The organism is Streptomyces sp. NPDC037083, assembly GCF_055606485.1.
In genome coordinates this window covers 55,520-111,727 of the sequence record NZ_JBVJSQ010000019.1, presented here as the reverse complement: position 1 = coordinate 111,727, position 56,208 = coordinate 55,520, and the positions used below count along the sequence as shown (strand labels likewise).

Annotated in this window: 52 protein-coding genes (2 of these 52 only partly in view); 22 read left to right on the top strand and 30 right to left on the bottom strand. The window is 71.8% G+C overall.

All coding sequences use genetic code 11. From position 1 onward, the window contains the following. From ACZ7DE_RS37425 to ACZ7DE_RS37415, 3 genes are all read right to left on the bottom strand, one after another. Positions 1–11, bottom strand: the start of a protein-coding gene (locus tag ACZ7DE_RS37425) for a TetR/AcrR family transcriptional regulator (protein WP_470768854.1). The gene continues 595 nt to the left of window position 1, outside the view; the window shows 11 of its 606 coding nt (coding positions 1–11); its start codon is at positions 9–11; its stop codon lies off the left edge, out of view. Further along, positions 8–889, bottom strand: coding sequence for a sugar phosphate isomerase/epimerase family protein (locus tag ACZ7DE_RS37420; RefSeq protein WP_470768853.1), 882 nt, complete (start codon positions 887–889; stop codon positions 8–10). The genes ACZ7DE_RS37425 and ACZ7DE_RS37420 overlap by 4 nt, the downstream gene beginning before the upstream one ends. Positions 890–1,018: 129 nt before the next feature. Then, entirely contained in the window at positions 1,019–1,951 is a 933-nt protein-coding gene (locus ACZ7DE_RS37415) for a Ppx/GppA family phosphatase (RefSeq protein ID WP_470768852.1), read from the bottom strand. 72 nt (positions 1,952–2,023) lie between these two features. Between ACZ7DE_RS37415 and ACZ7DE_RS37410 the strand changes: the two genes are divergently transcribed. Beyond that, positions 2,024–2,887 (top strand): DUF3109 family protein, encoded by an 864-nt coding sequence (locus ACZ7DE_RS37410; RefSeq protein WP_470768851.1) that lies wholly within the window; start codon positions 2,024–2,026, stop codon positions 2,885–2,887. A 60-nt stretch (positions 2,888–2,947) separates the two neighbouring features. On the opposite strand, the gene ACZ7DE_RS37405 is transcribed toward ACZ7DE_RS37410, so the two are convergent. Further along, complete coding sequence (locus ACZ7DE_RS37405) at positions 2,948–4,792, bottom strand: BACON domain-containing protein (RefSeq protein WP_470768850.1); 1,845 nt, start codon at positions 4,790–4,792, stop codon at positions 2,948–2,950. 298 nt (positions 4,793–5,090) lie between these two features. Between ACZ7DE_RS37405 and radA the strand changes: the two genes are divergently transcribed. Both radA and disA read left to right on the top strand, forming a co-directional pair. Next, a complete protein-coding gene (gene radA, locus ACZ7DE_RS37400) occupies positions 5,091–6,500 on the top strand; it encodes a DNA repair protein RadA (protein ID WP_470768849.1) in 1,410 nt (469 codons plus the stop codon). Positions 6,501–6,580: 80 nt separating this feature from the next. Beyond that, positions 6,581–7,705 (top strand): DNA integrity scanning diadenylate cyclase DisA, encoded by a 1,125-nt coding sequence (gene disA / locus ACZ7DE_RS37395; protein ID WP_470768848.1) that lies wholly within the window; start codon positions 6,581–6,583, stop codon positions 7,703–7,705. Between the two features lie 337 nt (positions 7,706–8,042). Here disA and ACZ7DE_RS37390 read toward each other — a convergent pair whose 3' ends face one another. Then, entirely contained in the window at positions 8,043–8,879 is an 837-nt protein-coding gene (locus ACZ7DE_RS37390; RefSeq protein WP_470768847.1) for a hypothetical protein, read from the bottom strand. A 259-nt stretch (positions 8,880–9,138) separates the two neighbouring features. On the opposite strand from ACZ7DE_RS37390, the gene ACZ7DE_RS37385 reads away from it, so the two are divergent. The 5 genes from ACZ7DE_RS37385 (at position 9,139) to cseC (ending at position 13,858) form a co-directional block, all read left to right on the top strand. After that, entirely contained in the window at positions 9,139–10,065 is a 927-nt protein-coding gene (locus ACZ7DE_RS37385; protein WP_470768846.1) for an HhH-GPD family protein, read from the top strand. Between the two features lie 335 nt (positions 10,066–10,400). Then, complete coding sequence (locus ACZ7DE_RS37380; RefSeq protein ID WP_384652154.1) at positions 10,401–10,943, top strand: SigE family RNA polymerase sigma factor; 543 nt, start codon at positions 10,401–10,403, stop codon at positions 10,941–10,943. Beyond that, positions 10,928–11,587 (top strand): hypothetical protein, encoded by a 660-nt coding sequence (locus ACZ7DE_RS37375; RefSeq protein WP_470768845.1) that lies wholly within the window; start codon positions 10,928–10,930, stop codon positions 11,585–11,587. Before ACZ7DE_RS37380 ends, ACZ7DE_RS37375 begins: the two co-directional genes overlap by 16 nt. A gap of 206 nt (positions 11,588–11,793) precedes the next feature. Continuing rightward, the gene (gene cseB, locus ACZ7DE_RS37370) at positions 11,794–12,495 is read left to right on the top strand and encodes a two-component system response regulator CseB (RefSeq protein WP_466223533.1); all 702 of its coding nucleotides are present in this window, start codon (positions 11,794–11,796) and stop codon (positions 12,493–12,495) included. Between the two features lie 28 nt (positions 12,496–12,523). Further along, positions 12,524–13,858 carry a two-component system sensor histidine kinase CseC gene (cseC, locus tag ACZ7DE_RS37365; protein WP_470768844.1) on the top strand — a complete coding sequence of 445 codons (1,335 nt, stop codon included), beginning with the start codon at positions 12,524–12,526 and terminating at the stop codon, positions 13,856–13,858. A gap of 310 nt (positions 13,859–14,168) precedes the next feature. Here the strand turns inward: cseC and ACZ7DE_RS37360 are convergent, their stop codons facing one another. Continuing rightward, positions 14,169–15,749 (bottom strand): MDR family MFS transporter, encoded by a 1,581-nt coding sequence (locus ACZ7DE_RS37360; RefSeq protein ID WP_470768843.1) that lies wholly within the window; start codon positions 15,747–15,749, stop codon positions 14,169–14,171. A gap of 166 nt (positions 15,750–15,915) precedes the next feature. On the opposite strand from ACZ7DE_RS37360, the gene ACZ7DE_RS37355 reads away from it, so the two are divergent. Next, positions 15,916–16,503, top strand: coding sequence for a TetR/AcrR family transcriptional regulator (locus tag ACZ7DE_RS37355; RefSeq protein ID WP_470768842.1), 588 nt, complete (start codon positions 15,916–15,918; stop codon positions 16,501–16,503). An 11-nt stretch (positions 16,504–16,514) separates the two neighbouring features. Here ACZ7DE_RS37355 and ACZ7DE_RS37350 read toward each other — a convergent pair whose 3' ends face one another. After that, positions 16,515–17,099, bottom strand: coding sequence for a M23 family metallopeptidase (locus ACZ7DE_RS37350; protein ID WP_470768841.1), 585 nt, complete (start codon positions 17,097–17,099; stop codon positions 16,515–16,517). 518 nt (positions 17,100–17,617) lie between these two features. Here ACZ7DE_RS37350 and ACZ7DE_RS37345 point away from each other — a divergent pair. Further along, positions 17,618–18,259, top strand: a complete 642-nt coding sequence (locus tag ACZ7DE_RS37345; protein ID WP_470768840.1) for an HAD family acid phosphatase — start codon at positions 17,618–17,620, stop codon at positions 18,257–18,259. Positions 18,260–18,356: 97 nt separating this feature from the next. On the opposite strand, the gene ACZ7DE_RS37340 is transcribed toward ACZ7DE_RS37345, so the two are convergent. Beyond that, positions 18,357–20,882, bottom strand: coding sequence for an ATP-dependent Clp protease ATP-binding subunit (locus ACZ7DE_RS37340; RefSeq protein WP_352349456.1), 2,526 nt, complete (start codon positions 20,880–20,882; stop codon positions 18,357–18,359). A gap of 430 nt (positions 20,883–21,312) precedes the next feature. Here ACZ7DE_RS37340 and ACZ7DE_RS37335 point away from each other — a divergent pair, with 430 nt between their 5' ends. Continuing rightward, positions 21,313–22,062: an SCO3374 family protein gene (locus ACZ7DE_RS37335; RefSeq protein WP_470768839.1), complete on the top strand. Its 750-nt coding sequence runs from the start codon at positions 21,313–21,315 to the stop codon at positions 22,060–22,062. Here the strand turns inward: ACZ7DE_RS37335 and ACZ7DE_RS37330 are convergent. The 10 genes from ACZ7DE_RS37330 to ACZ7DE_RS37285 all read right to left on the bottom strand — a co-directional run bounded on the left by ACZ7DE_RS37330 (position 22,041) and on the right by ACZ7DE_RS37285 (position 30,538). Then, a complete protein-coding gene (locus tag ACZ7DE_RS37330) occupies positions 22,041–22,376 on the bottom strand; it encodes a histone-like nucleoid-structuring protein Lsr2 (protein ID WP_069773146.1) in 336 nt (111 codons plus the stop codon). The genes ACZ7DE_RS37335 and ACZ7DE_RS37330 overlap by 22 nt on opposite strands. Before the next feature lie 226 nt (positions 22,377–22,602). Then, positions 22,603–23,151: an amino-acid N-acetyltransferase gene (locus tag ACZ7DE_RS37325; RefSeq protein WP_470768838.1), complete on the bottom strand. Its 549-nt coding sequence runs from the start codon at positions 23,149–23,151 to the stop codon at positions 22,603–22,605. 9 nt (positions 23,152–23,160) lie between these two features. After that, the gene (locus ACZ7DE_RS37320; RefSeq protein ID WP_470768873.1) at positions 23,161–23,586 is read right to left on the bottom strand and encodes a BlaI/MecI/CopY family transcriptional regulator; all 426 of its coding nucleotides are present in this window, start codon (positions 23,584–23,586) and stop codon (positions 23,161–23,163) included. A 170-nt stretch (positions 23,587–23,756) separates the two neighbouring features. Further along, a complete protein-coding gene (locus ACZ7DE_RS37315; RefSeq protein WP_470768837.1) occupies positions 23,757–23,936 on the bottom strand; it encodes a hypothetical protein in 180 nt (59 codons plus the stop codon). Positions 23,937–23,999: 63 nt separating this feature from the next. After that, positions 24,000–24,695 (bottom strand): hypothetical protein, encoded by a 696-nt coding sequence (locus ACZ7DE_RS37310; protein WP_470768872.1) that lies wholly within the window; start codon positions 24,693–24,695, stop codon positions 24,000–24,002. A gap of 361 nt (positions 24,696–25,056) precedes the next feature. Further along, positions 25,057–25,854 carry a type III pantothenate kinase gene (locus ACZ7DE_RS37305; RefSeq protein ID WP_327316982.1) on the bottom strand — a complete coding sequence of 266 codons (798 nt, stop codon included), beginning with the start codon at positions 25,852–25,854 and terminating at the stop codon, positions 25,057–25,059. Positions 25,855–25,870: 16 nt separating this feature from the next. Beyond that, positions 25,871–26,866: a carboxylating nicotinate-nucleotide diphosphorylase gene (nadC, locus tag ACZ7DE_RS37300; protein ID WP_470768836.1), complete on the bottom strand. Its 996-nt coding sequence runs from the start codon at positions 26,864–26,866 to the stop codon at positions 25,871–25,873. Positions 26,867–26,871: 5 nt separating this feature from the next. Beyond that, on the bottom strand, positions 26,872–28,587 hold the full coding sequence (locus tag ACZ7DE_RS37295) for an L-aspartate oxidase (RefSeq protein ID WP_470768835.1): 1,716 nt from the start codon (positions 28,585–28,587) through the stop codon (positions 26,872–26,874). Then, a complete protein-coding gene (gene panC, locus ACZ7DE_RS37290; protein WP_470768834.1) occupies positions 28,584–29,576 on the bottom strand; it encodes a pantoate--beta-alanine ligase in 993 nt (330 codons plus the stop codon). Before panC ends, ACZ7DE_RS37295 begins: the two co-directional genes overlap by 4 nt. Beyond that, positions 29,573–30,538 (bottom strand): Rossmann-like and DUF2520 domain-containing protein, encoded by a 966-nt coding sequence (locus tag ACZ7DE_RS37285; protein ID WP_470768833.1) that lies wholly within the window; start codon positions 30,536–30,538, stop codon positions 29,573–29,575. Before ACZ7DE_RS37285 ends, panC begins: the two co-directional genes overlap by 4 nt. A 269-nt stretch (positions 30,539–30,807) precedes the next feature. Here ACZ7DE_RS37285 and ACZ7DE_RS37280 point away from each other — a divergent pair, with 269 nt between their 5' ends. Beyond that, positions 30,808–31,986 carry a threonine aldolase family protein gene (locus ACZ7DE_RS37280; RefSeq protein WP_470768832.1) on the top strand — a complete coding sequence of 393 codons (1,179 nt, stop codon included), beginning with the start codon at positions 30,808–30,810 and terminating at the stop codon, positions 31,984–31,986. 264 nt (positions 31,987–32,250) lie between these two features. Continuing rightward, positions 32,251–33,357: a DUF5937 family protein gene (locus tag ACZ7DE_RS37275; protein ID WP_470768831.1), complete on the top strand. Its 1,107-nt coding sequence runs from the start codon at positions 32,251–32,253 to the stop codon at positions 33,355–33,357. A 114-nt stretch (positions 33,358–33,471) separates the two neighbouring features. Here the strand turns inward: ACZ7DE_RS37275 and ACZ7DE_RS37270 are convergent, their stop codons facing one another. The 3 genes from ACZ7DE_RS37270 to ACZ7DE_RS37260 form a co-directional block, all read right to left on the bottom strand. Then, on the bottom strand, positions 33,472–34,104 hold the full coding sequence (locus ACZ7DE_RS37270) for an AAA family ATPase (protein ID WP_470768830.1): 633 nt from the start codon (positions 34,102–34,104) through the stop codon (positions 33,472–33,474). A 50-nt stretch (positions 34,105–34,154) separates the two neighbouring features. Beyond that, complete coding sequence (locus tag ACZ7DE_RS37265; RefSeq protein ID WP_470768829.1) at positions 34,155–34,823, bottom strand: response regulator; 669 nt, start codon at positions 34,821–34,823, stop codon at positions 34,155–34,157. A 101-nt stretch (positions 34,824–34,924) separates the two neighbouring features. Then, positions 34,925–36,130, bottom strand: coding sequence for a sensor histidine kinase (locus ACZ7DE_RS37260; RefSeq protein ID WP_470768828.1), 1,206 nt, complete (start codon positions 36,128–36,130; stop codon positions 34,925–34,927). 132 nt (positions 36,131–36,262) lie between these two features. Between ACZ7DE_RS37260 and ACZ7DE_RS37255 the strand changes: the two genes are divergently transcribed. Continuing rightward, entirely contained in the window at positions 36,263–37,387 is a 1,125-nt protein-coding gene (locus ACZ7DE_RS37255) for an SAM-dependent methyltransferase (RefSeq protein WP_470768827.1), read from the top strand. Between the two features lie 65 nt (positions 37,388–37,452). Here ACZ7DE_RS37255 and ACZ7DE_RS37250 read toward each other — a convergent pair whose 3' ends face one another. Continuing rightward, the gene (locus ACZ7DE_RS37250; RefSeq protein ID WP_470768826.1) at positions 37,453–38,604 is read right to left on the bottom strand and encodes an NADH-quinone oxidoreductase subunit D; all 1,152 of its coding nucleotides are present in this window, start codon (positions 38,602–38,604) and stop codon (positions 37,453–37,455) included. A 31-nt stretch (positions 38,605–38,635) separates the two neighbouring features. Between ACZ7DE_RS37250 and ACZ7DE_RS37245 the strand changes: the two genes are divergently transcribed. Continuing rightward, positions 38,636–39,148, top strand: coding sequence for a PH domain-containing protein (locus ACZ7DE_RS37245; RefSeq protein WP_470768825.1), 513 nt, complete (start codon positions 38,636–38,638; stop codon positions 39,146–39,148). 176 nt (positions 39,149–39,324) lie between these two features. Next, a complete protein-coding gene (locus ACZ7DE_RS37240) occupies positions 39,325–40,677 on the top strand; it encodes a PH domain-containing protein (protein ID WP_470768824.1) in 1,353 nt (450 codons plus the stop codon). A 30-nt stretch (positions 40,678–40,707) separates the two neighbouring features. Here the strand turns inward: ACZ7DE_RS37240 and ACZ7DE_RS37235 are convergent, their stop codons facing one another. Together ACZ7DE_RS37235 and ACZ7DE_RS37230 are read right to left on the bottom strand one after the other, a co-directional pair. Next, positions 40,708–42,525: a hypothetical protein gene (locus tag ACZ7DE_RS37235; protein ID WP_470768823.1), complete on the bottom strand. Its 1,818-nt coding sequence runs from the start codon at positions 42,523–42,525 to the stop codon at positions 40,708–40,710. A 282-nt stretch (positions 42,526–42,807) separates the two neighbouring features. Beyond that, a complete protein-coding gene (locus ACZ7DE_RS37230) occupies positions 42,808–43,935 on the bottom strand; it encodes an alpha/beta hydrolase (RefSeq protein ID WP_470768822.1) in 1,128 nt (375 codons plus the stop codon). Positions 43,936–44,170: 235 nt separating this feature from the next. Between ACZ7DE_RS37230 and ACZ7DE_RS37225 the strand changes: the two genes are divergently transcribed. The 6 genes from ACZ7DE_RS37225 (at position 44,171) to ACZ7DE_RS37200 (ending at position 49,427) form a co-directional block, all read left to right on the top strand. After that, positions 44,171–45,982 (top strand): phosphatidylglycerol lysyltransferase domain-containing protein, encoded by a 1,812-nt coding sequence (locus ACZ7DE_RS37225; RefSeq protein ID WP_470768821.1) that lies wholly within the window; start codon positions 44,171–44,173, stop codon positions 45,980–45,982. A 135-nt stretch (positions 45,983–46,117) separates the two neighbouring features. Then, the gene (gene folP, locus ACZ7DE_RS37220; RefSeq protein WP_470768820.1) at positions 46,118–47,104 is read left to right on the top strand and encodes a dihydropteroate synthase; all 987 of its coding nucleotides are present in this window, start codon (positions 46,118–46,120) and stop codon (positions 47,102–47,104) included. Further along, positions 47,101–47,613, top strand: coding sequence for a nuclear transport factor 2 family protein (locus ACZ7DE_RS37215; RefSeq protein WP_470768819.1), 513 nt, complete (start codon positions 47,101–47,103; stop codon positions 47,611–47,613). Before folP ends, ACZ7DE_RS37215 begins: the two co-directional genes overlap by 4 nt. A 278-nt stretch (positions 47,614–47,891) precedes the next feature. Then, positions 47,892–48,251, top strand: a complete 360-nt coding sequence (gene folB, locus ACZ7DE_RS37210; protein WP_470768818.1) for a dihydroneopterin aldolase — start codon at positions 47,892–47,894, stop codon at positions 48,249–48,251. Next, on the top strand, positions 48,248–48,859 hold the full coding sequence (gene folK, locus ACZ7DE_RS37205) for a 2-amino-4-hydroxy-6-hydroxymethyldihydropteridine diphosphokinase (protein WP_470768817.1): 612 nt from the start codon (positions 48,248–48,250) through the stop codon (positions 48,857–48,859). Before folB ends, folK begins: the two co-directional genes overlap by 4 nt. Positions 48,860–48,941: 82 nt before the next feature. Beyond that, a complete protein-coding gene (locus tag ACZ7DE_RS37200; protein ID WP_470768816.1) occupies positions 48,942–49,427 on the top strand; it encodes a DUF3180 domain-containing protein in 486 nt (161 codons plus the stop codon). Positions 49,428–49,476: 49 nt separating this feature from the next. Here ACZ7DE_RS37200 and folE read toward each other — a convergent pair whose 3' ends face one another. The 6 genes from folE to dacB all read right to left on the bottom strand — a co-directional run. Then, a complete protein-coding gene (folE, locus tag ACZ7DE_RS37195; protein WP_470768815.1) occupies positions 49,477–50,082 on the bottom strand; it encodes a GTP cyclohydrolase I FolE in 606 nt (201 codons plus the stop codon). A 155-nt stretch (positions 50,083–50,237) separates the two neighbouring features. Further along, positions 50,238–52,277: an ATP-dependent zinc metalloprotease FtsH gene (gene ftsH / locus ACZ7DE_RS37190; RefSeq protein ID WP_470768814.1), complete on the bottom strand. Its 2,040-nt coding sequence runs from the start codon at positions 52,275–52,277 to the stop codon at positions 50,238–50,240. Between the two features lie 186 nt (positions 52,278–52,463). Beyond that, positions 52,464–53,024, bottom strand: a complete 561-nt coding sequence (gene hpt, locus ACZ7DE_RS37185; RefSeq protein WP_069768459.1) for a hypoxanthine phosphoribosyltransferase — start codon at positions 53,022–53,024, stop codon at positions 52,464–52,466. 72 nt (positions 53,025–53,096) lie between these two features. Further along, positions 53,097–54,119: a tRNA lysidine(34) synthetase TilS gene (gene tilS, locus ACZ7DE_RS37180; protein ID WP_470768813.1), complete on the bottom strand. Its 1,023-nt coding sequence runs from the start codon at positions 54,117–54,119 to the stop codon at positions 53,097–53,099. 193 nt (positions 54,120–54,312) lie between these two features. Further along, a complete protein-coding gene (locus ACZ7DE_RS37175) occupies positions 54,313–55,446 on the bottom strand; it encodes a zinc-dependent metalloprotease (protein WP_470768812.1) in 1,134 nt (377 codons plus the stop codon). A 154-nt stretch (positions 55,447–55,600) separates the two neighbouring features. Next, a protein-coding gene (gene dacB, locus ACZ7DE_RS37170) for a D-alanyl-D-alanine carboxypeptidase/D-alanyl-D-alanine endopeptidase (protein ID WP_470768871.1) crosses the window boundary here: on the bottom strand, positions 55,601–56,208 show its end. It continues 1,018 nt past the right edge of the window; 608 of the gene's 1,626 nt are visible here — the last part of the coding sequence; its start codon lies off the right edge, out of view; its stop codon occupies positions 55,601–55,603.

Genomic DNA, 56,208 nt, shown 5'->3' with positions numbered 1-56,208 from the left:
ACGCCGGTCATCGGCGGGGCGCCTTCGCCGAGGAGGGGGGCGACGACGGGGACGACGAGGGCGAGGAGACCGCGGACGACGACGAGGCCGAGGCGAGGTGGAGACGGGTGAAGGCCAGGGCCTCCGCCAGGTCGGCTTCGCGTTCGGCGCCGGACATCGCGCGCCGGGTGTTGACCTCGATGACGACATGCCCGTCGAAGCCGGTCAGCGCGAGCCGTTCCAGCAGCTCGGCGCAGGGCTGGGAGCCACGGCCGGGGACCAGGTGCTCGTCCTTCGCCGAACCGTTTCCGTCGGCGAGATGGACGTGGCCCAGACGGTCGCCCATGCGGTCGATCATCTGCATCGCGTCGGTGCGGGCCGTCGAGGCGTGGCTCAGGTCGATGGTGAAGTGCCGGTAGTCGTCCTTCGTGACGTCCCAGTCCGGCGCGTACGCGAGCATCTCGCGGTCGCGGTAGCGCCACGGGTACATGTTCTCGACGGCGAAGCGGACGTCCGTCTCGCCCGCCATCCGCCAGATGCCGGTGACGAAGTCCCGCGCGTACTGGCGCTGCCAGCGAAACGGCGGGTGGACGACGACGGTGCTCGCGCCGAGCTTCTCCGCGGCCGCGCGGGCCCGCTGGAGCTTGGTCCACGGGTCGGTCGACCAGACCCGCTGCGTGATGAGCAGGCACGGGGCGTGCACGGCGAGGATCGGGATCCGGTGGTAGTCGCTGAGCCTGCGCAGCGCGTCGATGTCCTGGCTGACGGGGTCGTTCCAGACCATGACCTCGACGCCGTCGTACCCGAGGCGTGCGGCGATCTCGAAGGCCGTCGCCGTCGACTCCGGATAGACCGAGGCAGTCGACAGGGCGACCTTCGCATCCGGGATCCGCACGACTGGCTCTGCCATGGGGGACAGGTTACGGGGTGGGATCGAGTGGGTGCGGGGCACCCGCGCCCCGGGCGCCCGCGCGCAGTTGTGCCGTCACGCCGTCGCGCGGGCCTTTCCGCAGTGCCGCCCCCCGCACTGTCACGTCCGTCACGTAGACACCATGTGATCGAGCTTGCGCAGGATGACACCCTCTCTGAGCGCCCATGGACAGATCTCGACCGATTCGATGCCGAAGAGGTCCATCGCCCCTTCGGCCACGAGGGCGCCGGCGAGGAGCTGGTTGGCGCGACCCTCGGACACGCCCGGAAGCTCCGCCCGCTGCGCCGTCGTCATGCCCGCCAGCCGCGGCACCCAGGCCTCCAGGGACTCGCGCTTGAGCTCGCGCTGGATGTACTGGCCCTCGGTGGAGCGGGCCGCACCGGCTATGCGGGCGAGCTGCTTGAAGGTCTTCGACGTGGCGACGACGTGGTCCGGGGCGCCGAAGCGGGCGAACTCGCCGACCGTGCGGGCGATCTGCGCGCGGACGTGGCGGCGCAGGGCCCGCACGTCCTCCGGGTCGGGGGGATCGCCGGGCAGCCAGCCCGACGTGAGCCGGCCGGCGCCCAGCGGCAGGGACACCGCCGCGTCGGGCTGCTCGTCCATGCCGTACGCGATCTCCAGGGAGCCGCCGCCGATGTCCAGGACCAGCAGCTTTCCCGCCGACCAGCCGAACCAGCGGCGGGCGGCGAGGAAGGTGAGCCGGGCCTCCTCGGCGCCGGAGAGGACCTGGAGCTCGACTCCGGTCTCGGCCTGCACGCGCGCGAGCACGTCGTCGGCGTTGCTGGCCTCGCGCACGGCGGAGGTCGCGAACGGCAGCACGTCCTCGACGCCCTTGTCCTCGGCGGCCTGGAGTGCCTCCTGGACCACGGCGATCAGTTTGTCGACGCCCTCGGGACCTATGGCCCCGTCCCCGTCGAGGAGCTGGGCAAGGCGCAGTTCCGCCTTGTGCGAGTGTGCGGGCAGCGGGCACGCGCCCGGATGTGCGTCCACCACCAGCAGATGCACCGTGTTCGATCCCACGTCGAGGACACCGAGTCTCATGAGGGGAACGCTACTGCCCGCAGTGCCCGGGGCCCGTCCCCGAAGCGGGTCCTGGCGACTTACCCTGGACAAGTGCCAAAGACGAACAAGGCGAAGACCGACAAATCCACCAGCGGTTCTTCGCGGGCGAAGCCGGTGAAGCCGTCGAAGAAGTCGAAGAAGGACCTGGCGGCAGAGGCTGCGGCCGCCGACGAGAAGGGTCTCGACTTCGCACGCGCGTGGGTGGAGTTCCCTGATCCGGCGGACGACGAGCAGATCTTCCGCTGCGATCTGACGTGGCTGACCTCCCGCTGGAACTGCATCTTCGGCAGCGGCTGCCAGGGCATCCAGGCGGGCCGCGCGGACGACGGGTGTTGCTCGCTGGGCGCCCACTTCTCCGACGAGGACGACGAGAAGCGCGTCGCCGAGCATGTGGCGAGGCTCACCCCCGACATCTGGCAGCACCACGACGAGGGCACGCGGGACGGCTGGGTCTCGCAGGACGAGGAGGGCTCCCGCCAGACCCGCCCGTTCAACGGCTCGTGCATCTTCCAGAACCGTCCGGGCTTCGCGGGCGGCGCGGGCTGCTCGCTGCACATCCTGGCCCTGCGCGAGGGCCGCGAGCCGCTGGAGACCAAGCCGGACGTCTGCTGGCAGCTTCCGGTGCGGCGGACGTACGACTGGATCGACCGGCCCGACGACACGCGGGTGCTGCAGGTGTCGATCGGCGAGTACGACCGGCGCGGCTGGGGACCGGGCGGCCACGACCTGCACTGGTGGTGCACGTCGGCGACCTCGGCGCACGGCGCGGGAGACCCGGTGTACGTGTCCTACCGCCCGGAGCTGACCGAGCTGATGGGCAAGGCCGGGTACGAACGCCTGGTCGAACTCTGCGAGGAACGCCTCGCCTCCCAGCTCCCCCTGCTGGCCCCGCACCCGGCGGACCCGGTGGGCTGAGGCCGATCCGGCCGGCTGAGCCGCCGACGGCGGTGCCCCGAACATGACGTCCCGCGCCGGCTACGACGTGGCCGGGCTCGGGGGGTCGTCGTCGGCGGGCGGCGGGGGCGGGCTGTCAGGAGTGGACGGGGACGGGTCCGCGGGAGTGGGCTCGGGGTCCGACGAGGGCGGTGGGGCGGTCGGCGTGGGGTCGGGTGGGGCCGGGTTCGTCGGGGCCGGTTCCGGGCCGGACGACGGGGGCTGGGCTCCCGGGCCGGGGCCGTGGCCCGGGTTCGACGGGCCGGGCGCGGTGCCGTAGCCGTCGATGGAGACGACGGCGCCCGCGGGGGCGATCGCCACGCGCGCGTGCCAGTGTCCGGCGGGTTCGCGGAGAGGATCGACGTACACCTTGACCGTCACCGACTCGCCGGGCTTCAGGGTGCCCGTGGAGCGGCTCAGGTAGAGCCAGTGGGCCGCGGTGGTGGCCGACCAGCGGATCGGCTTCTCCCCCTCCGGCGACGCCGTGAGGGTGACGAGGGTGGTGTCGCCGCTGTTGGCGGCCGTCACGGAGAGCATGCCGGAGGCGCTGCGGCCGAGTCCGGTGACGCCGATGACCTCCACGGAGACGTCCGGTTCGTAGCCCTTGGGCGCGTCGGCGCCCGGGCGCGTGCTGTTGCCGGCGTTCTCGTAGCCTCCGGCCGTCTCGCCGTCGAGACTGTCGGCCCCGTGGGCCTCGCTGGCGCTGGCCGAGCGGCCGCCGACCCCCTCCCCCGTCGGCGTGCCGCGGTAGGCCGCCCACAGGGCGAGCACGGGCGCGGCGACGACGGTGGCCACGACGGTCGTCGTGACGGCACGCGCGCGCAGGCGCTCCCGGCGGGCGGCGCGGTCCTTGGGGTCCATCGGGAAGCCGCGCCGGTCGTAGCGGGGCACGGCGGCTCCCCGCGCGCGGGTGACGCGGGCCATGGCGACGTGCAGCTGCGCGCGGGGCGCTTCCAGCACGGGCAGCTCGGCGGGGGTGACGCCGGCGCCGGGCCAGCGGCCGGGGACGGCGCGTTCGGCGGCCCGGCGGCAGCGCGGGCAGTCGTCGACGTGGCGGACGAGCTCCTGGCGCAGAGCGGCGCTGAGGACGAGCTGGTTCTCGCCGGTGAGACGGTTCACCCCCGGACAGCCGCCGCTCTCGACGACGGCGAGGGCCGCGCGCGTGCGCTCGACCTCGCAGGCGGCGGAGGCGAGCAGCTCGCGGGCGGCCGCGAGATCCCTGCCGAGGACGGCGGCGACCTCGTGCACGGCCAGGTGGTGGCGTACGGCGAGTTCGAGCGCCTCGCGCTGTTCCGGCGTGGTGCCGGCGGCCTCGGGCCACGCGAGCAGAGCGAGTTCCCGCCGCCGCTGCTGCTGGACCGCGTCGGAGACGGCAGGCGGAGCGACCGAAGCGGACGAGGGAGATGAGAGGGACGACAGGGACGAGGGCGAAGGGGCTGGTGTGAGGGAAGGGGCTGATGAGGAGGAAGAGGAGGAGGGGGACGGGGTGGCCTGCGGGGGCTTCACCGGCTTCCCGGTCGCCTGTCGGTGGGCGCCGTTGCGTCGCGCGGCGTGCGTGCTCTGACGTTTCTGCCTGGCCTCGGTGAGCTTGCGCAGGCAGGCCCAGCGGGCCAGCGCGTACAGCCAGGCCCGGCGGTCGCCCGCGGCGTCCGGCATCCGCTGGCCGCGCCGCTCGGCGAACGCGAGGGCGTCCCCGAGGGCGGCGGTGGCGGCGTCGTGGTCGCACAGGACGGACAGGCAGTAGGTGAACAGGCCGTCCAGGTAGGGCTCGTAGCGCGCGGGCGGCTGCTGCGCGAGCGTGCGCGCCGCAGCGCCGTCGCGCGCCACCCGGTGCGCCCGGTGCGCGCCGGTCGTGCGGGTCGAGGTTTCCGGGCTGCTGCTCATCACCCGTGCGACCGTAGGCGGCGCGGAACTAGGTCCACTTGTCCCTTGAGTCCTTTTAATCCGTACGGGTGAAACGATCCCTCATAAGGGGACAGCGGAGGGGGGTCCCATGGCTCGTTCGTGACAGGGCGTGGCCGATTCACAAGGGGTGCCACCCTCCTCGCCCCGGGGGAGCACGCCCGCGGGGCGCGGCGGCGGGACAGGGTGAGGGCGGCGCGGGCGCGGCGTCGTCGGGGTTCCGGGGAGGCCGGTCGTCCACAGGCACGTCCGGGTGTCGGTGGCGGCGGTTACGGTTTCCCCCATGGCTGCCCGTACGAAGACCACCAAGGACCGCCCGTCCTACCGCTGCACGGAGTGCGGCTGGCAGACGGCCAAGTGGCTCGGCCGCTGCCCCGAGTGCCAGGCGTGGGGGACGGTCGAGGAGTACGGCGCGCCCGCGGTCCGCACGACGTCGCCGGGGCGGGTCACCACCTCCGCCCTGCCCATCGGCCAGGTCGACGGACGTCAGGCCACCGCCCGCCCCAGCGGCGTGCCCGAGCTGGACCGCGTCCTCGGCGGCGGGCTCGTGCCCGGCGCGGTCGTGCTCCTGGCCGGCGAGCCCGGCGTCGGCAAGTCGACGCTGCTGCTGGACGTGGCGGCCAAGTCGGCGAGCGACGAACACCGCACGCTCTACGTCACGGGCGAGGAGTCCGCGTCCCAGGTCCGGATGCGCGCCGACCGCATCGGGGCCCTCGACGACCACCTGTATCTCGCGGCGGAGACCGATCTGGCCGCCGTCCTCGGCCACTTGGACGCCGTGAAGCCGTCCCTGCTGATCGTGGACTCCGTGCAGACCGTGGCCTCTCCGGAGATCGACGGAGCACCCGGCGGCATGGCCCAGGTCCGCGAGGTCGCGGGCGCCCTGATCCGCGCCTCCAAGGAACGCGGCATGGCCACGCTCCTGGTGGGCCATGTCACGAAGGACGGCGCGATCGCCGGCCCCCGCCTCCTCGAACACCTCGTGGACGTCGTCCTGAGTTTCGAAGGCGACCGGCACGCCCGCCTGCGCCTGGTGCGCGGCGTCAAGAACCGTTACGGCGCCACCGACGAGGTCGGCTGCTTCGAACTGCACGACGAGGGCATTACGGGCCTTGCCGACCCAAGCGGACTTTTCCTGACTCGACGTGACGAACCGGTCCCCGGCACCTGCCTGACGGTCACCCTGGAGGGCCGCCGCCCGCTGGTCGCCGAGGTGCAGGCCCTCACCGTGGACTCCCAGATCCCCTCCCCCCGGCGCACGACGTCCGGGCTGGAGACCTCCCGGGTCTCGATGATGCTGGCCGTCCTGGAGCAGCGCGGCCGGATCAGCGCACTGGGCAAGCGGGACATCTACTCGGCGACGGTCGGCGGGGTGAAGCTCTCCGAGCCCGCGGCCGACCTGGCGATCGCCCTCGCCCTGGCCTCCGCCGCGAGCGACACCCCCCTGCCCAAGAACCTCGTCGCGATCGGCGAAGTGGGCCTCGCGGGCGAGGTCAGACGGGTCACGGGTGTCCAGCGCAGGCTCGCCGAGGCCCATCGCCTGGGCTTCACCCACGCGCTCGTACCGGGCGATCCCGGCAAGATCCCCGCGGGCATGAAGGTCCTGGAAGTCGCGGACATGGGGGACGCCCTGCGGGTCCTGCCGCGCTCCCGTCGCCGAGACGCCCCACGGGAGTCGGAGGACCGCCGGTAGACTTTGCCCTGGTCTCGCCCGTCCGTACGAAACGAGTGCGCGAAACGGGAGCGTCCCAGACCTGTGACCGGAGGAGTGCAGTGGCAGCCAACGACCGGGCGGCAGCTCCCGGAAAGTCCGGTGGGAGTTCCGGTGCCGACGGCCTGATGCGTGCCGCGCTGAGCGCGGTGGCTCCCGGCACGGCCCTGCGCGACGGCCTGGAGAGGATCCTCCGCGGCAACACCGGCGGACTCATCGTGCTGGGCTCCGACAAGACGGTCGAGGCGATGTGCACGGGCGGGTTCGTCCTGGACGTGGAGTTCGCCGCCACCCGCCTGCGCGAGCTGTGCAAGCTCGACGGCGGCATCGTGGTCTCCTCCGACCTGTCGAAGATCCTCCGAGCGGGCGTCCAGCTGGTGCCGGACCCCACGATCCCGACGGAGGAGACGGGCACCCGGCACCGCACGGCGGACCGGGTCAGCAAGCAGGTCGGCTTCCCGGTCGTCTCGGTCTCCCAGTCCATGCGCCTGATCGCCCTCTACGTCGACGGGCAGCGCCGTGTCCTGGAGGACTCCGCGGCGATCCTGTCCCGCGCGAACCAGGCCCTCGCCACCCTGGAGCGCTACAAGCTCCGCCTGGACGAGGTCGCGGGAACGTTGTCAGCGCTCGAGATCGAGGACCTGGTGACGGTCCGGGACGTCTCCGCGGTGGCCCAGCGCCTGGAGATGGTCCGTCGCATCGCCACCGAAATCGCCGAATACGTGGTCGAACTGGGTACGGACGGACGACTGCTCGCCCTTCAGCTCGACGAGTTGATCGCGGGCGTGGAGCCGGAGCGCGAGCTGGTGGTCCGCGACTACGTCCCCGAGCCCACGGCCAAGCGTTCCCGCACGGTCGACGAGGCACTGTACGAGCTGGACGCGCTCTCCCACGCCGAGCTCCTCGAAATGTCCACGGTCGCCCGCGCATTGGGCTACACCGGCTCTCCCGAGGCGCTCGACTCGGCGGTCTCCCCCCGCGGCTTCCGGCTGCTGGCGAAGGTGCCTCGCCTCCCCGGCGCCATCATCGACCGTCTCGTCGAACACTTCGGCGGACTGCAGAAGCTTCTCGCCGCGAGCGTCGACGACCTCCAGACGGTGGACGGCGTGGGCGAGGCGAGGGCCCGGAGCGTCCGCGAGGGCCTGTCCCGGCTGGCCGAGTCGTCGATCCTGGAACGGTACGTCTGACCGACCCGGGCCGCGCAGCCGGTTCCCGGTCGGCGGGGGTCGCTCTCCGGTCGGCGTGGGTTGCGCTCCGGTCGGCGTGGGTCGCTCTCCGGTCGGCGTGGGTTGCGCTCCGGTGGGATTGGGCCGGCCTCCGGTCGAACTGTTCGAACCGGCGGGACCGACGGGGACCTGCGGGACCGACGGGGACCTGCGGACGCCGACCAGAACCGGCCGCCCTGCTCAAGCAGACCGCCCTCTCGAACGAGTCGCCCTGCTCGATCCGGGCGAGCCGCACGATCCAGGCGGTCCAGGGGATCCAGGCGGTCCAAGCGGTCCAGCGGTCCAGCGGTCCAGCGGTCTAGTCGTCCTTCAGGACGAACGACGTCTGTGCCTTCGCGAATCCCGGGGCCTTGGCCTCCACCAGATACGTGCCCGCTCTCGCCGACCCCGCCGGAGGCGTGGCGCACTCCGGGGCGCTCGGCTTGCGGTCCCACTTCAGGACGTAGGTGATGCTGTCCCCGGCCGGCACCCGGTACAGCAGGCTCCCGGACGCCTTGGGGCAGTCCGCGGACGACCAGTAGTCGTCCGCGCCGCCCGCCTGGGTGATCGTCAACACCGCGTTCTTCGGGCCGAGATCGACCTTGCAGTCGTTGGCCGAGCTGTTCTTGGCGATCAGTTGGAAGGTGGGGGTCTGGTCCGGCGAGTAGTCGTTCCGGACGCTGCGCAGGGTCAGGGTGACCACGCCGGGCGTGCAGTTGGGCAGGGTCGTCCCGGCCGGCAGCGTGGTGCCCGTGCCGCCGCCGTCGTTGCCGCTCCCGTCGCCGTTGGCGCCGTCGTCGATGTCGCCGGAGCCCGCCGAGCCGCCGTCCGATCCACCGGAGCCGGCGCCGGCGCCGCCATCCGAGCCCGAACCGGACCCCGAGCCGGACCCGCCGGTGGACCCTGCGCCCGACTCGTCGCGGCCGCCCGGGTTTTGGCTGATCGCGGGCCCGGATCCGGACGGTCCCGGCGTGATGGAGGACGCGGGATTCTTGCCGCCGCCCCCGTCGGCGCCGTTCTTGCCGCCGCCTCCGCCCGACGTCAACACCCACAGGATCAGCATCGCCAACAAGGCGAAAACGGACAGCAGTACGGCCCTCCGTCGCCAGTAGATGGAGGAGGGAAGCGGCCCGACCGGATTGCGCAGAGATCCCACGGCGCAAACTGTACGAGAGATCGTCGCGTTCGCTGGCCCCACCCGCCGCCAGGAACACAACTTTTCCGGATCATCATCCCGGAAACCGCCGCGCCCCGACCCGACTTCGGTTCACACGGCCGCGCTCCCTTGCCGATCGCACTCGTTGCAGCTCTGGCCATGACCCCGGCACGCGCGTGTGCGGCGCCGCGGGCGTCCGACCCTGTCGAGTGGCGCTACGCGCGCGTGCCCCGGCGCGCATGGCAGGATCGGTAGGGCCATGACTGCGCCCACGAAGCCCCCGCACAGCGACCCCGCCCACGCCGACGCCCCCGGGACGGACCTGCACGCCCCGGTGATCGACTGGTTCGACGACAACGCCCGCGACCTTCCCTGGCGGCGGCCCGAGGCCGGGGCGTGGGGCGTGATGGTCAGCGAGTTCATGCTCCAGCAGACGCCGGTCAGCCGCGTCCTGCCGGTCTACGAGCAGTGGCTGGCCCGCTGGCCGCGCCCCGCCGACCTGGCCGCGGAGGCCCCGGGAGAGGCCGTGCGGGCCTGGGGACGGCTCGGCTACCCGCGCCGCGCACTGCGGCTGCACGGCGCCGCGGTGGCCATAACGGAACGGCACGGCGGCGGCGTCCCGTCGGACCACGCGCAGCTCCTCGCACTGCCCGGCATCGGCGAGTACACGGCCGCGGCCGTCGCCTCCTTCGCGTACGGCCAGCGGCACGCCGTCCTGGACACCAACGTCCGCCGCGTCTTCGCGCGCGCCGTCAGGGGTGTGCAGTATCCGCCGAACGCCACCACGGCCGCCGAGCGCAAGCTGGCCCGGGCCCTGCTCCCCGACGACGAGCCGACGGCGGCGCGCTGGGCCGCCGCGTCCATGGAGCTCGGCGCGCTCGTCTGCACGGCCAAGAACGAGACGTGCGTGCGCTGTCCGATCGCCGCGCAGTGCGCCTGGCGGCTCGCGGGCAAGCCCGCGCACGACGGGCCGCCGCGCCGCGGCCAGACCTACGCCGGCACCGACCGGCAGGTCCGGGGCAAGCTGCTCGCCGTCCTGCGCGACGCGCACGCGCCCGTGCCGCAGACGGCCCTGGACCGCGTGTGGCACGAGCCGGTGCAACGCGCGCGGGCGCTGGACGGGCTCGTGGCGGACGGGCTCGTGGAACCGCTGCCGGGCGGGCTCTACCGCCTGCCGCTGACCTGACGCCGGCCGCGGGGGCGGCCTCGCGGACCGTCCTGACACACGGTCAGTTCACAGACCGGCGGCTTCGTTACGGCCGCCGCCGGGCTTTTGTCACGACCGACACGTGAACAAATCGCCCATGAGATCGCAATTCAACCGTTGTCCTTACCCCGAACCGGGTTCCGTTACACAACCGACGGACAGCTGAGCGCTAGCCGCAGGCTGCTTCGGACAGCCCCGTGACAACACCTCCGTAGCTTCATTTGCGTGCCCGGCAGAGACCGACGGGCCACGGACCAGAGGCAGTGAACCGGCGGCGACCATCCGCCGGAACGGGGAAGCGGAGGCGGTTGACCATGGCGCAGGGCGAGGTGCTCGAGTTCGAGGAATACGTCCGTACGCGGCAGGATGCGCTGCTGCGCAGCGCCCGTCGGCTCGTCCCGGACCCGGTCGACGCGCAGGACCTGCTGCAGACCGCGCTGGCCCGGACGTACGGCCGGTGGGACGGCATCGCGGACAAGCGGCTCGCGGACGCGTACCTGCGCCGGGTGATGATCAACACGCGGACCGAGTGGTGGCGGGCCCGCAAGCTCGAGGAAGTGCCGACCGAGCAGCTCCCGGACGCCTCCGTGGACGACTCGACCGAGCAGCACGCGGACCGCGCCCTGCTGATGGACGCGATGAAGGTGCTCGCACCGAAGCAGCGAAGCGTCGTGGTGCTGCGACACTGGGAGCAGATGTCAACGGAGGAGACGGCCGCCGCCCTCGGCATGTCGGCCGGAACGGTCAAGAGCACGCTGCACCGGGCGCTCGCCCGGCTCCGCGAGGAGCTGGAAGCCCGCGATCTGGACGCACGCGCGCTGGAGCGTGAGGAGCGGGAGCGTTGCGCGGCGGCCTGACCCAGGCCGGGCCCCCACCGGCCCGAGGCACGATCCAGGCGGCGATCACGGCGATGACCGTGCTCGCCGCCCTCGCCCTTTTCGTCTCCGCCTGCGCCACCGGCGGCACCGGCGCCCGCGACGAGGGACCGGCCCACGCCGACGCGGTGACGGCCACCACGACCTCGCCCTCTGCCGTCCCCACCGGCGCCCCGAGCCGGACGGACGCGGTCCGGCTCGTCAAGGACGACCCCAAGGTCTCGGCGGAGGTCAAGAGCGAGCTGAAGCCCTGCGTCGGCGACGAGTACCCGGTCGACGTCTCGTACGGCGACCTCACCGGCGGCTCCGGCGACGATCTCATCGTCAACGTGCTCACCTGCGGTGACGCCGTAGGCGTCGGCTCCTATGTGTACCGCGAGGACGGCGACGGCTATGTGAACGTGTTCAAGGCCGAGGAGCCCCCGGTCTACGCGGAGATGGACCGGGGCGACCTGGTGGTGACCAAGCAGGTGTACGAGAAGGGCGACCCGGTCTCCAGCCCCTCCGGGGAGAACGTGATCACCTACCGCTGGGTCGCGGGCCGCTTCCTGAAGGAGTTCAGCTGGCACAACGACTACAGCAGCGTCGTCGGCGGGGAGCCGACGCCGGTGCCGGAGACCGGCTGACCTGCCCGGGAGCGGCCGGTCGAAGAAATCTTCCGGCAGCGTGAACCGATCGGGCCGCCCGTTCCGATCAGTGAGTGGACGGGCGAGCGTGGGCGAGGACGGGCGAGCAGTGAACGATCGCCGCGTTCCACGCGTCCCCCAAGGGGAGCCTCGACAGCACCACCGACACGCCTACGAGTACGCCAACGAGAACTGAGAGCACCGGGATGGCAGACCAGACCCACGTCCTGTTCGTCGAGGACGACGACGTCATCCGCGAGGCCACCCAGCTCGCCCTCGAGCGGGACGGCTTCGTGGTCACCGCGATGCCCGACGGTCTGTCGGGCCTGGAGGCGTTCCGGGCCGACCGCCCCGACATCGCGCTGCTGGACGTCATGGTGCCCGGCCTGGACGGCGTGAGCCTGTGCCGGCGCATCCGGGACGAGTCCACCGTGCCGGTGATCATGCTGTCGGCGCGCGCCGACTCCATCGACGTCGTCCTGGGCCTGGAGGCCGGCGCCGACGACTACGTGACCAAGCCGTTCGACGGCGCCGTCCTGGTCGCGCGGATCCGTGCAGTGCTCCGCCGCTTCGGTCACGCGGGCGGCGGCGACCGCACCGAGCCGGACGCCCCTGCCGCCGGCGGTGTGCTGGCCTTCGGCGACCTGGAGATCGACACGGAGGGCATGGAGGTGCGCCGGGCCGGGCAGCCGGTGGCGCTCACCCCGACCGAGATGCGCCTGCTGCTGGAGTTCTCCTCCGCCCCGGGCACGGTGCTCTCCCGCGACAAGTTGCTGGAGCGGGTGTGGGACTACGGCTGGGGCGGCGACACCCGGGTCGTCGACGTCCATGTACAGCGGCTGCGCACGAAGATCGGCCAGGACCGCATCGAGACGGTCCGCGGCTTCGGCTACAAGTTGAAGGCCTGAGCGGGGCGGAGACAGGAGTATGCGGGGGATGGTCCGGCACCTGCGTCCGGCTCGCACGGAGCGCATCAGCATCCGTACGGGTCTGCGATGGAAGCTGAGCGCTGCGATCGCGCTGGTCGGCGCGCTGGTGGCGATCGCGCTCAGCCTCGTCGTGCACAACGCCGCACGCGTGTCCATGTTGGACAACGCGCGCGACCTCGCCGACGAGCGCGTGCAGATCGCCCAGGGCAACTACGAGCGGTTGGGACGGCCCAACTTCCCCAACATCAAGATCGACGACTCCCGTCTGCCGGCCGCGTTGCGCGAGAAGGTGGCGGAGGGCCGCCGGGCCACCTTCGTCTCCGACCGCCCGGGCGGCGAGCCGGACATCTGGGCGGCCGTGCCGGTCAAGGACGGACATGTGCTGTCGCTGCACACCGGGTTCACCGACCGCAGCACGGACATCCTCAACGACCTCGACCAGGCCCTGGTGATCGGCTCCATCGCGGTCGTCTTCGGCGGCAGCGCGCTCGGCGTGCTCATCGGCGGCCAGATGTCGCGCCGGCTGCGCAAGGCGGCGGCCGCGGCGAACCAGGTCGCCAGCGGCGAGTCGGACGTCCGCGTACGGGACGCGATAGGCGGGGTCGTGCGGGACGAGACCGACGACCTGGCGAGCGCGGTCGACGCCATGGCGGACACGCTGCAGGAACGGCTGGAGGCCGAGCGCCGGGTCACCGCGGACATCGCGCACGAACTGCGCACCCCGGTGACGGGGCTGCTGACGGCCGCCGAGCTGCTGCCGCCGGGCCGGCCGACCGAGCTGGTGCTGGACCGGGCGAAGGCCATGCGCACCCTCGTCGAGGACGTCCTGGAGGTGGCGCGGCTCGACGGCGCCTCGGAGCGCGCCGAACTGCAGGACATCGTGCTCGGCGAGTTCGTCGCCCGCCGGGTGGCGGCCAAGGACCCGGACGTCGAGGTGCGGGTGGTGCACGAGTCGATGGTCACGACCGACCCGCGCCGCCTGGAGCGGGTTTTGTTCAACCTGCTGGCCAACGCCGCCCGGCACGGCAAGCCGCCGATCCAGGTCACCGTGGAGGGCCGGGTCATCCGGGTCCGCGACCACGGCCCCGGATTCCCCGAGAACCTGCTCGCCGAGGGGCCGAGCCGCTTCCGCACCGGCAGCGCCGACCGGGCCGGGCACGGCCACGGGCTGGGCCTCACCATCGCGGCGGGCCAGGCCCGTGTCCTGGGCGCCCGGCTCACCTTCCGCAACGTACGGCCGGCGGGAGCCCCGGAGCACATACCGTCCGAGGGCGCCGTCGCCGTCCTGTGGCTGCCCGAGCACGCACCGACGAACACGGGAAGCCATCCGATGATGCCGTGACGGCGCAGACGACCGGGACAACGAAGACGGCGGGGACGACGAAGACGACCGGGACGGCGCAGACGACCGGGACGGCGCAGACGAAGGCGTCACGGGCAGAAGCGGCTCAGGCAAAGGTGACGCAGGCGAAGGCGGCCGTGGCGGAAGCGAAGGCGACGCCGGTTCAGGCGCCCGACGCGGCACAAGCGAATGCCGCGCCGGTTCAGGCGGCCGTGGTGTCACAAGCGAAGGCGGCGCCCGTTCAGGCGCAGAACGGGGAAGGCCCCCCGGGGCGGACACCGCCGGGAGGCCTTCGCTCGATGCGAGCAGATCAGACTGCCTCGACCATGGGCGGCGCGGCGGGCGTGCCGTCGGTCGCCTCGTCCGCCTTCTGCGGCCCCGCGCCCTTCAGCGGAACCTCCTTCACGAAGACCGCCGCCACCAGCGCGACCACCGCCACCACGGCGCCCAGCAGGAACGCCGAGTGGGTGCCGGCCGACACCGCGTGCTGGTAGGCCTCCCGGGCGGCCACGGGCAGCTTGGCCAGGCTGGCCGCGTCCAGTTGCGCGGACTGCTCGGTGATCTTCGAGCCCAGCGCGCCGGCCCGCTCGGCCATCACGTCCTGGACCCGGTGGTTGAACAGCGCACCCATGATCGCCACGCCGAAGGAGGAGCCGAGGGTACGGAAGAGGGTGGTGGACGACGACGCGACGCCCATGTCCTTCATCTCGACGCTGTTCTGCGCGACCAGCATCGTGATCTGCATCAGGCAGCCCATGCCGAGACCGACCACGGCCATGAACACGCCGGAGGTGAAGCGGCTGGTCCCGGTGTCCATCGTCGACAGCAGGTACAGGCCGATCACCATCAGGAAGCCGCCGACGACCGGGAAGATCTTGTACTTTCCGCTGTTGGTGGTCACCCGGCCCGCCACCATCGAGGTGACCAGCATCGCGCCGAGCATGGGCAGGAGCAGCAGCCCGGAGTTGGTCGCGGAGGCGCCCTGAACCGACTGCTGGTACAGCGGCAGGAAGAGGGTGGCGCCGAACATCACGAAGCCGGTGATGAAGCCGATGAGCGACATGAGGGTGAAGTTGCGGCTGCGGAAGATGTGCAGCGGCACGATCGGCTCCGCGGCCCTGGTCTGCCAGAACACGAACCCGATGAGCGAGGCGACGCCGATCGCGATGAGCTCCATGATCCGGGCGGAGGTCCAGGCGTACTCCGTGCCGCCCCAGGTGGTGACAAGCACGATGGAGGTGATGCCGACCGTCAGCAGGGTGGCGCCCAGGTAGTCGATGCGCGACTGCGAACGCTTCTTCGGCAGGTGCAGGACGGCGCTGATCGCGGCGAGCGCCACCACGCCGAGCGGCAGGTTGATGTAGAAGGACCAGCGCCATCCCCAGTTGTCGGTGATGGTGCCGCCGACCAGCGGACCGCCGATCATGGCCAGTGCCATGACGCCGGCCATCATGCCCTGGTACTTGCCGCGCTCGCGCGGCGGGATCAGGTCGCCGATGATCGCCATGACGCCGACCATCAGGCCGCCGGCACCCAGGCCCTGGATCGCCCGGAAGCCGATCAGCTCGGTCATGTTCTGCGCCATGCCGCTCAGCGCGGACCCGATCAGGAAGATCACGATCGACGTCATGAAGGCGCCTTTGCGCCCGTACATGTCGCCGAGCTTGCCCCAGATCGGGGTGGAGGCCGCGGTCGCCAGCGTGTACGCGGTCACGACCCACGAGAGGTGTTCGAGGCCGCCGAGGTCGCCGACGATCGTCGGCATAGCCGTACCCACGATCATGTTGTCGAGCATCGCGAGCATCATCGTGATCATCAGCGCGAGCAGGACGACTCGAACGCTCCTGGGCTGTTTCTCCGGCTCGGTCTCGACCGTCTTCGTGTCCGCCATCGTTCCCACTCCCCTGGGTCTCACCCCGACCGGCCACTTACTTGCCGCCCGGCTAGTAACTACACTGGGGAAGGTAGACCTGTAACTAGCCGGGCGTCAAGTAAGTTGTCGGTGCCGAACTAGCCGGACGGCAAGCAAGTTTCGCGGAAGCCCGAGGAGCACGAGGATGGACGTCACCATGGACGGCACCAAGCAGCAGCGCCGCGGGAACACCCGCCAGCGCATCCAGGACGTGGCCCTCGAACTCTTCGCCGAGCAGGGCTACGAGAAGACCTCCCTCCGCGAGATCGCGGAGCGCCTGGAGGTCACGAAGGCCGCCCTGTACTACCACTTCAAGACCAAAGAAGAGATCATCGTCGGCATCTTCACGGATCTGACGAAGCCGATCGAAGACCTGATCGAGTGGGGCAAGGGCCAGCCGCACACCCTGGAGACCAAGCACGAGCTCGTCCGGCGCTACAGCAAGGCACTCTCCGAGGCGGCCCCGCTCTTCCGCTTCATGCAGGAGAACCAGGCGACCGTGCGGGAACTCCAGATCGGCGACTCGTTCAAGGACCGCATGCGGGGCCTGCGCGACATCATCATGGACCCGGAGGCCCCCCTCACCGACCAGGTCCGCTGCGTGAGCGCCATCTTCACGCTGCACGCCGGCATGTTCTTCCTGCAGGACCTCGAAGGCGACCCCGAGGACAAGCGCAAAGCCGTCCTGGAGGTCGCCGTCGATCTGGTGACGCAGGCGCATCACGGCGCCTGATCACTCAGGCGTCAGACCTTCACGCCCTTGGCGCGCAGGAAGGAGACCGGGTTGATCGCCGAACCGTAGTTGGCGGTCGTACGGATCTCGAAGTGCAGGTGCGGACCGCTGGAGTTGCCGGTGTTGCCGGACAGCGCGATCTTCTGACCGGTCTTCACGACCTGGCCGACCTTCACCTCGATGCGCGAGAGGTGGGCGTACTGCGAGTAGACGCCGTTGGCGTGCTTGATCACGACGGCGTTGCCGTAGGCCGGGCCGTCACCGGCGCCATTGCCGCCGGCCTTGACCACGGTGCCGCCGTGCGCGGCCATGACCTTGGTGCCGCTCGGCACGGCGAAGTCCTGACCGCTGTGGGTGGACTGCCACATCTTGCCGGCCTGGGCGAACCCGGCGGACAGCTTGTACTTCTTCACCGGGTCTATCCAGGAGGCGGCGGAGACTGCCTTCTTGGCGGCGGCGGGCGCTGCGGCGGGGGCGGCGGCGGACGCCACTCCGGTCCCCAGCACGACCGAGGCGCCTACTGCGGCGGCCCCGACGGCCACGCGGGTGCGGAGCAGGGACGTACGGGAAGAACGGAACGTGACGCGCTGGAACATCGAAGACCTCATGGGGACGGGGACAGAGGAAACCACCCGGCGAGAACGTCCGCCGCGGTGGCCATCCCTTGGTAACCCCGGGGCCCACAGACCCCCAAACGTGTGATCTACGACGGAAGCTAGTACTTCATCCCAAAACTTCACACTCCTTGACAGACCGCCCGTTCCGGACACTCCTGGCACCGCTCCACGCCGGAGGGCCTTCAGTGACCCGACACCCCGGACCGCGTGTCCTTTTTGCCCAAATTTGCTCCGCGACTATCCGGCCTAGTAGGGCCCAAACCTCCTGTGCCGCATGTCACCGGCCGCCCGCCTCAAGGGACTTCGGAATGTGACCGCCGCTACTCCCTTGCCGCGCAAGGCACTTGTGACCCCGGTCACGATCGTATGCACGGGTCTGTGACCGGCATCTCATCCCCCTCTACCGTCCGGTAACCCGCTGGTTCCCCTCAGGCCACTCCCAACGATCAACATGCCCATGACACCGGCAGCGCAAGGACGCGAGAGGACCCCCACCCATGACCAGAGGCACCTGGACGCGCCGCATAGCCATGACCGCCGTGACGACGGCAGCCGTCACCGCGATGGCCGTCCCGGCCGGCGCCCAGGCCGCTACGGCCACCGGCGCCTCCACCGTGGCCACGGCCTCAGCGGCCGCCGCGGAAGACGTCGACTACGCCACCTGGCAGCAGGACTGCCAGAGCGTGATGAACCAGGCCCTGCCGGCGCTGAAGCAGCGCATCGCCGCCGCCAAGCCGGGCGAGAAGCAGGCGATCGTCTTCGACGTCGACAACACCACCCTGGAGACCGACTTCGGCTTCAGCTACCCGCAGCCGGCCAACAGGCCCGTCCTCGACGTCGCCAAGTACGCCCAGGACCACGGCGTCTCCCTGTTCTTCGTCACCGCGCGCCCGGGCATCATCTCCGGGGTGACCGACTACAACCTCAAGTACGCCGGCTACAAGGTCTCCGGCCTGTACGTGCGGGGCTTCCTCGACCTCTTCAAGGACGTCGCCGCCTACAAGACCGCCCAGCGCGTCTCCATCGAGTCCAAGGGCTACACGATCATCGCGAACATCGGCAACAGCGCCACCGACCTCTCCGGCGGCCACGCCGAGACGACCTACAAGCTGCCGGACTACGACGGCCAGCTCTCGTAGGCCGTCGGATACGCGCGTCCCGCAAACGGTCGGGGCATGCGAAAGGGGCCGGTGCTGGAAAGCACCGGCCCCTTTCGTCCGCTCAACCCCGTGAGGGTCAGGCGTCCTTGCTCAGGTTCGGTCCGGCGCCGCCGGCCGCCTGCTCGATCGGCGGGACGTCGGGCAGCGCCGACTTCTCCTCGCCGCGGAAGGTGAAGGTCTTGGTCTCACCCTCGCCCTCGGTGTCCACGACCACGATGTGACCGGGACGCAGCTCGCCGAAGAGGATCTTCTCCGACAGCGTGTCCTCGATCTCGCGCTGGATGGTGCGACGCAGCGGACGCGCACCCAGCACCGGGTCGTAACCCTTCTTGGACAGCAGCTCCTTGGCGGACTGGGAGAGCTCGATGCCCATGTCCCGGTCCTTCAGGCGCTCGTCCACCTTGCCGATCATCAGGTCGACGATCCGCAGGATGTCCTCCTGCGTGAGCTGCGGGAAGACGACCACGTCGTCGACGCGGTTGAGGAACTCGGGGCGGAAGTGCTGCTTGAGCTCGTCCGACACCTTGTTCTTCATGCGCTCGTAGTTGGTCTTCGAGTCGCCCGAGGCCGCGAAGCCCAGGTTGAAGCCCTTGGAGATGTCCCGGGTGCCGAGGTTGGTCGTCATGATGATGACCGTGTTCTTGAAGTCCACGACCCGGCCCTGGGAGTCGGTCAGGCGACCGTCCTCCAGGATCTGCAGCAGCGAGTTGAAGATGTCCGGGTGGGCCTTCTCGACCTCGTCGAACAGGACGACGGAGAACGGCTTGCGGCGGACCTTCTCGGTCAGCTGGCCGCCCTCTTCGTAACCCACGTATCCGGGCGGGGAACCGAAGAGACGCGACACCGTGTGCTTCTCGCTGAACTCCGACATGTCGAGGGAGATCAGCGCGTCCTCGTCGCCGAAGAGGAACTCGGCGAGCGCCTTGGACAGCTCGGTCTTACCGACGCCGGACGGGCCGGCGAAGATGAACGAACCACCGGGACGCTTCGGGTCCTTGAGACCCGCACGCGTACGACGGATCGCCTTCGACAGCGCCTTGACGGCGTCGACCTGGCCGATGACCCGCTTGTGGAGCTCGTCCTCCATGCGCAGCAGACGCGAGGACTCCTCCTCGGTCAGCTTGAAGACCGGGATGCCGGTGGCCGTGGCGAGGACCTCGGCGATCAGCTCGCCGTCGACCTCGGCGACGACGTCCATGTCGCCGGCCTTCCACTCCTTCTCCCGCTTGGCCTTGGCGGCCAGGAGCTGCTTCTCCTTGTCGCGGAGGGAGGCGGCCTTCTCGAAGTCCTGCGAGTCGATCGCGGACTCCTTGTCGCGGCGCACGCCGGCGATCTTCTCGTCGAACTCGCGCAGGTCCGGCGGAGCGGTCATCCGGCGGATGCGCATCCGGGATCCGGCCTCGTCGATCAGGTCGATCGCCTTGTCCGGCAGGAAGCGGTCCGAGATGTACCGGTCGGCCAGGGTGGCGGCCTGGACCAGCGCCTCGTCGGTGATCGAGACGCGGTGGTGCGCCTCGTACCGGTCGCGCAGGCCCTTGAGGATCTCGATCGTGTGCGGCAGGGACGGCTCGGCGACCTGGATGGGCTGGAAGCGTCGCTCGAGGGCGGCGTCCTTCTCCAGGTGCTTGCGGTACTCGTCCAGCGTGGTGGCGCCGATGGTCTGCAGCTCACCGCGGGCCAGCATCGGCTTCAGGATCGAAGCGGCGTCGATGGCGCCCTCGGCGGCACCCGCACCGACCAGCGTGTGCAGCTCGTCGATGAACAGGATGATGTCGCCGCGGGTGCGGATCTCCTTGAGGACCTTCTTCAGGCGCTCCTCGAAGTCACCGCGGTAGCGGGAGCCGGCGACCAGCGCGCCGAGGTCCAGGGTGTAGAGGTGCTTGTCCTTGAGGGTCTCGGGCACCTCGCCCTTGACGATGGCCTGGGCGAGGCCCTCGACGACGGCGGTCTTGCCGACGCCGGGCTCACCGATCAGGACCGGGTTGTTCTTGGTGCGGCGGGACAGCACCTGCATGACCCGCTCGATCTCCTTCTCGCGCCCGATGACCGGGTCGAGCTTGGACTCACGAGCGGCCTGGGTGAGGTTCCGGCCGAACTGGTCGAGGACCAGGGACGTCGAGGGGGTGCCCTCGGCAGGCCCGCCGGCGGTGGCGGTCTCCTTGCCCTGGTAGCCGGAGAGCAGCTGGATGACCTGCTGCCGCACCCGGTTGAGATCTGCGCCCAGCTTGACCAGGACCTGGGCGGCGACGCCCTCGCCCTCACGGATCAGGCCGAGCAGGATGTGCTCCGTGCCGATGTAGTTGTGGCCCAGCTGAAGGGCCTCGCGGAGCGACAGCTCCAGGACCTTCTTGGCACGGGGGGTGAAGGGGATGTGGCCGGACGGGGCCTGCTGCCCCTGCCCGATGATCTCCTCCACCTGCTGGCGGACCGCCTCGAGCGAAATCCCGAGGCTCTCAAGGGCCTTGGCGGCGACACCCTCACCCTCGTGGATCAGGCCCAGGAGGATGTGCTCGGTGCCGATGTAGTTGTGGTTGAGCATCCGGGCTTCTTCCTGAGCCAGGACGACAACCCGCCGCGCGCGGTCGGTGAACCTCTCGAACATCGTTAATCGCTCCTCAGAGCGGTCAGGCAGTGGGGGGAACTTCCCCTCCCTGTCCTTCCGCAGCTTAGTCCCGCAAGCGGGGACCGCTCATTCCAACTGCCGACACCGTCGATGGCCTCCTGACCCCGAACGCCGACATCTGCTCCAACCCGATGGTGCGAGACGATGTTCCCGCAGGCCAGGCAGATACCCCAGTCGCCAGTACGCCGATGGCGAACGTGAGACGGCCTTTCCTGCGTGTCGCCCCCTCCCACTAGGGATGTCTTACCCGCTGGGACTGACACTCCATGCCGTGCGCCCCGGTTCCCTCCGCTACGGGCGAACAACCTTGCGCCTCCCGGCCCCGCCGCGCACCCCTTCATTCGGCACGGTGCGCAGTCACGGAAACACCCAGCGTAACTCGCGGGGCTTTTCGACGGTTGCACTTGGCATGGTTGGCTCAGTCCCCTCGGCTGCCTGCTCGGCCGCCGCTGCGATCCACACGGTTCCCCTCCCCCGACGGCCGCTCGATCCGGACGATCCGCTCCGGCCGACCGAACCGGTCGACCCGACTGGTTCCGCCCGCCCGACTGCTTCCGCCGACCGGACTGCTTCCGCCGGCCCGACTGCTTCGGCCGGCCCGGCCGATCCGGTCCGCGGCTGGTACGAGAACGAACTGGGGTGGGCGACCGTGCCCGGGGAGCCGGTACGACTTTCGGTGGGCGAGCGCTTCGACGTCCTGGACGTGCCGGTCGAGGCGGGCCTCGCGTCGCTGCGACGCCTGGCGCCGAACTCGCCGGTGGCCGTACGGGGCGACCGGATGCGGCTGCTGGTGGCAGCGGGCGGCGCGGAGGAGGTGCCGGGGATCCTGCGGTGGCTGGAGTGGGGCGCACTGCCGCTGGATCTGACGGCGATCGGGGAGGGCGGGCTCATCGAGGCGCCCCTGCCACCCGCTCGTCGCCCGAGCCGGGCCCCGGACCGCGATCCGGGCCCGCACGGCCCCGGGCCGGTGCGAGGGGCCGCCGTCTGGCTGCGGCCCCCCGTGGCAGGGTGCGAGGTCGAAGCCTCGCTGCCGACGATGTCGGCATTGGGGGGCCATGGAGGCGCCCCCGATCTCGTTCGGCTGGTGGACACGCTGGCGAACCATTGCCACCGTGTCCGGCTGCGGCGCGCGAGCGCTCAGCCGTTGGCCTTCTCGTAGGCCTCGCGAATGGTCGCCGGAACTCGGCCGCGGTCATTGACCTCGAAACCGTTCTCCTTCGCCCACGCGCGGATCTGAGCGGTGTCCTGGCTGCCGCCGGAAGCGGCGCGCGCCTTTCCACGCCCACCGGAAGCACGTCCGCCGGTACGACGGCCGCCCTTCACGTAGGGCTCGAGAAGTCCACGCAGCTTGTCCGCATTGGTGGTCGTGAGATCGATCTCGTACGTCTTGCCGTCCAGCGCGAACGTCACGGTCTCGTCCGCCTCGCCGCCGTCGAGGTCGTCGACAAGAAGGACCTGAACCTTCTGTGCCACCGGATTTCCTTTCATCGAAAACGTGAGGGTCGGGGGTCCGCGGCGTCCGCCGTTTAGCCGCGCCCTGTTATATGCAGTACTGCAGTACGTCGGAAAGCAAACCGCTTTTGCTGGGAAAACACAAACCCCTGGGAGAGACCCACGGCCCGCCCCCCGCCCGGAAACGTGCGCGTTTCGGACATAGGGAACCCGGGCAAGGCGGGTCGGCCTGAATGGGCCGCGACGATCACAGATGCAGAAGCATCCGGCTGTTGCCCAAGGTGTTCGGTTTCACTCGTTCGAGTCCGAGGAACTCCGCGACACCCTCGTCATAGGAACGCAGCAGCTCCGCGTAGACATCGGTGTCGACCGGCGTCTCACCGATCTCCACGAAGCCGTGCTTGCCGAAGAAGTCCACTTCGAAGGTCAGGCAGAAAACGCGGCGAACACCGAGCCATCGTGCGGTGTGGAGCAACTTCTCCAACAACTGGTGACCGACGCCGGCGCCCTTCAGCCCGGGCTTCACCGCGAGAGTCCGCACTTCCGCCAGGTCTTCCCACATCACGTGCAGGGCGCCGCAGCCGACCACCTCGGCGTTGTCGTCGCGTTCGGCGACCCAGAACTCCTGGATGTCCTCGTAAAGCGTCACCGTTGCTTTGTCGAGCAGGATGCCGCCGCGGACGTAGGCGTCGAGGAGACGACGCACGGCGGGTACGTCGCCGGTCCGGGCGCGCCGGACGGTGATGGCTTTAGCGGGGACTTCGGGGTTCTCGGCGGAGGGACTCTCTGCGGACATGTGGGGACGCTATCGCCCGCCGCCCTCCGTCGCCGAGGCGGGGTTCTCGCCCGCACTCCCCGTACTCCGGGTGCTCTCGGCAGTTGCCGTAGTCGCCGGTTCGACGGTTTCCGGACCTTGGACGATGCGTACGGCGTCGGTCAGCGCGCGTCGCTGTTCCTCGCTCATCATCCCGAAGAAGGCGACGAGAGCGGCGGCCGGGTTGTCGCTCTGCGCCCAGGCGTCGTTCATCAGGGCGGCGGCGTAGGCGGCCCGGGTGGAGACCGCCTCATATCGATAGGCCCGGCCTTCCGCTTCACGACGCACCCAGCCCTTCTGATGGAGATTGTCCAAAACGGTCATCACCGTGGTGTACGCGATGGACCGTTCCTGCTGAAGGTCTTCCAGGACTTCTCGAACGGTCACCGGGCGGTTCCACTTCCACACCCGCGTCATGACCGCGTCTTCGAGTTCTCCCAATGGGCGAGGCACAGCTCAGAACAATAGTGGGAGATCCCGCCAATCGCGTGCCGGACGTGCATCTTCCTCAGCAAACGGAACAAAAAGGGCGCGCGGCTCCGAAAGGAGCCGCGCGCCCAGGAAGGTCGCGGAAGCGTCGTGCGCCGTCAGGCGTCGGGGCCCGCGGAGGCCTGGCGGGCGCCGTCCGCGCGCGCGAGCGCGGCGTCGACGACCGCGTCCTCCTTGGCCTTGTTGGCCCCGCCCTGGGTCTTCACGATCACCCTGATCAGGCCGATGAAGAACACGGCCATGACGACGGGGGGCACGAGCGCGGAGACGTAGTCCATGGATCCAGGGTAGCCAGGCGGGGACGGGACATCGGGGCGGGGTGCGCGCGGCGGGCGTCCGGGTCAGCCGACGGCCAGCCGCTCCTGCTGCGGGTCGGCGGGCGGCGGGGTCGGTTTGCGGCGCGGGAAGACCTCGCCGGGCGTGGGGATGGGCCGGCGGGCGGGCTCGGGGGCCGGCTTGGCCGGGACGGGCCCCGGGCCGGGCGCGGGCGCGGCCGGCTTCTCGGCGGGCTCCTTCCGCGGTGTGCGGCCCGGCCCCTCGCCCGGGTCCTCGGCGGCGAAGGCGAGGAGGGTGCGGCCCGGGTCGGAGAGGCCCCCGGGAAGGGCCTGGAGCCGCTTGCGGGACGCCGGGACGGTGGGCGTGGCCCGAGAGGCCCGCTGGGTCGCGCGGCGCGCCAGACGGGCGCGTACGTCCTCTTCGGCGAGGACCTGGCAGCGGTCCAGGAGGGCGGCGGCCGTCGGGTTGCCGCGCAGGGCGCGCAGCGCGGCGAGGTCGTCCGGGTCGGGCCGGTATCCGGTGGCCAGCACCTCCTCCAGGAGCGTCAGATAGCCGGCTGCGGTGCCGGGGAGGGCCGCGCGGTACCGGCCGAGGTCGGCCACCAGGAAGGCCCGCAGCCGGGCGGCCTCGGCCATCGCCTCGTCGAGCGACTCGGCGAGGCGATGACAGTCCTGGACGTCCTCGGCGGAGACGGGGCCGGGGTGGAGGGCGATGGCGAGGGCGCGGCGGAGCACACGCAGCTCCTCCGCGCCGAACGCCATGCCGCCGCGGGATCCGTATGGCGTGGGCATGCGGCGACGATACGCGCTAATCAGACAAATTCGACATAGGGGGCGGTGCGGCGCGCCCGGATCCGCCCTGGTGGCCCACCGCGGACCCATCCCGTCAGCCGTCTCGCCGCCCGCCTGCTTCCCCGCTGGCCGGATCCGGTCCGGCCGGTCTGCCTGGCCGCCCGCCCGCGGTGTCGAGGGCCCACGGGTCCGCTCTCGCCGACCCGCCGACCCGCCTGCCCCATCCGGCACGGCTGCCGGTCTGCCCGTCTGCCGGTTGCCGACCTGGTCGCCCGAGGGGACGGGCGCGTCGGGCCCCGCCCCCTGGGGGCCTCGTGGTCGGCCTTCGTGGTCACATGCGTGAGACGTTCCGCTCGTACACCAGGCGCAGACCGATCAGCGTCAGCCACGGCTCGTGCTCGTCGATCACCGAGGACTCGCCGAGCACCGTCGGCGCCAGCCCGCCCGTGGCGATCACCGTCACGTCGTCCGGGTCGTCCGCCAGCTCACGGGCCATCCGGGTCACCACGCCGTCGACCTGGCCGGCGAACCCGTAGACGATGCCGGACTGCATCGCCTCGACCGTGTTCTTGCCGATCACGCTGCGGGGCCGGGCGAGCTCGATCTTGCGCAACTGGGCGGCCTTGACGCCGAGCGCCTCGACGGAGATCTCGATGCCGGGGGCGATGACGCCGCCGACGTACTCCCCACGCGCGCTCACCGCGTCGAACGTCGTCGCCGTGCCGAAGTCGACGACGATCGCCGGACCGCCGTAGAGCTCGTTCGCCGCGACGGCGTTGATGATGCGGTCGGCGCCGACCTCCTTGGGGTTGTCGAACAGGATCGGCACGCCCGTCTTGACGCCGGGCTCGACGAGCACGGCGGGCACGTCGCCGTAGTAGCGGCGCGTCACCTCGCGCAGCTCGTGCAGCACGGAGGGCACGGTCGCGCAGATCGCGATGCCGTCGATGCCGTCGCCCAGCTCGTCCCCGAGGAGCGGGTGCATGCCCATCAGGCCCTGAAGCAGCACGGCCAGTTCGTCCGCTGTGCGGCGCGAGTCGGTGGAGATCCGCCAGTGCTCGACGATGTCCTCACCGTCGAACAGGCCGAGCACGGTGTGCGTGTTGCCCACGTCGATCGTCAGCAGCATGGCCGGTTCCCGTTCCCTACTCAGCCGCTCGCAGATCCAGACCGATGTCCAGGATCGGCGAGGAGTGCGTCAGGGCCCCCACGGCGAGGAAGTCCACGCCCGTGTCGGCGTACGCCTTGGCGTTGTCCAGGGTCAGCCGGCCCGACGCCTCCAGCAGGGCCCGCCCGCCGACGATCCCCACGGCCTCCGCGCACTCGCCGGGCGTGAAGTTGTCCAGGAGGATCAGGTCGGCGCCGGCGTCGACCACCTCGCGCAGCTGGTGCAGGGTGTCGACCTCGACCTCGATCGGCACGTCCGGGAAGGCCTCCCGGACGGCCTCGAAGGCCTGGGCGACGCCGCCCGCGGCGACCACGTGGTTGTCCTTGACCAGGGCCGCGTCGGACAGCGACATGCGGTGGTTGACGCCTCCGCCGCAGCGCACCGCGAACTTCTCCAGGGAGCGCAGCCCCGGCGTCGTCTTGCGGGTGTCGCGCACGCGCGCCTTGCTGCCCTCCAGGACGTCCGCCCACGCGCGCGTGGCGGTGGCGATGCCGGAGAGCCGGCACAGCAGGTTGAGCGCGCTGCGCTCGGCGGTGAGGAGGTCCCGCGTGCGCGTGGTGACCGACAGCAGCGGCTGCCCGGCCTCCACGCGGTCGCCGTCCTCCACGTGCCGCTCGACCTCGAACTCGTCCGTGCAGACGACGGAGACGACCGCCTCGGCGATCCTGAGGCCCGCGACCACGCCCGCCTCGCGCGCGGTGAAGTCGGCGGTGGCGACCGCCTCCTCCGGAATGGTCGCGACGGTCGTCACGTCGACGCCGTGCGCCAGGTCCTCCTGGATGGCGACGTTGGCGATGTCCTCGACCTCGACCGGGTCGAGCCCGGCGTCGGTCAGAAGCTGGGCGAGCGCGGGGTCGAGCCCGCACTCCAGGTACTCCTCGTCGGTGAATTCGGCGTCTGCGTCGGCGCCGCAGGCACAGCCGTCGCCGCAGCCGCCGCTCCGGGCGAGGGGAAGGTCGTCGGGGGTGCTCACGTCTGTCACTGCTCCTGGTGGTGCTGCCGGGTCGGGGGGAAGTCTGCGGTATCCGTGGTGTGTACGGCGAGCGTGCGGTCCGGATTCAGTCGTACGACGATGTGACGGCGCCACTTCGCGTCGTCGCGGTCGGCGTGGTCCTCGCGCCAGTGGCAGCCGCGGGTCTCCTCGCGCTGCCGGGCCGCGGCGACCAGGACGCGCGCGACGCACAGGAGGTTGGTGGCCTCCCAGGTGTCGACGCCGGGCTCGGCCGTCTTGCCGTTCTCGTCGAGGGCGTCGCGGGCCTCGGAGTGCAGCCGCTGCAGCTGGTCGGCGGCCTTCTCCAGGGACTCGGCGGAGCGCAGGACGCCCGCGCCGTCGGTCATCGCCCGCTGGATGGCGAAGCGCGCCTCGGGGGCGAGCAGCGGGTGCGCCGGCTTCTCGGGGCGCTCGACGGGTGCGGGGACACGCGCGTGGAGTCCGTCGCCCGCCCGGCTCGCGGCGATGTCGGCGACGATGCGCTCCGCGTAGACCAGCCCTTCCAGGAGCGAGTTGGACGCGAGCCGGTTCGCGCCGTGCACGCCGGTGCAGGCGACCTCCCCGCACGCGTACAGGCCCGGCACGGTCGTACGGCCGTGGGAGTCGGTGCGCACGCCTCCGGAGGCGTAGTGGGCGGCCGGGGCGACCGGCACGGGCTCGGTGACCGGGTCGATGCCGTGGGCGCGGCAGGCGGCGAGGATCGTCGGGAAGCGGTGCTCCCACATGTCGGCGCCGAAGTGCCGGGCGTCGAGGAACATGTGCTCGGCGTCCTGCTCCTGCATGCGCCGCATGATGCCCTTGGCGACGATGTCCCGGGGCGCGAGCTCGGCGAGCTCGTGCTGTCCGACCATGAAGCGCACGCCGTCCGCGTCGACCAGGTGGGCGCCTTCGCCCCGCACGGCCTCGGAGACGAGGGGCTGCTGGCCCTCCGCGTCCGCGCCGAGGAACAGCACGGTCGGGTGGAACTGGACGAACTCCAGGTCGGAGACCTCCGCGCCCGCGCGCAGGGCGAGCGCCACGCCGTCCCCGGTGGACACGGACGGGTTGGTGGTGGCGGAGAACACCTGGCCCATGCCGCCGGTCGCGAGGACGACCGCGGGGGCGTGCACGGCGCCCACGCCGTCGTGCTGGCCCTCGCCCATGACGTGGAGGGTCACGCCGGCGGTGCGGCCGTCGGCGTCCGTGAGGAGGTCCAGGACGAGTGCGTTCTCGACGGTGCGCAGGCCACGCGCGCGTACCGCCTCGACGAGCGCGCGGGAGATCTCCGCGCCGGTCGCGTCGCCGCCCGCGTGCGCGATACGGCGGCGGTGGTGACCGCCCTCCCGGGTGAGCTGCAGGCGGCCTTCCTCGGACTCGTCGAAGTGGGCGCCGGTCGCGATCAGCCGGCGCACCGCGTCGGGGCCCTCGGTGACCAGGATCCGTACGGCTTCCTCGTCGCACAGGCCCGCGCCCGCCACCAGCGTGTCGTCCAGGTGCTGTTCGGGTGTGTCGCCCTCGCCCAGGGCCGCGGCTATGCCGCCCTGCGCCCAGCGGGTGGAGCCGTCGTCGAGGCGGGCCTTGGTGACGACGACCGTCTTCAGGCCGGCGGCCTCGCAGCGCAGGGCCGCGGTCAGGCCGGCCACGCCGGAGCCGACGACCACGACGTCCGCGTCGATGTTCCACCCGGGCGCGGGCGCGTGCAGTCGTATGCCTGTGCTGGTCACGAGGCGGCTCCGAAGGTGAGGGGGAGGTTGTCGATCAGCCGGGTCGTGCCGACCCGGGCGGCGACGGCGAGGACGGCCTCGCCGGTGAAGTCGTCCTCGATCTCGGTGAAGTCGGACGGGTCGACGAGGGCGAGGTAGTCCAGTTCCAACGGCGGGACGAGGCGGACCGCCTCGTCGAGGATCATGCGGGCGGCCGCGCGGACGGCCGCGGGGTTGCCGGGGGCGGCCTTGGCGACGGCGTGCGCGTCGGCGGCCGCCCGGGACTCCCCTATGGCGCTGAGCGCCTCGGCACGCGCCTGGGTGGCGGGCACTTCACGCGCGCGTGCCCGCAGCGCCTCCTGCGCGGCGTGCCGGTCACGGCCGGCGAACAGCGCCTGGGAGAGCGCGAGCGCGGTGCGGCGCTCCTCACCGGACAGATAGCGGTTGCGGCTGGACAGGGCGAGCCCGTCCTCCTCGCGCACGGTCGGCACGGCGACGACCTCCACGCCGAAGTTCAGGTCCCGCACCATGCGGCGGATCAGGGCGAGCTGCTGGGCGTCCTTCTGCCCGAACAGGGCGGCGTCCGGCCGGGTGAGGTGCAGCAGCTTGGCGACGACGGTGAGCATTCCGTCGAAGTGCCCGGGTCGGGAGCTGCCCTCCAGACGCTCTCCCATGGGGCCCGCGGTGATGCGGACCTGGGGCTCTCCGCCGGGGTAGACCTCGTCGACGGACGGGGCGAACACGACGTCCGCGCCCGCCTGCTCGGCCACCTTGAGGTCGGCGTCGAGGGTGCGCGGGTAGCGGTCGAGGTCCTCGCCCTTGCCGAACTGCAGCGGGTTGACGAAGACCGTGACGACGACCTCGCCGTCCGGCCCGGCGAGCCGGCGGGCGGTGCGCACGAGGGTGGCGTGCCCCTCGTGCAGGGCGCCCATCGTCATCACGACGGCCCGACGGCCGCCACGCGTGCGTGCGTGGAGTTCGTGGGCGGTGCGCAGCAGGGCGGTGGTCATCCGGCGTCTCCTTCGGTGCCGTTCGGGCCGGGAGCACCAGGGGCGCCTGGGACGCCGTCGGCTCCGTCTGCGAGCACCCCGAGCAGGTCCTCGGCGAGTTCGGGCTTGAGGAGTCCGTGGGCCAGCGCCCGGTCGGCGGTCGCCCGGGCCATCGCCAGATAGCCCGCTACGGCCTGCGGGGCGTGCTCGCGCAGCTCCGCGACGTGTGCGGCGACCGTGCCCGCGTCCCCGCGCGCGACCGGGCCGGTGAGCGCGCCGTCGCCGGAGCGCAGGGCGTTGTCCAGGGCGGCGCCGAGCAGCGGGCCGAGCATTCGGTCGGGGGCCTCGACGCCGGCCACCCGCAGCAGCTCCATGGACTGGGCGACCAGCGTGACCAGGTGGTTGGCGCCCAGGGCGAGGGCCGCGTGGTAGAGCGGGCGGCTCTCCTCGGCGATCCACTCCGGTTCGCCGCCCATCTCGATCACCAGCGCCTCCGCGGCCAGCCGCAGCTCGTCGGGCGCGGTGACGCCGAAGGAGCAGCCGGCGAGCCGCTGGACGTCCACGGGCGTGCCGGTGAACGTCATCGCCGGGTGCAGGGCCAGGGGCAGCGCGCCCGCGCGCAGGGCGGGGTCGAGGACCTTCGCGCCGTACCGCCCGGAGGTGTGCACGAGCAGCTGGCCCGGTCGGACGGCCCCGGTGTCGGCGAGGCCCTCCACGAGGCCGGGCAGGGCGTCGTCGGGGACGGTGAGCAGCACCAGGTCGGCGCGCCGGAGCACCTCGGCGGGCGGCACCAGGGGCACGTCGGGCAGCAGGAGCGCGGCTCGTCGCCTGGAGGCGTCGGAGACTCCCGACACGGCGACCGGGCGGTGCCCGGCGAGCTGGAGGGACGCGGCCAGGGCGGGTCCCACCCGGCCGGCGCCGACGACGCCGACGGCGAGCCGCGCGGGGCGGTCCCTGGGGTCTGGTTGCTGGGCTGTACTCACTCGACGGCGGCCTTCCGTTCCAGTCCGCTCCGGGTACCGGACGATTTCTCGTCATGTTAACGCGATCGGTTCGAGGGGCGGCCGGTTGTCCACAGGCTGTGGGCTTTCCCACCCGCTTCCGCCCCTGTCCCCGCAGACCGGCAGCCGCCGCGGCAAGGGCCCTGACATGGGACGGCACATGGGACAGGACATGCGCTGTGACAAGGGCTGTGACAAGGGCTGTGACATGCGGGTGTCCGTGGCCGGCCGCCGCACGGCATCATCCGGGCATGACGTACGCGGCGGAGCACAGCGAGGAAGAGTCGGCGCAGCAGCGCCTGCGGAAACGGCGGGCCACGGCCCACCGCGAGGCGGAACGCGTCCTGTGGCACGGGGGGTTCCGGGGGACGCTGCGCGACCGGCTCGCGCAGCTGCAGGAGGCCGCGCCCCAGGTCCACGACCTGGACGAACCCGCGGACGTGTACGGGGACGGAGTCGTGGAGACCCTGGAGAGACGGGTCGCCGCACTGCTGGGGACGGAGGCCGCCGCGTTCTTCCCGACCGGCACGATGGCCCAGCAGGTCGCCCTGCGCTGCTGGGCCGGCCGCACCGGCAACCCGACGGTCGCACTGCACGCGCTGAGCCACCCCGAGGTGTGGGAGCGGGGCGCGTTCGGCGCCGTCAGCGGACTGCGCACGGTCCGGGTGACGCGCGAGCCCCGGTCGCCCACGGCCGACGAGGTGCGCGCCTTCGAGGAGCCGTTCGGCGCGCTGATGCTGGAGCTGCCCCTGAGGGACGCCGGTTTCGTGCTGCCCTCCTGGGAGGAGCTGACCGAGGTCGTCGAGGCGGCCCGCGAGCGCGACGCGGTGGTGCACTTCGACGGCGCGCGCCTGTGGGAGACGACCCACCACTTCGGCCGCACCCTGAGGGAGATCGCGGACCTGGCGGACAGCGTCTACGTGTCGTTCTACAAGTCCCTCGACGGCTTCGGCGGCGCCGCGCTGGCCGGCCCGAAGGCGCTGGTGGAGGAGGCGAAGACATGGCGGCACCGCTACGGCGGAACGGTCTTCCAGCAGTTCCCCACCGCGCTGTCGGCACTCGTCGGGCTGGAGCGGGAACTGCCCCGGCTGCCCGAGTACGTGGCCCACGCGCGCGTGGTGGCCGCCGCGCTGCGCGAGGGCCTGGCCGAGGCGGACGTGCCGTGGGCGCGCGTGCACCCCGAGGCCCCGCACACCCACCAGTTCCAGGTCTGGCTGCCGTACGAGGCGGACGTGCTCGCCGAAGCGGCGGTGCTCCAGGCCGAGGAGACGAGGACGATGCTCTTCGCCGGCGCCTGGGACCGTGGCGGGCCAGGGCTGTCCTTCACCGAGATAACCGTGGGCGCCGCCGGCCTGGCCTGGACGGCGGACGACGTGAGGGCGGCGGTCGCGGGCTTCGCGGCCCGCCTGGCCCGGGTCCGGACGGCCTGAGCGGACCGGACGGCCTGAGCGGACCGGACGGCCTGAGCAACCGGGCGGACCGCCGGTCACGGGGGAACGGAAACTGGGGGCTGGGGCCTGGGGGTTAGGGCCTGGAGGCTGGGGGCGTCGACGCCGCCCGGGTGCGGCAGGAACGCCGGTCGACGGGCGTCGATTGACGGGTGCCGGTCGGCGGGAGGCGGTCGACGACGGACCGGTTGGCGGCTGCCGTCGAACGACGATGGCGTTGTCAGTGGCCGGGTGCACCATGTGGGCATGAGCCTGAGCATCGACATCGCGGGGCTGCGGCCGGAGAGGGTCGCCGTCGTGCCCTCGCCCCTGGCCGAGCTCGGCATGGCGCTGCACGCGCTGGCCGAGCCGGGGCACCATCCCGGCCTGCAGGGCTGGGTCACCTCCGTCAGCGCCCGGCTCGACTCGCACCTGGCCGACCGGATGTGCGAGGCCGACTTCCTGTGGCGGACGACGTTCTCGGACATCTTCCTGCCGTACGCGGGCATCCCCGGCGGCAGCGCACTCCCCGGCGCCACGCTCGCCGAGGAACTCGACATCCTCGACAAGCTGACGGACGAACAGTTCGTGGACTCCGCACTGGAGTTCACCTGCGCGCCCGGGTACGACCTGCCGAGCCTGAGCCTCCTGTCGCACCCGGAGCTGCGGCACCGCGCCCTCGAGCTGGCCGCCACGCGCGGGCCACGTCAGGTGCGGTTCGCCCGGCGGCTCTTCGAGGACCCGCCACGCGTGCGTGCCTGGCTGCGCCAGTTCCTGGAGGACTGCGACGAGGCGTTCTTCGCCGACGTGTGGGCCCGGGTGCGCCTCCCGCTCGCCGCCGACGCCCGCCACAAGACGGACCTCCTGCGCCACAAGGGCCTGGCGGAGACGCTCGCCTCGGTGTCCTCGGCCGTGACGCTCGACGAGGACGGCGCACGGATCACCGTGGACAAGCTGGTGCAGGGCCGAAGCTCGACCGGGGACGGCGGCCTGCTGCTCGTGCCGACGAGCCTGGGCTGGCCGCACCTGATGGTGCTGCACCGGTACGGCTGGCAGCCGGTGCTGCACTACCCCGTCGGCTCGCCGGAGCTGGCCTCGCCGCCGTCGGTGGAGCAGCTGACGCTGCGGATGACGGCACTGTCCCACCCCGTCCGGATGCGGATCTGCCGTCTGCTGGCCCGCAGCGCCTACACCACGACCGAGCTGGCCCAGGTGCACGGGATGACGGCCCCCGAGATATCCCGGCACCTCGGCCTGCTGAAGAAGGCGGGCCTGGTCACCACGCGTCGGCGCGGCCGGTATGTGCTGCACCAGCTCGACGTGACGGTGGTGGCCCGGCTGGGCAGCGACTTCCTGGAAGGGATACTCCGCTGAGGAGTTGAGCAGCGGAGGCGCCGAGCCCCTGAGGACCGGACACCGGGCTCGGACGCCGGGCTCGGACGCCGGGCTCGGACGCGGGGTCGAAGCAAGACGGTCGTTCCGGGGAGGTCAGTCGAACCGGATGTGCCTCACGCCCACCCCGGCCTGCCGCAGTCGGGTCCGCAGCGCGCCCTCGGTATTGGGCCTGAGCGTCAGCCCGGCCAGCACGGCGATGCGGTCCGCCGTCTTCGGCACGGTCGAGTGGTCCGTCCACAGGTGCTCGGCGAACTCCGGCTCCCGCAGCCTCTCCAGACAGTGGTCGAGCTGCCGGACGGCCCAGCTCTCGCGACGCGGCCCCGCGTACCTGCCCGCGACGAACCCGAGGAAGTGCCCCGGGCCGCGCTCACGCAGCCGCTTCAGCACTGTCCCGCGTTCGGCGAGGAGCGTGAAGTGGCGCACGTCGTGGCCGAGTTCGCGCAGCCGGCCGACGGTCTCGTCGAAGTAGCGGGGGTCGGTGACGGTCATGGGGGCGATGACCACGCCGTCGTGCCCGGCGAGGGCCAGGTCGAGGACCTCGACGACGCCCTGCCGCCAGGCCGTCAGATCCTGGAAGTCCCCGCGCAGGTCGGGCGGCAGCATCCGGCGCAGGCCGAAACCGGCGTGCTCGGGGTCGCAGACGACGCTGCCGGGCAGCCGGCGCCGTATCTCGTGTGCGGTCTGTGTCTTGCCGCCCCCGAAAGGGCCGTTGATCCACAGGAGCATGCGCAGACACTAGTGGCCGCCCGCCTCGCGCACGGCTGGTTCGACCCGGTTCAGAGGCCGCCCGCCCTGACGAGCCCCGTCTCGTACGCCAGGACCACCACCTGGACCCGGTCGCGCAGCCCCAGCTTCGTCAGGATGCGTCCCACGTGGGTCTTGACGGTGGCCTCGGACAGCACCAGCCGGGCCGCGATCTCCCCGTTGGACAGCCCCTGGGCGACCAGCACCATGACCTCGCGTTCCCGCTCCGTCAGCCGCTCCAGCTCCTTGTGCCGGGGCTCCTTGCCGGTGCTCGGCAGCATCGGCGCGAACCGGTCGAGGAGGCGGCGGGTGGTGGAGGGGGCCACCACCGCGTCGCCGCTGTGCACGGAGCGGATGGCGGTGAGGAGCTCGCCCGGCGGCACGTCCTTGAGCATGAAGCCGGAGGCGCCGGCCTTCAGCCCGGAGAAGGCGTACTCGTCCAGGTCGAAGGTGGTGAGGATCAGCACCTTCGGCGCGTCGGGGTCCGCGCAGATGCGACGGGTGGCCTCCACGCCGTCCAGTTTCGGCATGCGGACGTCCATCAGCACGACGTCGACCTCCGTGGAGCGCACCACCTGCAGGGCCTCGACGCCGTCGCCCGCCTCCGCCACGACCTCCATGTCCGGCTGGGCGGCGAGCACCATCCGGAACCCGGTGCGCAGCAGCACCTGGTCGTCGACGAGCATCACGCGGATCGTCATCGAGTCCTCTTCCGTTTCTTCTGTTCTTCAGTGTCCGGCGGACGTTTTCCGTCGGGTGCGCTGGGGGCGTGACAGGTGTCAACAGGGGGCGTGCGTCAGCGTCAATGCGCCGGTTTGAGCGGGAGCAGGGCGCTGATGCGGAATCCTCCGCCGGGTCGCGGGCCCGCGTCCAGGGTGCCGCCCACCATGCCGACCCGCTCACGCATGCCGATCAGGCCGTGCCCGGCGCCGTCGACGCCGCCCTCCTCGTACAGCTCGTGCGGGGCGCCCTTGCCGTCGTCCTCGACGAGCAGGCCGAGACCGTCGTCGAAGTAGACCAGACGCACGCTCGCACCCGCGTTCGGTCCGCCGTGCTTGCGGGTGTTCGTCAGCGCTTCCTGCACGATGCGGTACGCCGTCAGCTCGACGCCGCTGGGCAGCGGCCGTGCGGTGCCCTCGACCTTGAAGTCCACCGGCAGGCCGGAGCCGCGGCACTGCTCGACGAGGTCCTCGATCTGTTCGACGTCCGGCTGCGGCACGTACTCGCCGCCCTCCTGGTGCTCGCCGGTACGCAGCACGCCCAGCAGCCGGCGCATCTCCGCCAGGGCCTGGCGGCCGGTGGAGGAGATCGTCTCCAACGCCTTCTTCGCCTGGTCGGGCGCGGCGTCCAGCACATAGGCCGCGCCGTCGGCCTGCACCACCATCACCGAGACGTTGTGCGCGACGACGTCGTGCAGCTCGCGCGCGATGCGGGCGCGCTCGGCGGCGACCGCGACCTTCGACTGCGCCTCGCGCTCCTTCTCCAGGCGCGCCGCGCGCTCCTCCAGCTGGGCGAAGTACGCGCGACGGGTGCGCATGGAGTCGCCGAGCACCCACGCGAGGGCGAACGGCACCGTCAGGAAGACGATGGTGGCGACCTCGCCCGGCACGGTCGGCTTCTCGTGCGGCCAGCGCAGCTGGGCCACGGTCGCCGCGCTCAGCCCCATGACGAGCGCCAGCCGGGAGGCCCAGCGCGCCCCGTTCGCCGCGACCGTGTAGACGATCACCAGCAGGGCGAAGTCGGCCGCCGTGGTGGAGACGTTCAGCACCAGCTGCGCCAGCCCCAGCGCCGCCGCAAGCAGCAGCATCTTCTCGGGCATCTGCCGACGCAGCGCGATGACCAGGCACAACAGAAAGACAATGGGCACGTACAGCGCCATGGAGTCGGTACCCCCGCGCTGTTCCTGGTCGGCGGTTCCGGCCACGACAGAGATCCCGAACAGGACGAAGGCCCAGAAGCCGTCGACCCCGGTCGGGTGTCTGCGGAGGAAGTCATAGAGGCGCTGCACGTAACCCAGCGTAGGGAAGCCGGATGCGTGCAAGGGTCAACCGGAGGGCCGATCCGGTCCCGGCGCGCGTACTCCGCAAGGTGGATGCCGTGATCACCTGTGCGCCTAGTCTGACCGGGTGGTGGACGACAGGTGGTGGACGAGGTGACCGGTTCGGGCGGGTGGCGCGGCTGGCGGGCGGCCACACAGCGCGCGCTCTACGGCACGGACGACGGCACGGACGCGCCCCGTGTCACGGGCACACCGGGCGGCACGGACGCGCCGGGCGACACGGACGCGCGCGGCGGCTTCTACCGGCGGCCTGAGGGCCCGGCCGGGCACTTCCGCACGTCCGTGCACGCGTCGCCGCTCTTCGCCGAGGCCGTGGCCCGGCTGCTGTGCCGGGTGGACGAGGCGCTGGGCCGGCCCGCGTCGCTCGACTTCGTCGACATGGCGGCCGGCCGGGGCGAGCTGGTCGCCGCGGTGCTGGCGGCGCTCCCCGCCGACGTGGCCGCCCGCACGCGCGCGTACGCCGTCGAGATCGCCGACCGCCCGGCAGGCCTCGCTCACCGGATCGAGTGGCTGCCCGAGCCGCCCCGGGAGGTCACCGGGCTGCTGTTCGCCAACGAGTGGCTGGACAACGTCCCCCTGGAGGTCGCCGAGGTCGACCCCGCGGGCGTGCCGCGACTGGTGCTCGTCCGGGAGGACGGTGCGGAGCGTCTCGGCGAGCCGGTGTCCGGGGCGCAGGCGGAGTGGCTCGCGCGGTGGTGGCCGCTGGCGGACGAGCAGGGGTTGCGGGCGGAGATCGGGCTGCCCCGGGACATGGCGTGGGCGTCCGCGGTGGGGTGCGTCGTACGCGGGCTGGCGGTGGCGGTGGACTACGCGCACTCGGTGGACACGCGCCCCCTGTTCGGGACGCTCACCGGCTTCCGGGAGGGACGCGAGACGGCACCCGTACCCGACGGGTCCTGCGACATCACGGCACATGTCGCGCTGGACGCGTGCGCGGAAGCGGCAGGGGGGTCGCCCGCCACGTCCGGCGCGCGCCTGCTCACCCAACGCGCCGCGCTGCGCGCCCTGGGCCTCACCGGCGCGCGCCCCCCGCTCGCGCTCGCCTCCACCGACCCCTCCGCGTACGTGCGCGCCCTCGCGAGCGCCACCGAGGCGGCCGAGCTCACCGCGCAGGGCGGACTGGGCGATTTCGGCTGGCTGCTCCAGCCGGTCGGCATCCGGAACCCCCTCGACCCGCAGACCGGTCAGGAGCCCGAAGCCGGCTGATCCGCGTCCGTCGGCCCGCTTGCCGGATCCCGCCCTCGGCCCACGTGGCGGCTGCCGCCGTCGGCCTACTTGTCGATGTCCCCCACCACGAAGAACATCGACCCCAGGATCGCCACCATGTCCGCGACCAGCGTGCCCGGCAGCAGCTCGGTGAGCGCCTGGATGTTGTTGTACGACGCCGAGCGCAGCTTCAGCCGGTACGGGGTCTTCTCGCCCTTGCTGACGAGGTAGTAGCCGTTGATGCCGAGAGGGTTCTCGGTCCACGCGTACGTGTGCCCCTCCGGCGCCTTGAGGACCTTCGGAAGCCGCTGGTTGATCGGGCCCGGCGGCAGGTCGGCGAGACGGTCCAGACAGGCGTCCGCGAGGTCGAGCGCGTTGTGCGTCTGTTCCAGGAGGCACTCGAAGCGCGCCAGGCAGTCGCCCTCGGTCCGGGTCACCACCTTCAGGGTGTCCTGCAGCTGCCCGTACGCCAGGTAGGGCTCGTCACGACGCAGGTCGAAGTCGACGCCGGAGCCGCGCGCGATCGGCCCGCTCACGCCGTACGCGTGGACGTGCTCCGGCGCGAGGACGCCCACGTCCCGCGTGCGCCCCCGGAAGATCTCGTTGCCGAGCACCAGGTCGTCGAAGACGTCCATCCGGGAGCGCACGTCGGCGACGGCCGCCCGCGCGCGGGAGGCCCATCCGGCCGGCAGGTCCTCCTTGAGGCCGCCGACGCGGTTGAACATGTAGTGCATGCGTCCGCCGGAGACCTCCTCCATGACGTTCTGGAGGACCTCGCGCTCGCGGAAGGCGTAGAACACCGGCGTGATGCCGCCCAGCTCCAGCGGATAGGACCCCAGGAACATGAGGTGGTTCAGCACCCGGTTCAGCTCGGCGAGCAGCGTGCGCGTCCACACCGCGCGCTCGGGGACCTCCATGCCGAGCATGCGCTCCACCGCGAGGACCACGCCCAGCTCGTTGGAGAACGCCGAAAGCCAGTCGTGGCGGTTGGCCAGCATCACGATCTGGCGGTAGTCGCGCGCCTCGAACAGCTTCTCCGCGCCGCGGTGCATGTAGCCGATCACCGGCTCCGCATGGCGGATGCGCTCGCCGTCCAGCACGAGCCGCAGCCGCAGCACACCGTGCGTGGAGGGGTGCTGGGGGCCGATGTTGAGCACCATGTCGGTGCTCTCCGCGGCACCGCCGATCCCGACCGTGGTCTCCGTCGTAGGAGTCATGGCAACAGTCTCCCCTACGTACGCTGGCCGTATGGAGACGGGGAGCCCGGTGAGCCCGGGGGGCGCGGAGACGACGGCGGCCGGACCTGCGTGGACCGGACTGCCCCCCGGGCTGCTGCGGATGCGGCGACTGTTGCTGGTGGTGTGGCTGGGGGCGGCGGCCGTCGGCGTCGGCCTGCTGCTCGGCCTGCTCGTCGGCCCGGCATGGGCCGCGCTCGCGCTGCTGCCCCTGGCCGGCATCGGCCACGGCTGGGTGCTGCTCGGCCGCAACTGGCGCTCCTGGCGGTACGCGGAGCGGGCCGACGACCTGCTGATCAGCCGCGGTGTGCTGTGGCGCGAGGAGACCGTGGTGCCGTACGGGCGCATGCAGCTCGTCGAGGTCACCTCCGGCCCCGTCGAACGGTACTTCGGGCTGGCCAGCGTCCAGCTGCACACCGCGGCCGCCGCGACCGACGCGATCATCCCGGGCCTGGACCCGACCGAGGCGGAGCGGCTGCGCGACCGGCTCACCGCGCTCGGCGAGGCGCGATCGGCGGGGCTGTGACGACACCGGGCGTCGAGGACGCCGCATCGGACGGACCCGGCGAAGCAGGTGGAACCGAGGTGCCGACCGGGCCCGCCGCAGCGACCGGACCCGCAAAACCGACCGGACCGGCCGAACGGACCGGACCCGCCGGACCCGCCGGACCAGATGGATCCGGCACACCGGACGGACCCGGTGTGCCGGACGGACCCGGTGTGCTGGAGGCGTCCGAGGGGCCCGGCGTCCGCCCGCAGCGGCCCGTCGTCGAGCGGCGCCTGCACCCGGTCACGCCCTTCCGGCGGGCCTGGGCGCCCGTGGCGGTCCTCGCCGGCTGGGCGGTGCACGACCCGAACCAGGCACAGGAACAGCTGACCCGGCTCACCACGACCACCCTGCTGGTCGCGCTCGCCGTCCTCGTCCCCGCAGCCTCCCTCTACGGCTTCCTGACCTGGTGGTTCACCCACTTCGCGGTGACCGACAGCGAACTGCGCATCCGCACCGGTCTGCTGTTCCGGCGCGCCGCGCACATCCGGCTCGAACGCATCCAGGCCATCGACGTCACTCAGCCGTTGCTGGCCCGGATCGCGGGCGTCGCGAAGCTCCGGCTCGACGTCGTCGGCGCCGAGAAGAAGGACGAACTCGCCTTCCTGGGCGAGGAAGAAGCCCGCGCGCTGCGGGCGGAACTGCTCGCGCGGGCGGCCGGCTTCGCCCCGGAGACGGCGCACGAAGTGGGCGAGGCGCCCGCGCGCGAGCTGTTGCGCGTGCCGGCGCGCAAGCTCGCGATCGCGCTGGTGCTGACGGGCGCCACCTGGGGCGCGCTGGCCGCCGCACTCGTCGTGCCACCGGTGCTGTGGCTGGCCACCCACAGCGTGTGGACGGTCCTGGCGACGGGCGTGCCGCTGCTCGGCGCGGCCGGCGCGAGCAGCGTGGGACGGTTCGTGGGCGAATACGACTGGACGGTCGGCGAGTCCCCGGACGGGCTGCGCATCGACCGCGGACTGCTGGACCGTACGCACGAGACGGTGCCGCCCGGGCGGGTGCAGACCGTGCGCGTCGTCCAGCCGCTGCTGTGGCGGCGGCTCGGCTGGGTGCGCGTGGAGCTGGACGTGGCCGGCTCCGCCAACTCCGTGCTCGTGCCGGTCGCTCCGCTCGAGGCCGCGGAGGCCGTCGTCGCGCGCGTGCTGCCCGGGGTGAGCGTCCCGGCCGCGGCCTCGCTGGCGCGCCCGCCGCGCCGGGCCGGTCGGTGCGTGCCGCTGTGGTGGCGGGGCTACGGAATCGCCGTCACGGACGCCGTGTTCGCGGCACGGCACGGACTGCTGCGCCGAAGCCTGGCGCTCGTGCCGCACGCCAAGGTCCAGAGCGTGCGGCTGACGCAGGGGCCCTGGCAGCGCCTCTGGCGGCTCGCGGACGTCCACGTGGACACGGGAGCCGGGAAGACCGTCACGGCCCGGCTGCGGGACGCACAGGAGGCCGCGGAGCTGCTCCGGGGCCAGGCCGAACGATCGCGGACCGGGCGCATGGACGCCCGGCCCGACCGGTGGATGGCGTGACAACGCCGTGCGCGGTGCACGGCAGCGGCGTCAGGAGACGGCGCTGCGCAGCCCCTTGAGGTCGATCACCTCGGTCTCGTCGTGGACGGTCAGGTCGATGACCTGGCCCACCCCGCGCGACGCCTCGTCCAGCGGCTTGAACTCCGCCTCGGACTCGGCCTTGTGCAGCGCCAGGGCCTCCTGGCCGACGACGTCGGCGAGGTCCTCGTTCTGCACCGCCTCCAGCGCGTCGGTCTTCGTGCCGAAGAAGTCGAACCCGCCTTCGGCCGTCTGGCGCCGGACGGGCTCGGCTGCCGGTACGACGGCCACGGCTGTCGGCACCGCGAAGTGCCCGGAGGGCCGCTGCACGGGAGCGCCGGGACGTCGTACGAGCGCACCGGCGTCGGTGTCGGCCGCGGCGGCTGGAGCGGGCGCGGCGACGGGGGCGGCACCACGGCCTGCGCCGGGACCGGGGTCCAGGGGCGGCTCGGGACGTACGTTCCGCATCCCGTCCGCCACCGCGGTGACCTCGGCCTCGACTTCGGTCGAGGCGGCGGTCCGAGCGGCCTCGGCCGGAGCGACCTCTTCGGCTTCGTCCAAGTGCGGCGCGGCGGGGTCGTCGTGCCCCGGCGCGGCTTCCTGCGCGGCCGCGGTCGCGTCGTCCCGAACGGCGCCCGTCGGGGTCATGTCCTGCCAGGTCGCGTCCCGCCAGGTCGCGTCCTGCCGGGTCGCGTCCCGCGGGGTCGTGTTCTGCGCGTTCTCGCCGTCGAGGGTCTCGTCGTGCTCGTTCTCGGCGGCCGGGTGGGGGGCGGCCGCGCGCGCGTGCTCGTCGACCGCCTCGGACTTCCCCTGGGCCTCGTCCTCCTGCGCGGCCTCCGGCTCGCCACCGGCGGCGCCGCCCTCCGCGGAAGCCGCCCGCGCGGGCGCCTCCTCAGTAAGGCCGTCGAGGTCCTCTGCCGAAGCCGTCGCCGTCGCCGGGGTGCCGCCGTCTGCGTCGAACCGCGCCAGGGCCGCCTGCGCCCGCAGGAACAGCTTGGACCCCTCGGGAGAGAACACCGCCTTCGGCTCCTCCCCGGCGGACTCGACGGACTCGGCGGACTCTGCCGACTCGGTGAGCTCGGCGGCCCCAGCCGGTTCGAGCGCGTCGCCCGTGTCCCCCGCCTCGTCCGACTCGGTCCCCTCAGCGCCCTGCGCCGCCTTCCCGTCCGCCTTCGCGGCCTTCCCGCCCGCCTTCGCCGACGCCGTCTCAGCCGGGACCGGCTCCCTGGCCTCGTCCTCCGAGTCGACGACGGCCTCGGTCAAGTTGGATTCGGCGGCCTCCGTGGCTTCTGCGGCCTCGATCTGCCGCGTGCCGACCGCACCCGTCGACTCCGCGCCCTGCGCCCCGCGCGCGGCAGGCAGCGCAGGCGACGGAGCGGCCTCTATCTCGAGCAGACGGCGGCCCTCCAGGGCGCTGGCGCGCTCGGTCTCCGCGGTCGCGTAGCGGCGCAGCAGCGCGGCGTGCTCGTTGCGCAGGCCAGCCAGTTCGGTGCGCTTGGCCCGCAGCCGCTGCTCCAGCTTGACGCGCAGCTCACGGGATTCGTCGAGATCGCTCTCCAGCTCGGCGACACGCTCCTCGAAGCGCCACTCGTCACCGGCACGCGCGCGTGTGAGGTCGGCGACCTGCTTGCCGGCCTGCAGGTCCCAGCGGCGCATCACGACCGCGCCGACGATCGCCGTCGCCGCGGCGGCCGCGGCCAGAACGCGGAGCACTGTCTGCTCCGTGAACACCCAGGGGCCGAGGGCGCAGACAAGGGAGACGCCTGCGATCGCCGAGGGAGGCAGCAGCCTGTGCAAGGGAGGTGAATGGCGGTGACGTCCTCGTGGCATGGCCAGAAACTTACCGCGCGTAGGCGATTGTTGGCCCCCCGCCCCGCAAAAACACAGCCATACCGCAGCCGTACCGCAGCCTTCCCGACGCCTCCCGCCACCTTCGCACTGCTCCACACGGCATCACACGGCATCACACGGCATCAGGAAAGCGGATTCTCACCGAATTCGACGGCAAGCAAGATCATTTCTGGTCCGGTCGGCAGTCCCGGGACACCTCCGCACGTCCCGTCACCACCTCGCCCGCAGCCCCGCAGCCCCGCTACGCCGCTCAGCGGTCACTCAACGATCACTCAGCCGCCCGCTGATCCACTCCAGGGTCGGCGGGATCTCCCGCCGCCAGGTGTTGAAGTTGTGCCCGCCGCTTTCCAGGATGATCGACGAGATCCTGGTCCTGTTCGTGGCCTTCGCCAGGGCTATGAACTTCATCGTGGCCTTGTAGTTGGATTCTCCGACCTTGCTGGTGGTGACGAGCAGTGAGGTGCTCGGAGCGGAACGATTCTTCAGATACCAGAGCAGATCCGCCTCATTGCGCAGCTTCTTGTTCCCGTGGAAGAGGTCGCCGGTGGTCGGGTCGGTAGGCGCCTTGTAGTAGGCCGACAGCCCCGCGCCCGCCGCGTAGGCCTCCGGGTGGTGCATCGCCAGCTTCAGCGCGCAGTAACCGCCGGTGGAGTCGCCGATGATGCCCCAGCTGCCCGGCTTCTTGCCCACCCTGTAGTGGGCCGCCACGGCGTCCGGCAGATCCTTGGCGAAGAACGACTCGGTCTGCGGGCCCCCCGGGATGTCCACGCACTCCGTGTCCCTCGGCGGCGCCACCGTCGGACGCATCATCACCAGGATCATCGGCTGCATGCGCCCGTCCCTGGCGAGCTGCCGCGCGGTGCGCGGGTAGTGCAGCTTGTTGACGAGCGCCTCGGCCGTGCCGGGGTAGCCCGTGAGGACCACGGCCGCGGGGAACGTGCGCGTGCGGTAGGCCGGCTCGAAGTACTCCGGCGGCAGATACACGTAGGCGGGCGTGGCGATGTGCGTCGTACGCCCGCTGATGGCGACCTTCTGGACCTGCCCGCCGGACTGCGGCCGCCCGCTGCCGCCGCCGTCCACGCGCCGTGTGTCGACCACCCGCAGCGGACCCGCCGGGGCGCCGCCCGACGCGTGGTCGACGACGACGCCCTGTTCCGTCTCCTGGCCGAACAGGTCCGCCCAGCTGGCGTAGAAACCGAAGGCCTGATTGGCGGAGAGTCCTATGGACGCGAAGAGCGCCAGCTGTGTGGCGAGCAGCAGCCCGATCCGCCCGCCGACGGCCCGCCAGCTCCGCTTGGCCAACTTCGGCCACAGCCACACCGTGCCGACGAACAGCAGTAGGGCGAACAGCACTGACAGCAGCAGCACTTTGTTGCTCGTGAGACCCATGCGGTGGTTTCCTGCCTGCTCTCCGTCCGGGAACGCGCCCGCTCCCCCGACTCCTTCGCGAGGGCTTGTCCCGGACTTTCCTTAGCCTTTTCAGTGGCTTTGGCGAGATGAGTGAACCTCTCTCCCCAAGACACCGTCCTAGAGGGCGCAATGTCGCCGGATGCCCGAATCGGCACCGGATCCAAGGTCTCTCGCGGAACTACGGGATGCGATGTCTGTCACGGAAGATGCGGAAATGTCGGGCGGGGTTCCGCGCCGATCAAGCCAGGTGCGACGGATAGTGCGAGGTCCGCGCCCTGAGGCCGTTCCCGCCCTCGTCGCCAGGGCATGCGCCCTGGTGGGTCTGCTGGATGTCGCCGCGGGCGTCTTCCCGCGGTTCCGGCACAGCCGTATGCACACCTTCGCCGAGGTGCTTCCCGGCTCGTTCGGGCCGTTCGTGGCCGCGCTGTCGCTGAGCGCCGGCGTCCTGCTGCTGCTGCTGGCCCACGGCCTCAAGCGCGGCAAGCGGCGCGCGTGGCGGGCCGCGGTGGTGCTGCTCCCGGCCGGTGCGGTCGCACAGTTCGTGTACCGCCACTCCGTGGTGGGCGCGATCATCTCGGTCGCGCTCCTGGTGCCGCTCCTGGTGCACCGCGACCAGTTCGCGGCGCTGCCCGACCCGCGCAGCCGCTGGCGGGCGCTCGCCAACTTCGTCCTCATGGGTGCCGGTTCCCTCGGTCTGGGGCTGGTCATCGTCAGCGTCCACCCCAACCGCATGATCGGCGACCCGAGCCTGGCCGATCGCATTACGCACGTCCTGTACGGCCTCTTCGGCTTCGAGGGCCCGGTCGACTACCAGGGCAACACCTCCTGGACCGTCGCCTTCTCCCTGGGCGCGCTCGGCTGGATCACCGCGGTCACCACGATCTACCTCGCCTTCCGCCCCGAGCACCCCGCCGCCCGTCTCACCGAGGAGGACGAGAGCCGTCTGCGCGCGCTGCTGGCCAAGCACGGCCGCCGCGACTCCCTCGGCCACTTCGCGCTCCGCCGCGACAAGGCCGTCGTGTTCTCCCCCAGCGGCAAGGCGGCCGTCACCTACCGCGTCGTCTCCGGCGTGATGCTCGCCAGCGGCGACCCCATCGGCGACGTCGAGGCATGGCCCGGCGCCATCGAACGCTTCATGGACGAGGCCAAGGCCCATTCCTGGACCCCGGCCGTCATGGGCTGCTCGGAGACCGGCGGCGAGGTCTGGACCCGGGAGACCGGCCTGGACGCCCTCGAGCTGGGCGACGAGGCGGTGGTGGACGTGGCGGATTTCTCCCTCGCCGGCCGCGCGATGCGCAATGTGCGCCAGATGGTCAAGCGCATCGAACGCGCCGGTTACGAGACCCGGGTACGGCGCGTGGGTGACCTCGGCGAGGCCGAACTGGAACGCGTCCGGCGCGCCGCCGAGGACTGGCGCGGCACCGACACCGAGCGCGGCTTCTCCATGGCCCTGGGCCGCGTCGGCGACGCCGCCGACGCCGACTGCCTCATCGCCACCGCCCACAAGGCCGACGAGGTCCCCGGCGAGTACGGCGACCTGAAGGCGATCCTGCACTTCGTGCCCTGGGGCCCCGACGGCGCCTCGCTGGACCTGATGCGCCGCGACCGCTCGGCCGACCCCGGCATGAACGAACTGCTGATCGTCGCCGCCCTCCAGGCCGCGCCGAAGTTCGGCATCACACGCGTGTCGCTGAACTTCGCCATGTTCCGCTCGGCCCTGGCCCGCGGCGAGAAGATCGGCGCCGGCCCCGTCCTGCGGGCCTGGCGCGGGCTGCTGGTCTTCCTCTCCCGCTGGTTCCAGATCGAGTCGCTGTACAAGTTCAACGCCAAGTTCCAGCCCCGCTGGGAGCCCCGCTTCGTCGTCTACCGGGCCTCCGGCGACCTGCCCCGCATCGGCTTCGCCGCCATGCAGGCCGAGGGCTTCGTCAACCTCGCCCTCCCCCTGCCGCGCTTCCTGCGGCGCCGCCCCGCACCGGCACGCGCGTGTGCGCACGCCGTGGCGGAGAGAGACGTACGGGCGGCGTAACCGCGCCGCGCCGGTACGGCAGCGATCGGCCCCGGGCCCGAGACCGGCCCGGGCGGAGGCCCCCACCCCCCAGCCCAGGGGCTTCCGCCCGGGCCGCACCACTGCCCGGCTCCCTCCTGGGCCTACGCTGAACATATGACCAAGCAGAGCGGACGCGGGCGCGTCGTCGGCCTTCCGGACTGGGACCGCTGCGCGGTCATGGGAGTCGTCAACGTGACCCCCGACTCCTTCTCCGACGGCGGCCGCTGGTTCGACACGACGGCGGCCGTCAAGCACGGCCTCCAGCTCGTCGCCGAAGGCGCGGATCTCGTCGACGTCGGCGGGGAGTCCACCCGCCCCGGCGCCACCCGCGTCGACGAGGCCGAGGAACTCCGCCGGGTCGTGCCCGTCGTCCGCGGCCTCGCCTCCGAAGGCGTCGTCGTCTCCGTCGACACCATGCGCGCCACCGTCGCCGCCCAGGCCCTCGCGGCCGGCGCCGCCCTCGTCAACGACGTCAGCGGCGGCCTCGCCGACCCGGCGATGATCCCGGCCGTGGCGGACACGGGAGCCCCCTTCGTCGTCATGCATTGGCGCGGCTTCCTCCAGGGCGGCAACGTCAAGGGCGTCTACGCCGACGTCGTCGCCGACGTCGTGGACGAGCTCCACGCGCGCGTGGAAGCGGTCCTGGCGGGCGGCATCGCCCCCGACCGCATCGTCGTCGACCCGGGCCTCGGCTTCTCCAAGGAGGCCGACCACGACCTCTCCCTCCTCGCCCACCTCGACCGGCTGCACGCCCTCGGGCACCCGCTGCTGGTCGCCGCCTCCCGCAAGCGGTTCCTCGGCCGCGTGCTGGCCGGCCCCCAGGGCGCGCCGCCGCCCGCGCGCGAGCGCGACGCCGCCACCGCCGCCGTCTCGGCCCTCGCCGCCCAGGCCGGCGCCTGGGCGGTCCGCGTGCACGAGGTCCGCGCGACGGCGGACGCGGTACGGGTCGCGCGAGCCGTGGAAGGGGCGCGCGAGGACGACGGCACGCCGGGCGCGGACGTAACCCGCCGGGCGCGCACGACATCCGACACCCCCGGCGCGGGAAGCAGCGACGACGCACGGCCCCAGGCCGGCACGCCCCGCGCAGAAGGAGCCCGGTGAGCGCCCCCCACACCGACGTCGAACAGGTCGAAGCCGCCAACGCCGCCTTCTACCAGGCCCTGGAACAAGGCGACTTCGAAGGCGTCGCGTCCCTCTGGCTCACCCCCGCCGACCTGGGCGTGGACGAGACGTACCACGACCCCGCCGACGTCGGCGTCGTCTCCTGCGTCCACCCCGGCTGGCCGGTGCTCACCGGCCGGGGCGAGGTCCTCCGGTCCTACGCCCTGATCATGGCGAACACCGACTACATCCAGTTCTTCCTCACCGACGTGCACGTCTCCGTCACCGGTGACACCGCCCTGGTGACCTGCACCGAGAACATCCTCAGCGGCGGCCCCGCACCGGAGGACGGCGAGGAGCTCGGGCCGCTCGTCGGCCAGCTGGTGGTCGCCACGAACGTGTTCCGCCGCACCCCGGACGGCTGGAAGCTGTGGTCGCACCACGCCTCCCCGGTCCTGGCCGAAAACGACGACCCCGACAGCCCGGAGGACGAGGACACCACTTCCTGAGCGCGTAGACGGGCCACCGGAGGGCAGCAGGCCCTCAGGTGGCCCACAGGGACGAAGAAGTGGTTGGAATCACGAACCCGTGGGTAGGGGCGGCTACCAACCCGTGAGCCGCCGGGTTCCCCCAGGGAAACGCCCGGTGAAAACTGCCGGCTCCGGCCCGGGCCACCGCGGCCGGAGCCGAGTGCCGTCGGTGCTCGCAGGTAGATTCGTTCGAGGCCGGGCCGCCGCCCGCATCCGGTACGCACCGGCCGAAACCGACGATTGCAGGAGTGATTCGCGTGGATCGTGTCGCGCTGCGCGGCCTGAAGGCCCGCGGGTACCACGGCGTGTTCCCCAAGGAACGCGAGGAGGGCCAGACCTTCATCGTGGACCTCGTCCTGGGCCTGGACACCCGACCGGCCGCGGCCGACGACGACCTGGCGAAGACCGTGCACTACGGCATCGTGGCGGAGGAGGTCGTGGCCGTGGTCCAGGGCGACCCCGTCGACCTCATCGAGACGCTCGCCGAGCGCATCGCCCAGGCCTGTCTGAAGCACGAAGGGGTCGAGGAGGTCGAGGTCTGCGTCCACAAGCCGGACGCGCCGATCACCGTCCCCTTCGACGACGTGACCGTCACCATCACCCGGAGCCGAGCATGACCGCGTTCTTCACCGAGGGACAGAGCGACCCGACCGTACAGCCGGTACCCGCCTCCGTCGTCGAGAAGGTCGACGCCGCCGACACCACCCTGCACAACCCCCAGCGGGCCGTGATCTCCCTCGGCTCCAACCTCGGCAACCGCCTGGAGACCCTCCAGGGGGCCATCGACGCCCTGGAGGACACCCCCGGCGTCCGCATCAAGGCCGTCTCCCCCGTGTACGAGACCGAGCCGTGGGGCGTCGAGCCGGGCAGCCAGCCGTCGTACTTCAACGCGGTGGTCCTGCTGAAGACGACCCTCCCGCCGTCCTCCCTCCTGGAGCGCGCCCACGCCGTCGAGGAGGCCTTCCACCGGGTAAGGGACGAGCGCTGGGGCGCGCGCACGCTGGATGTCGACATCGTCGCGTACGCGGACGTCGTCGACGACGACCCGACCCTGACCCTCCCGCACCCCCGCGCCCACCAGCGGGCCTTCGTCCTGGCGCCCTGGCACGACGTGGACCCCGAGGCCCAGTTGCCCGGCCGGGGCGCCGTCGCCGCCCTTCTCGACACCGTGACCCGCGAGGGCGTCGCGGCCCGCAAGGACCTGGAACTTCACCTGCCCGAGTAGTCGTTAAGGTCGAGAAAGGTCAACAAGACCACTGCCCGCGCGATTTTCCTGGCCGCGGGCTCGGGGGAGCTGAAGGGACATCGTGAGAGAGCTGCGCATCAGGGTGCTGGCCGGAGTGTTCGTCGTGGCCGCGATCCTGTCCTGGGCGGGGGCCCGCCTGTGGAACTCGATCGGGACCCTCCCCAGCGTCCCGCTGGCCGCCCCGATCGTCCTCGCCCTGATCGCCGTGGTGCTGATGGCCACGGCGCTCTCGCTGCGCGGCCGTCTCAAGGCCCAGCGCGAGCGCCGTCCCGAGGCCAAGGGCGTCGACCCCCTGATGGCGGCCCGCGCGGTCGTCTTCGGGCAGGCCAGCGCCCTGGTGGCCGCCCTCGTCTCCGGCATGTACGGAGGCACGGGCGTCTTCCTCCTGGAGTCCCTCGACATCCCCGCCCGCCGCGACCAGGCCATCTACGCCGGCTTCTCGGTCCTGGCGGGCATCGCGGTCATAGCGGCGGCCATCTTCCTCGAGCGGGTGTGCAAGCTCCCGGAGGACGACGACCACGAGAACGGCGCGGCCTCGACGGCGTGACGCGCCGCGCCGGCCCGCCGACGGGCGCGCGGCAGGGCGGGGCGGGGGGTCAGCGGGCCATGATCAGGCTCATCGCCTCGTTGCGCGTCGCCGCGTCCCGCAGCTGCCCCCGCACCGCCGAGGTGATGGTCTTGGCGCCGGGCTTGCGGATGCCCCGCATGGACATGCACATGTGCTCGCACTCCACGACGACGATCACTCCGCGCGGCTCCAGGATCTCCATCAGGGAGTCGGCGATCTGCGTGGTGAGACGTTCCTGCACCTGCGGACGCCGCGCGTACACGTCCACCAGACGAGCCAACTTCGACAGGCCGGTGATCTTCCCGGAGGTCGACGGGATGTAGCCGACGTGAGCCACGCCCCGGAACGGCACGAGGTGATGCTCGCAGGTGCTGAAGACCTCGATGTCCTTCACGAGCACCATCTCGTCGTGGCCGAGATCGAACGTCGTCGTCAGCACGTCCTCGGGCTGTTGCCGAAGCCCCGCGAATATCTCCCGGTACGCCCGCGCCACCCGTGCCGGCGTCTCCCGCAGGCCCTCGCGGTCCGGGTCCTCGCCGACCGCGATCAGCAGCTCGCGTACGGCGTTCTCGGCGCGCTTCTCGTCGAACTCGCCGATGGAGCCCTCGCTGTCGAGCGTCACGGGGTCGGTCATCGTGGTGCCTCGTTCCTGTGCGGGTCGCGGGTGGGTCACGCACCTCATCTGCGAGCCTACGAAATCGGTCATACGGAAAAAGCCGCGCCCCCCAGGCTAGAACCTGGGGGGCGCGGCATCCATTCCGGGCCTGGTGGGGGCCACGGGAGCCGGGATCAGCTCTCGGGGCGTTCCTCCGGGCTGGGCTCGGCGACCGGACCGGTCTCCACCGCGGTGGACTTCGCGGTCGAGATCGCCGGCGTGGCGCCGTTGGCGCCGTTCGTCAGTGCGAGCTCCTTGGGGGAGAGCACCGGCGGACGGGTGGACGGCGTGCGCCGCGAGGAGCCGGTCCAGGCGGGCCGAGCCGGGCGCTTGACGATGGAGGAGAAGACCTCGGCGATCTCCTCCTTGCCCAGCGTCTCCTTCTCCAGCAGCTGCAGCACGAGGTTGTCGAGGACGTCGCGGTTCTCGACCAGGATCTCCCAGGCCTCGTTGTGCGCGTTCTCGATCAGCTTCTTGACTTCCTCGTCCACCAGAGCGGCGACCTCTTCCGAGTAGTCGCGCTGGTGGGCCATCTCACGGCCGAGGAAGGGCTCGGTGTTGTCGCCGCCGAACTTGATCGCGCCCAGACGCTCGGTCATGCCGTACTGGGTGACCATCGCGCGTGCGGTGGCCGTGGCCTTCTCGATGTCGTTCGCCGCGCCCGTGGTCGGGTCGTGGAAGACGAGCTCCTCCGCCGCGCGGCCGCCCAGCATGTAGGCCAGCTGGTCGAGCATCTCGTTGCGGGTGGTGGAGTACTTGTCCTCGTCGGGGAGGACCATCGTGTAGCCCAGGGCACGGCCTCGCGAGAGGATCGTGATCTTGTGGACCGGGTCGGAGTTCGGAGAAGCCGCCGCGACCAGGGCGTGACCGCCCTCGTGGTACGCGGTGATCTTCTTCTCCTTGTCCGACATGATCCGGGTCCGCTTCTGCGGGCCCGCGACCACACGGTCGATCGCCTCGTCCAGCATGTGGTTGTCGATCAGCTTCTTGTCCGAGCGGGCCGTCAGCAGCGCGGCCTCGTTCAGCACGTTGGAGAGATCGGCACCCGTGAAGCCGGGGGTGCGGCGGGCGACAGCGGCCAGGTCGACGTCGGGCGCGACCGGCTTGCCCTTCTGGTGAACCTTGAGGATCTCCAGGCGGCCCTGCATGTCCGGGCGGTCGACCGCGATCTGGCGGTCGAAGCGGCCGGGGCGCAGCAGCGCGGGGTCGAGGATGTCGGGCCGGTTCGTGGCGGCGATGAGGATCACGCCGCCCTTCACGTCGAAGCCGTCCATCTCGACGAGCAGCTGGTTCAGGGTCTGCTCGCGCTCGTCGTGACCACCGCCGAGGCCGGCGCCGCGGTGGCGGCCGACCGCGTCGATCTCGTCGACGAAGACGATCGCCGGGGCGTTCGCCTTGGCCTGCTCGAAGAGGTCACGGACCCGGGAGGCGCCGACGCCGACGAACATCTCGACGAAGTCGGAACCGGAGATCGAGTAGAAGGGGACGCCCGCCTCGCCGGCGACGGCGCGTGCGAGCAGGGTCTTGCCGGTGCCGGGCGGCCCGTACAGGAGCACGCCCTTGGGGATCTTGGCGCCGACGGCCTGGAACTTCGCCGGTTCCTGCAGGAACTCCTTGATCTCGTGGAGTTCCTCGACGGCCTCGTCGGAGCCGGCGACGTCGGCGAACGTCGTCTTCGGGGTGTCCTTGGTGATGAGCTTGGCCTTGGACTTCCCGAAGTTCATGACTCGGGAGCCGCCGCCCTGCATCTGGTTCATCAGGAACAGGAACACGACCACGATGAGGACGAAGGGGAGCAGGGACAGCAGGATCCCGACGAAGGCGTTCTGCTTCGTCGGCGAAACCGTGTAGCCGTCCGGAATCTGCTTGTCCTGGTACTTGGTCTGCAGCGTGTTGGCAATGGTGACGCCCTGATCGCCGATGTAGCTCGCCTGGATCTTCGAGCTGCCCTCGATCTTTGTGCCGTCCTTGAGCGTCGCCTTGATGGTCTGCTCGTCACCGGTGGTGAGCTTGGCCGACTCGACCTTGTTGTCGTTGATCGCTGCAATGACCTGGCCGGTGTCCACCGTCTTGTAGCCGCCGGACGAGCCGACGACCTGCATCAACACGACCACGGCAAGGACGGCCAGCACGATCCACATGACCGGCCCACGGAAGTATCGCTTCACGTCCATCCATACGGAGCGGTGTCGCCCCGTCCCTCCTGCCATAGTGAGTTTGATAAGACAGTTCTTCTGACGGTACCCCAGCTTCGTCGCACGAAGCCGCACGGAACGGCTGGCGCACCCGTCTGCATGCTCCAACGGCGCGAGGCCCGCCGGGGTTCCCGATCTACGTACGGGGCTTGGGCCCTTCGGGTCTCAGCCGCCGTAGACGTGGGGCGCGAGCGTACCGACGAACGGGAGGTTGCGGTACTTCTCGGCGTAGTCGAGGCCGTAGCCCACGACGAACTCGTTGGGGATGTCGAACCCGACCCACTCCACGTCGATGGCCACCTTGGCCGCCTCGGGCTTGCGCAGCAGCGTGCACACCTTGAGGGAGGCGGGCTCGCGCGAGCCGAGGTTGGACAGCAGCCAGGACAGGGTCAGGCCGGAGTCGATGATGTCCTCGACGATCAGGACGTGCTTGCCCTTGATGTCGGTGTCGAGGTCCTTGAGGATCCGCACCACACCGGAGGACTGGGTGCCCGCGCCGTAGGACGACACGGCCATCCAGTCCATGGTGACGGGGGTGGACAGCGCTCGGGCGAGGTCGGCCATGACCATCACCGCGCCCTTGAGGACGCCGACGATGAGCAGGTCCTTGCCCGCGTACTCCGCGTCGATCTTCGCGGCCAGACCGGCCAGCTTCGCGTCGATCTCTTCCTTGGTGATGAGCACCTCTTTGAGGTCGGTGCCCATGTCTTTCGCGTCCACCCGCATCACTTTCGGTTGTCCCACCGGCCACCGGGACCGCCCACGACCACGTAAGCGGTCCTGCCGGAGGGCCCGGATTCAGCCTTGCCGAATCACCAGTCTGCCACCCTGCCGCTGGGCGACGACTTTGCCGGGGAGATTGATGACCCCCTGGCCGCGCCAGCCGGTGATCAGCCGGTCCACCTCTTCGATGTGGCGGGCGAAGAGGGAACCGGCCGGGGCGCCCGCCTCGATGGCGGCGCGGCGCAGGATCCGGCGGCGCACGGCGGGCGGCAGGGCGTAGAGCTTGGCGCACTCCAGCAGACCGGCTGCGTCGCGTACCGAGGCCTCGGCCTGGCCGGCCCAGGCGTCGAGGGCGTCGGCGTCGTCCCGGGAGAGCTGGGCCGTGCGGGCGAGGGCCTCGACGACGCCCTTGCCCAGGGCCTTCTCCAGGGCGGGCAGGCCCTCGTGGCGGAGCCGGGAGCGGGTGTAGGCCGGGTCGGCGTTGTGCGGGTCGTCCCAGACCGGCAGGGACTGGACCATGCAGGCCTTGCGGGCGGTCTGCCGGTCGATCTTCAGGAAGGGGCGGCGGTAACGGCCGTCGGCCCCCGAGACCGCGGCCATGCCGGACAGGGAGCGGATGCCGGAGCCGCGCGCGAGGCCGAGGAGGACGGTTTCGGCCTGGTCGTCGCGGGTGTGGCCGAGCAGGACGGCGGTGGCGCCGTGGCGTTCGGCGGCGGCGTCGAGGGCGGCGTAGCGTGCGTCGCGGGCGGCGGCCTCGGGGCCGCCTTCGCGGCCGACGGTGACGGCGGCGGACTCGACCGGGTCGAGGCCGAGTTCGCGCAGGCGCAGGACGACTTCCGCGGCGCGCAGGTCGGAGCCGGTCTGCAGCCCGTGGTCGACGGTGACGCCGCCGGCGCGGATGCCGAGCCGGGGGGCTTCGAAGGCGAGGGCGGAGGCGAGCGCCATGGAGTCGGCGCCGCCGGAGCACGCCACGAGCACGAGCGGCGGGTGCGGGCGCTCGTGCGGGCTCGGTTCGGGGGCGGGGTGGTCGTTGAGGATGTCGTGAAGTACGCGGCGGACCGCCAGGCGTATCGCCGCGACCGCAGGATGGGGACCCATTGTCCGGTTCCCTTCATGAAGTTTTCGGGGGTTAGCCCGAGGTTCGGTCACTCAGAGTGTGTAGATGGTGACAGAACCGGGCCGTTCCCCGAGCATTGCACGCCTGCCCAGGGCTCACGGTCCCTCGGACGGGTGATTGCGGGGGCGTTCGCCTGCCGACGGCCGGATTCGGTTCACCACCGCCGCCCCGGGTTCACGACTCGGCCTTGCGGTGCACGCGCGCGACCCAGTCCGCCGGTTTGGCGATCTCGGCCTTGGTCGGAAGTGTGTTCGGAGAGGTCCAGACTCGGTTGAAGCCGTCCATGCCGACCTGGTCGACGACGGCCCGCACGAAGCGTTCGCCGTCCCGGTACTGCTTGAGCTTGGCGTCCAGGCCGAGCAGCCGGCGCAGCGCGATGTCGAGCCGGGAGGCGCCCTTGGCGCGGCGCTGCTGGAACTTCTCGCGGATCTCGGCGACGGTCTGGACGACTTCGGGGCCGACGCCGTCCATGACGAAGTCGGCGTGACCCTCCAGGAGGGACATCACGGCGGTGAGGCGGGCGAGGATCTCGCGCTGGGCGGGTGTCTGCACGAGTTCGACCAGGGAGCGGCCGCCGTCGTCCTCCTCGCCCTCGGGACGGCCGCCGGCGAGGGACTGGGCGGCTTCGCGGACGCGTTCCAGGAAAGTCATGGGGTCGACGTCGGTCTCGCCCAAGAACGACTGGATTTCGCCCTCAAGGTGGTCGCGCAGCCAGGGCACCGCGGAGAACTGGGTGCGGTGCGTCTCCTCGTGGAGGCACACCCAGAGGCGGAAGTCGTGCGGGTCCACGTCGAGTTCGCGTTCCACGTGGACGATGTTCGGCGCGACGAGCAGGAGGCGGCCGCCGCCGTTGGCGCCGGCGGGGAGTTCGCGGGTGGCGGGGGCGAACGTCTCGTACTGGCCGAGAACGCGGGAGGACAGGAACGACAGCAGCATCCCGAGCTCGACGCCGGTGACCTTGCCGCCGACGGCGCCGAGGACCGCCCCGCCGGGGGTGTTGCCACGCCGTTCCTGCATCTTGTCGAGGAGGGGTTTGAGGATCTCCCGGAAGCCGGCCACGTTCGCCCGCACCCAGCCCGGGCGGTCGACGACGAGGATCGGCGTGTCGTGGACGCCCTCGGTGCCCATACGAGTGAAGCCCCGGACGTGTCCCTCCGAGGCCTTGGCGTGTCGGCGCAGTTCCGCGACGACGGCACGGGCCTCGTCGCGGGTGACCTCCGGTCCCGGCCGCACGAGCCGGGTCGCGGTCGCCACCGCGAGATTCCAGTCGACCATCCCCGATGAGGCAGCGCCACCGATGCTCGTCATGCGTCAACCGTACGTGAGGGCCGCCGTGGAGGGCAGGCCGTGCGCTGCCGGTCAGGGAGATGTCAGGGTCGGCGCCGGGGATGGCCCCGGGGTCGGCGGGCGGGGGCACCTCCGGGATCGGCGGGCGGGGGTGGCTCCGTGCGGGCGGCGGCGCTCAGCGGCAGCCGCACCCCGCCAGGGCCGTGGCCGCCCGGTCCAGGGCCCCCTGGGCCGCCGCCGGATCGGACGTGCCGGCGGCCAGGAGGGCGAAGGCGAGGAGCCGGCCGTCCTGGTCGACGACCGTGCCGGCGAGGGCGTTCACGCCGGTCAGGGTGCCGGTCTTGGCACGGACGACGCCGGCCGCGCCGTCGGTGTAGCGGCTGGTGAGGGTGCCCGTGAAGCCGGCGACCGGGAGGCCGGTGAGGACGGGGCGCAGGTCGGGGCGGCCGGGGTCGCCGGCCTTGACCAGGAGGGCGGTCAACAGGTTCGCGGTGAGCCGGTTCTGACGGTTGAGGCCGCTGCCGTCGCTGAAGCGGGTGCCGGCCATCGGCAGTCCGAGCTTCTTCAACTGGGCCTGGACGGCCTTGCCCGCCCCGGCGAAGTCGGCGCGGACACCGGTCGCGAGGGCGGTCTGGCGGGCGAGGGCCTCGGCGATGTCGTTGTCGCTGTTGGTCAGCATCCGTTCGACCAGGGTGGACAACGGGGGCGAGGAGACCGTGGCGAGGCTCTGCGCGCGCGTGCTGGCCTTGGACGGGCCGGGGGGCGAGGTCTTGACGCCGGCGG

Coding starts and splice junctions, on each gene's coding strand:
- ACZ7DE_RS37420 (WP_470768853.1), bottom strand. CDS start 889: ATGGCAGAGCCAGTCGTGCGGATCCCGGATGCGAAGGTCGCCCTGTCG.
- ACZ7DE_RS37415 (WP_470768852.1), bottom strand. CDS start 1,951: ATGAGACTCGGTGTCCTCGACGTGGGATCGAACACGGTGCATCTGCTG.
- radA (WP_470768849.1), top strand. CDS start 5,091: ATGGCTGCCCGTACGAAGACCACCAAGGACCGCCCGTCCTACCGCTGC.
- ACZ7DE_RS37385 (WP_470768846.1), top strand. CDS start 9,139: ATGACTGCGCCCACGAAGCCCCCGCACAGCGACCCCGCCCACGCCGAC.
- ACZ7DE_RS37380 (WP_384652154.1), top strand. CDS start 10,401: ATGGCGCAGGGCGAGGTGCTCGAGTTCGAGGAATACGTCCGTACGCGG.
- cseB (WP_466223533.1), top strand. CDS start 11,794: ATGGCAGACCAGACCCACGTCCTGTTCGTCGAGGACGACGACGTCATC.
- cseC (WP_470768844.1), top strand. CDS start 12,524: ATGGTCCGGCACCTGCGTCCGGCTCGCACGGAGCGCATCAGCATCCGT.
- ACZ7DE_RS37360 (WP_470768843.1), bottom strand. CDS start 15,749: ATGGCGGACACGAAGACGGTCGAGACCGAGCCGGAGAAACAGCCCAGG.
- ACZ7DE_RS37355 (WP_470768842.1), top strand. CDS start 15,916: ATGGACGTCACCATGGACGGCACCAAGCAGCAGCGCCGCGGGAACACC.
- ACZ7DE_RS37350 (WP_470768841.1), bottom strand. CDS start 17,099: ATGTTCCAGCGCGTCACGTTCCGTTCTTCCCGTACGTCCCTGCTCCGC.
- ACZ7DE_RS37345 (WP_470768840.1), top strand. CDS start 17,618: ATGACCAGAGGCACCTGGACGCGCCGCATAGCCATGACCGCCGTGACG.
- ACZ7DE_RS37340 (WP_352349456.1), bottom strand. CDS start 20,882: ATGTTCGAGAGGTTCACCGACCGCGCGCGGCGGGTTGTCGTCCTGGCT.
- ACZ7DE_RS37335 (WP_470768839.1), top strand. CDS start 21,313: ATGGTTGGCTCAGTCCCCTCGGCTGCCTGCTCGGCCGCCGCTGCGATC.
- ACZ7DE_RS37325 (WP_470768838.1), bottom strand. CDS start 23,151: ATGTCCGCAGAGAGTCCCTCCGCCGAGAACCCCGAAGTCCCCGCTAAA.
- ACZ7DE_RS37320 (WP_470768873.1), bottom strand. CDS start 23,586: ATGACGCGGGTGTGGAAGTGGAACCGCCCGGTGACCGTTCGAGAAGTC.
- ACZ7DE_RS37315 (WP_470768837.1), bottom strand. CDS start 23,936: ATGGACTACGTCTCCGCGCTCGTGCCCCCCGTCGTCATGGCCGTGTTC.
- ACZ7DE_RS37310 (WP_470768872.1), bottom strand. CDS start 24,695: ATGGCGTTCGGCGCGGAGGAGCTGCGTGTGCTCCGCCGCGCCCTCGCC.
- ACZ7DE_RS37305 (WP_327316982.1), bottom strand. CDS start 25,854: ATGCTGCTGACGATCGACGTGGGCAACACGCACACCGTGCTCGGCCTG.
- panC (WP_470768834.1), bottom strand. CDS start 29,576: ATGACCACCGCCCTGCTGCGCACCGCCCACGAACTCCACGCACGCACG.
- ACZ7DE_RS37280 (WP_470768832.1), top strand. CDS start 30,808: ATGACGTACGCGGCGGAGCACAGCGAGGAAGAGTCGGCGCAGCAGCGC.
- ACZ7DE_RS37275 (WP_470768831.1), top strand. CDS start 32,251: ATGAGCCTGAGCATCGACATCGCGGGGCTGCGGCCGGAGAGGGTCGCC.
- ACZ7DE_RS37270 (WP_470768830.1), bottom strand. CDS start 34,104: ATGCTCCTGTGGATCAACGGCCCTTTCGGGGGCGGCAAGACACAGACC.
- ACZ7DE_RS37265 (WP_470768829.1), bottom strand. CDS start 34,823: ATGACGATCCGCGTGATGCTCGTCGACGACCAGGTGCTGCTGCGCACC.
- ACZ7DE_RS37250 (WP_470768826.1), bottom strand. CDS start 38,604: ATGACTCCTACGACGGAGACCACGGTCGGGATCGGCGGTGCCGCGGAG.
- ACZ7DE_RS37245 (WP_470768825.1), top strand. CDS start 38,636: ATGGAGACGGGGAGCCCGGTGAGCCCGGGGGGCGCGGAGACGACGGCG.
- ACZ7DE_RS37235 (WP_470768823.1), bottom strand. CDS start 42,525: ATGCCACGAGGACGTCACCGCCATTCACCTCCCTTGCACAGGCTGCTG.
- ACZ7DE_RS37230 (WP_470768822.1), bottom strand. CDS start 43,935: ATGGGTCTCACGAGCAACAAAGTGCTGCTGCTGTCAGTGCTGTTCGCC.
- ACZ7DE_RS37225 (WP_470768821.1), top strand. CDS start 44,171: ATGTCGGGCGGGGTTCCGCGCCGATCAAGCCAGGTGCGACGGATAGTG.
- folP (WP_470768820.1), top strand. CDS start 46,118: ATGACCAAGCAGAGCGGACGCGGGCGCGTCGTCGGCCTTCCGGACTGG.
- folK (WP_470768817.1), top strand. CDS start 48,248: ATGACCGCGTTCTTCACCGAGGGACAGAGCGACCCGACCGTACAGCCG.
- folE (WP_470768815.1), bottom strand. CDS start 50,082: ATGACCGACCCCGTGACGCTCGACAGCGAGGGCTCCATCGGCGAGTTC.
- ftsH (WP_470768814.1), bottom strand. CDS start 52,277: ATGGACGTGAAGCGATACTTCCGTGGGCCGGTCATGTGGATCGTGCTG.
- hpt (WP_069768459.1), bottom strand. CDS start 53,024: ATGCGGGTGGACGCGAAAGACATGGGCACCGACCTCAAAGAGGTGCTC.
- tilS (WP_470768813.1), bottom strand. CDS start 54,119: ATGGGTCCCCATCCTGCGGTCGCGGCGATACGCCTGGCGGTCCGCCGC.
- ACZ7DE_RS37175 (WP_470768812.1), bottom strand. CDS start 55,446: ATGACGAGCATCGGTGGCGCTGCCTCATCGGGGATGGTCGACTGGAAT.